We start from the raw sequence: 57671 nt of genomic DNA on the forward strand, positions 1-57671 counted from the left end.
CAGATACCCCAACACCACACTCTGACCAACACACAACCAAACCCACACACAGAACCTAAAACAACGCGTTTAGTTCCTATAGGCCACAAATATGTATATTTATGAAAATATGAAAGGAAGTGGCCTCTTTGAGGGGGAATTGAGTGTCCGGAACGGGAGTTGAACCCGTACGCCTGTATATATATAGGCACTAGCACCTCAAGCTAGCGCGTCTACCATTCCGCCACCCGGACAGGTGCGTAATCGCAACGGAGACAATCATAGCATCTAAGGCGACATCGCGCACTGGGCGATTGGGGGAGCGTGTCGTCAAAGAGAGCGTTTTTCTGTGGCGGGCTGTAGCCTGACACCATGACTGCACCCCTCTTCCTGCTGGATCCCGACCACGATGACTCCCCACTGGCCAGCGATGAGCTCCACACTGGCTGGCGCCTGACCCTGCCCGAGCACATCCGTCGCCATGCACTGGGCTCCATGAGGCTGAAGAACGGTGACCAGCTGGATCTTTCAGATGGGGGCGGATTGCGCATCGGCGCCCTGATCAGGGATGCTTCGACCGGCTTGGTGGAGGTCACAGCTGTAGGGCGGCAGGCACCTCCCGAAAAGGAACTGATTCTTGTTCAGGCCCTGGCCAAGGGTGGCAGGGACGAGCAGGCCATCGACATGGCCACACAGATCGGGGTGGATCAGGTCATCCCCTGGCAGGCTGACCGGTCCATAGCCAAATGGCGACCCGGCCGCAACGACAGGCATTGGCAGGCCACCTTGGAGGCTGCCACCGAACAGAGTCGTAGGGCCTACCGACCTCGACTGCTGGACAAGTTGGACAGCCATGGTCTGGTCTCCTGGTGCCGGAAGGCGACCGATCGAGGCGGCCTGGTCCTGGTTCTGCACCAGGATGCCGACCTGGGATGGGATGCGGTCCGTAACCGTGTCGACAGGCTGCCGGCTGGCTCCTCGGCCGCCGTGGTTGTGGGTCCCGAGGGAGGGATTGCGGATCAGGAGGTCCAGGCCATGATGAGGGAGGGGGCCCTGCCGGTCCGGTTGGGCGGCAACATCCTCCGGGCTGCTTTGGCCGGACCTGTGGCCCTGACCCTGCTGGCGGACATGCTGGGTCGCTGGCAGTCAGAAGCCCCTGAGCCCAGCGCATGAAGTCGCACGCAATATACATCCTCGCCCATAAGATGGAAAACAGAGAAAACAGCAAAAACAGCAATATCGGCAAACACTAAGGAGTGGTCATGAGCGATGACGATCGACAGGGGGACTGCATTTTCTGCAGAATCGTGGCAGGGGAGGTCCCCAGCGAAAAGGTCTACGAAGATGAGACCGTTTACGCTTTCAAGGATGCCAACCCCAAGGCCGCCATCCATGTCCTGATCGTCCCGCGTCATCATTATGGTTCAGTGGCCGAATTGGCCAAGGCTGATCCCGACACTCTTGCCCACATCGTCCAGGTGGCGCAACAGATTGCCGACCAGGATTTCCATGGAGCCTACCGGTTGATTTTCAACACGGGAGAGGATGCCGGCCAGTCCGTCTTCCATGTCCACGCCCACGTCCTGACCGGACAGGTGCTGCCCGAATGAGGTCCATGTTCACCATCGTCATCGTGCAGGAAGGGAATCCGTGGCGGTAACTACGCGAACCCTGGAGATTCCGGAGGGAATCGACCCGGTTCAGGTGCTGGGGCCAGAGGATGCAGTCATCGACAGGATTGAACGTGCCTTCCCGGCAGTGTCCATCCTGGTTCGTGGCAATCGGATCATGCTGCGCGCACAGGACCGACAGGGCGACGTTCAGGCGGCTCAGATCCGGAATTTACTGACCGAACTCATGCAGACCGCCGATCAGGTTCCCGTGGATGCCGATCAGGTGGGGCGAATACTGGACCACCGCCGTTTGGGGGCCGTTGACACTTACTCCCACCCAGAAGAGCAGAAAATTAAAGATAACAATGCTGCAGATAACAATACTGCAGACCGAACCCTTGCAGACCACAGAACCCAGGGTCGGACTACGACAGACAGTACTTCTGCAGACCCCGGTTATCGGGGAACAGGCGTTGCAGAACCGGACGAGGACAGCACCTTGGAAGATGTCGACCAATCCCGTCAGGTAGCCGCCAGGGCAGTTCGTAGCCGCCCCCTGACCCAGGCCTCCAAGGGTCCGATTAGACCCAAGACCGCTGGCCAGTCCGCCTATGTGGCGGCCATTGAAACGCATACCATCACCTTCGGCATTGGCCCGGCTGGCACCGGCAAGACCTATCTGGCGGTGGCCAAGGCGGTTCAGGAATTTCGGGCCGGACGCATCGGGCGCTTCATTCTGACCAGGCCTGCCGTGGAGGCAGGGGAGAGTCTGGGCTTCCTGCCTGGCACCCTCAATGAGAAGGTGGATCCCTACCTGCGGCCCCTCTATGATGCCCTGGCTGACATGCTGGGCACCTCGCGGCTCCACCGTCTTCTGGCCGACGAGACCATTGAGGTGGCTCCGCTGGCCTATATGCGCGGGCGCACCCTGAATGATGCCTTCGTCATCCTGGACGAGGCGCAGAACACCACTCGCAGGCAGATGAAGATGTTCCTGACCCGCCTGGGCTTCAACACCAAGATGGTCATCACCGGCGACGTCACCCAGGTGGATCTGGGCGGGCCAGCATCTGGTCTGGCCACCATAGAAGATGTGCTGCGCGGCATCGACGATATCGCCTTTGTGCACCTGCAGGCGGCTGATGTGGTGCGTAATCGGCTGGTCGGGCAGATTGTCCGGGCCTACGACCGTGCTGATCGGGCCCGCATCCGGGGACGGGAGCAGGCATGAGCGTAGAAGTGACCAACGAGACCCAGTGGCTGATCGATGCCAAGACCTTCTCTGACCTGGGGGTATGGGTTTTGGACCAGATGCAGGTGAGCACCCAGTCCGACATGACCATCATCTTCAACGATCCCGAGCCCATGGCGGTGCTGCACGAGCGCTGGATGAACCTGGCCGGCCCTACTGATGTCATGAGCTTCCCCATGGACGAGCTGCGCCCCGGTGACGAGAACCATCGACAGGAGGGCATCCTGGGCGACATTGTCATCTGCCCCTGGGTGGCTGCCCAGCAGGCCCTGGCAGCCGGCCATTCCACCATGGAGGAGATGCTGCTGTTGGCCATTCACGGCACCCTGCACCTGCTGGGATACGACCACGCCAGCAGGGAGCAGGAGGCGCAGATGTTCGGTCTGCAACGCCAGCTGCTGCTGACCTTCCTGGCTCTGCGCCAGGGGCCTATCGTAGATGCCGCGCTGCCGGCCGGGGCCACCAACGCTCTCGACATCTATGAGCGGTACGGCCGTGGTGCCCATCAGAAAGGCAGATCCCATGAGTGAACGGACCATCGTCGCCCTGGTGATCATGGCTCTGGCCGCCATCGCCCTGGTCGTGCTCTCCCTGGCGCTGGCCGAGGCCCAAGGGGCGCTCAACCGGGTGACCCGATCCAGTCTCAACAATTTGATTCTGGGCCTGCAGACCGACCAGGAACTCAGCCAGTTCGCCAGGATGAAGCGGATCGACCGCATTCACCAGGCCCAGAGCCTGATCTCCCAGCGGCAGGTGACGGGAAGCGCCTGTGCCTTTTTCCGCATCATTTGTGACATCATGGTGGGCGTCTTGGTTGCCTGCATGGCTGCTCTTGGTGGCCTACCCCTCTGGGAACAGCTGCTGTGCGGGGTGATCATGGCCATCCTGGTGGCCGCCGTCTCCGTCACCCTGGGTCCGCATGGCCGCTCCCGCCAGCCCATGGAGGCACTGCTCAAGCACGTTCGCCTGGTCGGGCTGGCCGTTCTTCTGACGCCTTTCAAGCGCCGTCGGCAGGCTGAAGCCCGCTCCCGCAAAAACCATCGCGGCGACCTTTCCGACGACGAGGAGCTGGAGAAAATCCAGATCGAACAGGGCCGTGCCATGGTCGACCAGCTGGTGGAGGCCGGTGCCTTTGATCCGGAAATCTCCGAGATGTTGAAGAACGTGTTGACCCTGTCGACCACACTGACCCGCGAGATCATGGTCCCTCGCACCGACATGATTTGCATCTCAAAGGATGCCAGTCTGGATTCGGCCATGAAGCTTTTCTCCCGATCGGGATTCTCACGTATTCCTGCCATCGGGGACGACGTAGATGACCTGGTCGGCATCGTCTACCTGAAGGACGTGGTCCGGGCCCTGGCCTTCAACCACAAGGGTGACAGATCGGTCGCCTCCATCATCCGTCGGCCCGTTCTGGTGCCAGAGTCCAAGCCGGTGGACGACCTCTTCCACTACATGCAGCGCTCCCGCCACCACCTGGCTGTGGTTGTGGACGAGTACGGGGGCATCGCAGGCCTGGTCACCATTGAGGATGCCATTGAGCAGATCGTGGGTGAGCTGGAGGACGAGCACGACCGGGTCCAGCACGACGAGCCCAAGCAGATCGGTCCGCACACCTGGCAGCTGCCGGTCCGCACGCCCATCGCCGACCTGGAGGAGCTTTACGAGATCACCATCGATGAGGACGATGTGGATACGGTCTACGGTCTGCTGACCAAACTGCTGGGCTCCGTGCCCGTCTCTGGCTCGTCGGCGGTGACGCGCGGTATTAGGCTGACCGCAGGCGAGGCGGTCGGCCGCCGCAAGAAGATCGCCACCATCGTGGTCGAGCCAGCCAACGGATCAAGCATCGCTCTGGAGGACGGTGCAGAACAAAAAGAAGAACAGGACGACGGGGATCAACCCGAGCAGGACAGTCAGGAGAATTCATGACCAAGGAAGAACAGAGCGATGCCAAGGTGCCGGTCCACCGATCGGGATTCGTGGCAGTAGTGGGCCGACCCAATGTGGGCAAGTCCACCCTCATGAACGCCCTGGTTGGTAGGCCCATCGCCATAGCTTCCTCCCGGCCGGAGACCACACGTAAGGCTATCCGGGGGATCATGACCCGTCCCGAGGCCCAGGTGGTCTTGGTCGATACACCGGGCATTCACCGTCCGCGGACCCTGTTGGGCCAGCGACTCAACGATGTCGTGGAGGCCTCCCTGTCGGATGTCGATGCCATTGCATTCCTGCTGCCTGCCGACCAGGCCATTGGCCCCGGCGATCGCCGCATTTTGAGCCGGCTGCGGTCCGATTTCGCCCGCAAGGACAAGGACGGCAAGTGGGTCTGGCGAAAGCCTTTGATCGCCGTGGTGACCAAGATTGACCAGCTGAGCAAAGGCCAACTGGTGGACAAGCTCCTGGAGATAGGCGCCTTTGCTGACTTCTCCCAGATTGTTCCGGTCAGCGCACTGGAGGCTGACAACGTGGACGAGGTGGCCCAGGTGTTGATGGATGCCATGCCCGAGGGCCCTCAGCTCTACCCTGACGACCAGCTGACCGAGGAGCGTCCCGAGGATATGATTGCAGAGATGGTCCGCGGAGCCTACCTGGAGGAGCTCGACGACGAGCTGCCCCACTCCCTGGCCGTCCGTTTGGAGTCCATTGAGCCGGATTCGGAGGGCGGGCGCGACACGGTTCACATCGGCATTTATGTAGAGCGCGACTCCCAGAAGCCCATCGTCATCGGACGGGGGGCCGAGCACCTGGTACGGGTGAAGAAGAAGCTGCGCACCGCCGTCAACCGGACCATGGGCCGCAAGGTGCGGTTGGATCTGCACGTCAAGGTGGCCCGCAACTGGCAGACCGACCCCAAGCAGCTGGAGCGCCTGGGGTTCTGATCGTGCTCAGCGGCGGGGCGCCGGGGTGCGCTTGGCCGTGTACATCCGGGTGTTGAGCAGGTCGGCGTAGCGCTCGATGACCTTGGGCCGAATCACCTTCATGGATGGTGTCATCAGTCCGTTGTCCTGCGTGAACTCCTCGGGCAGGATGATGAACTTGCGGACCGACTCGGCCCGTGAGACCCCTTCGTTGGCCCGGTCCACATACTCCTGGACCTCGGCCCGGACCACTGCGTTCTGCGCCGCCTCCTGCAGGGACATGTTGCGATCCAGGCCCTTGGAGGCCAGCCAGGGCCGCAGGGCGGATTCGTTCAGGGTGACCAGGGCCGAGATGAAGGGCCGCTTGTCGCCCAGAACCAGGGCCTGGGAGACGATCTCGGAACGCTCGATGACCTCCTCGATGGGCCTGGGGGAGACGTTCTTGCCGCCGGCCGTGATGATCAGGTCCTTCTTGCGCCCGGTCAGGAAGAGGAACCCATCACGGGAGAGCCGCCCCAGGTCGCCTGTGGCGTACCAGCCGTCCTCGGTGAAGGAATCGCGGGTGGCCTCCTCGTTCTTGTGGTAGCGGTGGAATACGCAGACGCCCTTGATCTGCACCTCGCCGTCCGAGGCGATGCGGATGGTGAATCCCGGGAAGGGGATGCCCACCGAGCCCCTGTGGTAGGGGGTGCCCAGGGGGTTGAAGGCGCAGGGTGCGGTGGTCTCGGTCAGGCCGTAGCCCTCGTAGACCGGCACATTGGCGCCGCGGAAGAAGCCCAACAGTTCAGGGTCCAGGGGAGCGCCTCCGGAGACGATCCACTTGGCCCGTCCGCCCAGGACCTGGCGTAGGGAAGAATAAACCAGCGGGTCGTAGAGGGCTCGCCGCAGGGCGCTGCGCCTGGTCGGCCAGCCCTTACGGGAGATGTCCTCCATATAGGTGCGTGCCGCCCGTGCCGCCCCGTTGAAGACCCTGCCCTTGATGCCATGCCCGGCCTTTTGGGATGCGGCGTTGTAGACCTTTTCGAAGACCCTGGGCACGCCGATGATGACCGTGGGCTTGGACTCCTGCAGGTCCGACAGCAGGGTGGCCAGTCCGGAGGAGATGTACACGTGCATGGTCCCATAGACGACCCCGTAACTGATGGCCCGGGCGAAGGTGTGGGCCTGGGGCAGGAAGAGCAGGATGGATCCATCCGGATCGTGGGTCAGATTGGGGATGAAGGCGTTCAGGTTTCTGGCCAGCTGGCAGTAGTGTTCATGGGTCATCTCCACGCCCTTGGGGGCCGCTGTGGAACCGGAGGTGTAGACGATGGAGCAGAGGTCCGTCTTCCGGATGGAATTGATCCGCTCGTCGAGTTCGGCATCGCTGACCGATTCCCCATAGGCCTGCAACTCCTGCAGGGCACCGGACTCCAGGCAGGCGATCCGCTCCAGGGTGGGGCACTCCTTGTCGGCTCCTTCGGCCTTGGCCCGCATCTCAGCGGTCTGCACCACCAGCAGCCTGGCATCGGAGTTGTTGACGATGAATCGGATCTGCTCGGCCGAATCGGTGTCGTAGATGGTGGCAATGACCCCGCCGATGGACAGGACGGCGGCGTCCACGATGTCCCACTCGTAGCTGGTCCTGCACATGAAGGCCACGGCATCGCCCTTCTTCAGCCCGTAGTGCATGAAGCCCTTGGCGGTGGTCCTGATGTCATGCAGAATCTCTCGGCCGGTCCGGTAGGTCCAGCTCCCGTTCTCCACGAAGTGCAGGACCGGCTGGTCTGGGGTGCGGCGGGCCCGGTCGGCGTAGATGTCATAGACGGTCATGTCGTCAGGCACCGGTCCCATGCCGGCGGTGGTTGCCGAAAGCATACCGGAGGTCGAATCCATTCGCGTGGTCGTGGCGTAGTCGGCCGACCAGAAATGCGTGTTGGGCAGGGAGAGGGACTCCTCGGCGGTCCGAGGCGCGGCCTGTGACGGATTCGCATTCTCCTCGCCATTCGGTCCCTCCCCATGACCCACCTGGTGTGCCACAAAAGATTTGACCGATGCTAGTAACGACACGTTGTCTCCTTCAATAATCGCGGGATATGTCCAGAATAGCCGCCTACTTGGAGAAGGGCGGGCCCGGTGCTAGAGTAGCCACGTTGCTTTGGCGAGGGAGGCTTCATGGCCTCCGTTATCGACTCGGCTGGATCATCGGCGTCCTTTCCTTTTGGGCGGTCCGGAATCCGACGCGGCGATGCGCCAGGACCGGCCCAGGTCGGTCTTGAGGAACCATTCAAGGAAGGAAGCCAACATGGCTAATACCATTAAGCTCGAGGGCGAAGTCCGCGATCAATTCGGCAAGGGGGCGGCACGCCGCATGCGCGTGGCCCAGCAGATTCCCGCCACCATCTACGCCGGCGGCGCCCAGCCCGACTACATCAAGCTGCCCATGCGCGAGACCACTCTGGCTCTGCGTCGCGCCAATGCACTCTTCTCCATCAGCTTCGGAGGACAGACCAAGACGGCCGTGGTCAAGGACGTGCAGCGCAACCCGGTCAAGCGCCAGGTGGAGCACATCGACTTCTATGAGGTCCGCGCCGGCGAGAAGGTCACCGTGGAGGTGCCCGTCTTCGTCAGCGGCGAGACCAAGGGCGCTGCCGTGGCCCTGATCGACACCCAGAACCTGCAGGTCCGGGCTGACGTGTCCAACCTGCCTGAGCGCATCGACATCAGCGTTGAAGGCCTGGCCGAGGGTGACAAGATCCTGGCCAAGGACATCAAGCTGCCCGAAGGTTCCGAGCTGATCATCGACGATATGGAGGAATCCATCGTCTCCGTCGAGATCCCCAAGGAGGAGAGCCTGGAGACCCCCACCGAGGAGACCGATCAGGCCGAGGCGGAAGCTGCTCCGGAGGCCGACGACCAGGGCGAGTGAACCCAAAGGTTCAATTTGCAAGGCCGTGGGATCATCACGATCCTGCGGCCTTTTTGTCCAAGACGGTCACAATGCGAAATGCGCCGGACAGGTCAAGGCCTGCCTATGCGATAGTTCGGGTACCGGGCATCGCCACAAGCATCGCACCCGAGCAACCAAATACAGTAGCAAGAAGAAGTGGTAGATAATGGCAGAGCAATCACATCACGACCCGAAGGCACTCAATGAGTTGGCGGACGCTTTCAAGGTCATTCCCAACGATCATCCCGCCTCTGACGAGGAGCGTGCCCGGCTGATTGACAAGCCCGCCTTCGGCCAGCTCTTCTCGGACAATATGACCCACATGGGATGGACTTCGGAAGGCGGCTGGAAGGATCGCAGGGTTGAGCCCTACGGACCGATCAGCCTGGATCCGGGGGCCTCGGTGCTTCACTACGCCCAGGAGGCCTTCGAGGGACTCAAGGCCTACTACCACGACGACGGTTCCATCTGGCTCTTCCGGCCTGATGCCAACGCACAGCGCTTCTACAACTCAGCCAAGCGTCTGGCCCTGCCCCCGCTCGAGCCCAATGACTTCCTGGGATCGGTCGCGGCCCTGGTCCGCCGTGACGCAGCCTGGGTGCCCAGGCGGCGCGAGTACACGCTCTATATGCGTCCCTATATGTTCGCCTCCGAGCCCTTCCTGGGCGTGCGCGCCCCGCATGCGGTGGACTATTGCGTCATCGCCTCGCCCTCGGGACCCTATTTCGCCGGTGGTGTCAAGCCGGTCAGCATCTGGGTGGAGGACAAGTGGTTCCGTACCGGCCCAGGCGGAACCGGCTTCGCCAAGTGCGGCGGCAACTATGCGGCTTCCCTGCTGGGGGAGAACCGCGGTGCCGAGCATGGCTGCGAGCAGGTCTGCTTCGTCGACGCGGCCACCAAGACCTACCTGGAGGAGCTGGGCGGCATGAACATGTTCACCGTCCACAAGGACGGGCACCTGGAGACCCCCAGCCTGACCGGAACCATTCTGCCTGGTGTCACCCGCAACTCCCTGATCACTCTGGCCCAGGATCATGGTCGCGACGTGGTCGAGACCATGATCCGTCTGGACACCCTGCTGGACGACATCCGCTCGGGCGAGGTCACCGAGGTGTTCGCCTGCGGGACCGCTGCAATCATCACCCCGATCGGGCGCTTCAAGTCCGAGAACTTCGACGTCCAGGTGGCCGACGGCGGTTCAGGCAAGGTCACCATGGACCTGCGCAACGAGCTCCTGGGCATCCAGCTGGGCGAGATCGAAGACCCGCACGACTGGATGTGGAAGGTCTGCTGAGCGCTGACCCCATTCCTGCCTGACAGGTCTTGAATGGAAGGCGACTTCAGGGCGACGTTTCGCCTTGGGTTGCCTTCCTTCATATTTGTGGCCTTGCGCACATCACCGGCCTGTTCAGCTCTGTATTTGGCTAATCTATAGACGGATTTGAGTGCGGGACGATTCCGGGAGGAGAAGCGCGGGATGAAGACGGCCTTGGAGGGGAACCTGATCTTCATGGTCATCGAGTACCTGGGCATCTTGAGCTGCGGGCTTTCGGGCGGTCTGGCTGCCGTGCGCAAGGGCTACGACATCATCGCCATCCTCCTGGTCTCCTGGATCAGTGCCCTGGGCGGCGGGGTGGTCCGTGACGTTCTTCTGGGTCAGGTGCCGCCCAGTGGCATCACCGACAAGGGCTCGGTCATCGTCACCCTGGCTTCCGGCCTGGTGGTGGCTGTCGCACATCCCGAAATCAGCCGTATGACCTGGTCCATGCTGGTCACCGATGCCATGGCCCTGGGATCCTTCGCCGTCAACGGGACCGCCAAGGCCCTGATGTGTGGAACCGGCGGCATGACGGCCATCTTCATGGGGATGGCAACGGCCCTGGTCGGGGGACTGCTGCGAGACATCCTGCTCAATCAGGTGCCTGCGGTCATCCAGGACCAGCACTGGTACGCGCTGCCTTCCCTGATCGGTTGCCTGCTGACCCTAGCCTCCACGCGCGCTCAGCAGCATGGCCTCTATCCGGCCCGGGTCGACATGATTCTGGACCTGGCCATCGTGGCCCTAGTGGTCGTCCTGCGCATTATCTCGGTAAAATTCGACATCCTGGTGCCTGGGGCAGTGGACCGACACTCGGCCCGACTCCCACTCAGCGACGCCCAGTTGGCCAGTGCCATCCGTCACCTGATGCGTGGCCGGTCGAATATCAGTGTCACCATCAAGCACAGCGACGAGGACCCGGATACCAAAAAGGGCCGGTGACCCAAGCGCTTGGGTCACCGGCCCCAATGGGGCACCCGGTTCAGAGGGCGTTGACGGCGTTGGCCAGACCGGACTTGCGGTTGGCGGCCTGATTACGGTGAATCACACCCTTGCCGGCGGCCTTGTCCAGACGGCGGGCGGCCACCTGGTAGGCAGCCTGAGCGGCCTCCTTGTCACCGGCATCCACGGCCTTGCGCACGGAACGCACGGAGGTCTTGATTGCGCTCTTGACCTCCTTGTTGCGCAGGTGCGCCTTTTCGTTGGTGATGACCCGCTTCTTCTGCGACTTGATGTTTGCCAATGTTGCTCCAAACGATGAATGTATCTGTACAGACAACCTACCATAGTAGCACCCGACCGGGAGAAGAATCCGCCAGAGGCGGGCGCTTCGGCCCAGGGCATCGTCTAGAATCGTTAGACCAGACGTACGTGAGGAGAGCAGACCGGTGCAGGAAGCCAAGAACCAACCAGGATTCACCGACCAATCGCTGATCCGCAACTTCTGCATCATCGCCCATATCGATCACGGCAAATCCACGGTGGCCGACCGGATCCTGCAGCTGAGCGGGATTGTGCCCAAGCGCGAGATGCACGACCGGTTCCTGGACAGGATGGACATCGAGCAGGAGCGCGGCATCACCATCAAGTCCCAGGCCGTTCGCCTGCCCTGGGTCAAGGACGGCGTCGAATACACCCTGGGCATGATTGACACCCCCGGTCATGTGGACTTCACCTACGAGGTCTCCCGGGCCCTGGAGGCCTGCGAGGGTGCGGTCCTGCTGGTGGACGCCACCCAGGGCATCGAGGCGCAGACCCTCTCCAATCTCTATATGGCCCTGGAGGACGACCTCGTCATCATCCCCGTCCTCAACAAGATCGACCTGCCCTCGGCCGAGCCGGACAAGCACGCTGAGGAGATAGCCAACCTGATCGGCTGCTCCACGGACGAGGTGCTGCGGGTATCGGGCAAGACCGGCGAAGGTGTTCGCGAACTGGTGGACCGTATCGTGGACCGGATACCGGCTCCCAAGGGGGATCCCAAGGCTCCGGCCCGGGCTCTGATCTTCGACTCGGTCTACGACTCCTACCGGGGAATCGTCACCTACATCAGGATGGTGGATGGTGAACTCAAGGAGCGCCAGAAGATCCGCATGATGGGCCGGGGGACCGTGCACGACCCCATCGAGCTGGGCGTGATCAGCCCCGATATGACCCCTACCAAGGCCCTGGGTGCCGGAGAGGTCGGCTACGTGATCACCGGCGTCAAGGACGTCAGCCAGTCCAAGGTGGGCGACACGGTCACCACCGAGGCAAATCCCGCCAAGGAGCCCCTGCCCGGCTATCAGGATCCCCAGCCCATGGTCTATTCCGGGCTTTTCCCCATTGACAACGCCCAGTTCCCCGAGCTGCGCGACGCCCTGGACAAGCTCAAGCTCAACGATGCCGCCCTGGTCTACGAGCCTGAGACCTCCGTGGCCCTGGGCTTCGGATTCCGCTGCGGCTTCTTGGGGTTGCTGCACATGGAGATCGTCACCGAGCGCCTGAGCAGGGAGTTCGGCATGGACCTGATCGCCACGGCCCCCAATGTCACCTACCAGGTGACCATGGAGGACGGCAGCGAGCACACGGTGACCAATCCCAGCGAGTTCCCCGACGGCAAGGTGCGCCAGATTCTGGAACCCGTGGTCAGCGCCGACATCATCACGCCAAAGGAGTTCATCGGGCCGGTCATGGAGCTCTGCCAGGATCATCGCGGGCAGATGGGGACCATGGAGTACCTGAGCCCCGAGCGCGTCGAGATGCACTACCGGATGCCCCTGGCCGAGATCGTCTTCGACTTCTTCGACCAGCTGAAGAGCAGGACCAAGGGATACGCCAGCCTGGACTACCAGCCGGACGGGACCCAGTCCGCCGACCTGGTCAAGGTGGACATCCTCATCCAGGGGGAGAAGATCGACGCTTTCTCGGCCATCGTCCACAAGGACAAGGCCTACGCCTACGGGGTGATGATGACCAAGAAGCTGCGCAAGCTGATTCCGCGTCAGCAGTTCGAGATTCCCATCCAGGCCGCCATAGGGTCCCGGATCATCGCCCGGGAGACCATCAGCGCCCTGCGCAAGGACGTGCTGGCCAAGTGCTACGGAGGCGACATCACCCGCAAGCGCAAGCTGCTGGAGAAGCAGAAGGCGGGCAAGAAGCGCATGAAGATGCTGGGACATGTTGAGGTGCCCCAGGAGGCCTTCATCGCCGCTCTGAGTACAGGCCAGGCCCAGGACCGGGACACCAAGGACAAGATACGGGCCGCCGCCAAGAAGGAGGGCTGAACGGGTGGGATCCTACCAGGTCTACATCCATGTACCCTTCTGCATGCGCCGCTGCGGCTATTGCGACTTCAATACCTATACGGCCAGCGACCTGGGCGGGGGCGCCAGCCGGGAGCACTACGCCGATCTGGCCATCCAGGAGATGCGCATGGTCCGGGACTGGCAGACATCTAGGGGGCTGATAGAGCCGCCCGTGTCCACCATCTTCTTCGGCGGAGGCACCCCGACCATTCTGCCCGCCCGGGACCTGGTGCGCATGGCCGAGGCCGTAGCCGACCTCTGGGGGCTGTCCCCCGGGGCCGAGATTACCACCGAGGCCAACCCTGACACTGTCGATCGGGCCTATCTGGAGCAACTGCTCAGGGGCGGCATCAACCGTGTCTCCTTCGGCATGCAGTCAGCGGTATCCAGTGTCCTGGCCACCCTGGACCGCACCCATACGCCGGCCAATGTGACCACCGATGTGGCCGCTGCTAAAGAATTGGGTCTCAGAGCCAGTGTGGACCTGATTTATGGGACGCCGGGGGAGCGGCTTGAGGATTGGCGGACCAGCCTGCAGGCGGCCCTGGACCTGGGCGTGGACCACGTCTCCGCCTACGCCCTGACCCTGGAACCCACCACCAAGATGGGCCGTGCTGTGCGCCGGGGCCAACTGCCCGCCCCCGATGACGATGACGAGGCGACCAAATACGAGATGGCTGATGACATGCTCTCCCAGGCGGGCCTGTACTGGTACGAAATTTCCAACTGGGCCCGCCCCGGCCAGGAGAGTCGCCACAACCTGGGTTACTGGCACAACGTGGACTGGGCCGGCATCGGGCCCGGCGCCCACTCCCACTATCGGGGGCTGGATGGTCAGGACTCGGGCATGGCGCCGGTGGATGAAGCCCGGGAGCAGAAGCCCATGCCTTCCGTATCGCCTGGGTTCAGGGCCACCGCAACAGCATCAGCGGAAAAGGCCGATCCGTGGACATCCTGGTGGCTTTCGCAGGAGCCCGGCCTGGAGGAGCGGCGTGCCCGGGCCATCCGCTCCTGGGACATCGCCCACCCCAGGGACTGGGCGGCCGCCATGGATGCAGGACATGTGCCCTGGCAGGATGCCGAGCTTCTGGGCTGGAGGCAGGACCTGGAGGAGACGGTCATGCTGGCCCTGCGCCTGCCCGAAGGCCTGGGACTGGATCGACTGACCAGGCTGGCCGGTCGTCCGGCCGATCCGAAGATCCTCAAGGATCTGGTCGATCAGGGCCTCCTGCTGCCCGTGCCTGACAGAATCCAGGTGACCCGAAGGGGTCGCCTGCTCAACGATCTGGTCATCGACCAGGTCCTGGAGGCGGTAGGAATTCGTTAGACACTGCGGAACGTTACACGGATGTCACCTGTGGATGCATTATTCTGTTGATTCACCATTGACAAGGCTCCTCAAGGGTGGAGCATGCCGGCCCCGCCCCCGTCCACGAATGAGGTGATTGCGGTGTCATTCACGGCCCCTCTCGATCTGCATGTCCACGGCCCCCAGGGGCTCTATGACCCTGATACGGAACACGATGCCTGCGGTTTCGGCATGGTGGCCACCCTCAACCGACGGGACGAAAGGCTGATCGTCGAGCAGGGCATCCGCGTCCTGGTCAACCTGGACCACCGAGGGGCCGTGGGAGCCGAGCCCAACACCGGCGATGGGGCCGGCATCATGCTCTCCATGCCCGACGAGTTCATGCGCACCCGGGTCTACCGGAATCTGCCTGAAGCCGGCCATTATCTGGCGGGTATGGCCTTCCTGGACAGGGATCCGGCGCAGGCTGCAAGCCAGGAGGAGGCCATAGCCTCCATTGCCGGCCAGGAGGGGCTGCGTGTCCTGGCCTGGCGGGCAGTGCCCACCGACCCGAACGGGCTGGGTCTGCAGGCTCTGGCCTCCATGCCCCGCTTCCTCATGCCCATCATGTGTGATGCCGGTCCTCAAGGCCGAGGAGGACTGGACCTGGAGCGGCTGGGCTACCGGGTCCGCAAGCGGGCCGAGCACGAGTTGGGCGTCTACTTCGCCTCCCTGTCCTGCCGGACCATCACCTACAAGGGCATGCTGACCACCAAGCAGCTGCAGGGCTTCTTCCCCGACCTGAGCGATCCGGCCATGAAGGCCCGCCTGGCCATCGTCCACTCCCGCTTCTCCACAAACACCTTCCCCTCCTGGCCCCTGGCCCAGCCCTTCCGGATGATCGCCCACAACGGGGAGATCAACACCATCCAGGGCAACCGCAACTGGATGTCAGCAAGGGAGGGGATGCTGAGCTCGGAGCTGCTGGGTGACATGGCCCCGCTCCTGCCGGTCAACACCCCTGGAGCCTCAGATTCTGGCACCTTCGACGAGACCCTGGAGCTGCTCCACCTGGCGGGTCGGTCCCTGCCCCACGCCGTTTCCATGATGATGCCCCCGGCCTGGCAGCAGGACCCGAACATGGACTCGGACCTGAAGGCCTTCTACGAGTACAACGACGCCCTGATCGAGCCCTGGGACGGCCCGGCGGCCATCGTCTTCACCGACGGAACCTTGGTGGGCGCCCAACTGGACCGCAATGGCCTGCGTCCAGGCCGCTGGCAGCTGACTGATGACGGCCACCTGGTCCTGGCCTCGGAGGCCGGTGTCCTGGAGGACACGCCCCAGGAGTCCATCGTCGCCAAGGGCAGGCTGGAGCCGGGGCGCATGTTCCTGGCCGACACCAAAGAGGGCCGGATAGTGCCTGACAGCGAGATCAAGCGCCGGCTGGCCGGTCTGCACCCCTACAGAAAATGGGTTTCCGAGCGTACCGTCCGCCTGGACGATCTGCCTGAGCGCGAGCATGTCAATTACTCGCGCATCTCGGTCCACCGCCGGCAGCAGGCCTTCGGCTACACCCGGGAGGACCTGACCATGCTGTTGGGGCCCATGGGCGAAACCGGCCGTGAGCCCATCGGCTCCATGGGCAATGACGCGCCCATCGCCGTGCTCTCACGCCGGTCCCGTATGCTCTTCGACTATTTCACCCAGAAGTTCGCCCAGGTCACCAATCCGCCCCTGGACTGGGAGCGCGAAGAGCTGGTGACCAGCATCGCCTCGGCCATCGGGCCCGAGCCCGATCTTTTGGAGGACACCCCCGAGCACGCCTGGAAGATCCACATCGATCTTCCTGTGGTGGACTCCGTCCAGATGGCGCAGATCAAGCGTCTGGACCGAGCGCCGGTCCTGGAAGGCCGCTTCCGCCCCCGTCTTATCCGCGGCCTCTACCAGGTTGCCGGAGGCGGCAAGGGCCTTGAGGAGCGTCTGGAGGCCATCGAAGGGGAGGTGGATCGGGCCATCGAGGAGGGCTGCAATGTGCTTGTCCTGTCCGACCGGGACTCCAACCACATCTGGGGGCCCATACCCTCCCTGCTGCTGACCGGGGCCGTCCAGCACCACCTGCTCCGTCGGCACACCCGCACCCAGGTCTCCCTGGCAGTGGAGGCCGGCGACGTGCGCGAGGTCCACCATGTGGCCCTGCTGATCGCCTACGGTGCCGCCTGCGTCAACCCCTACCTGGCTCTGGAGTCTGTCGAGAACCTGGCCAACAGCGGGGACCTGCATGTGGATGCCGAAAAGGCCTCCGACAACCTGGTCCGGGCGCTGAGCACCGGTGTCCTCAAAATCATGAGCAAGATGGGCGTGAGCACCATCATGTCCTACCGGGGCTCCCAGCTCTTCGAGGCCGTCGGGCTCAGCCAGGAGGTCATCGACCGCTGGTTCACCGGCACCACCTCCCTGGTGGGCGGCATAGGACTGGATGAGATCGCCGCCGAGGTTGCCCAGCGCCATCGGGTGGCCTACCCCATTGAGTGGACCGCCGGATCCGGGCATGACCTCGAGACAGGCGGCAACTACCACTGGCGGCGCACCGGCGAGGATCACCTGAACGACCCAGAGTCCATCTTCCTGCTCCAGCAGTCCACCAAGCGAGGGGACTACGGACTGTTCAGGGCCTACACGGACCATGTGAATGCGGCCGCAAAGCAGGGCATGACCCTTCGTGGACTCATGGAGTTGCACTCCGACAGGGCGCCCATTCCGCTTGACCAAGTGGAGGCTGCCGAGTCCATCGTCACCCGCTTCTCCACAGGCGCCATGAGCTACGGGTCCATCTCCCAGGAGGCCCATGAGACCATGGCCTTGGCCATGAATCGCCTGGGAGCCCGGTCCAACTCGGGCGAAGGCGGCGAGTCCCCGGACCGGATCGCAGACCCTGCCAGGACCAGCCGGATCAAGCAGGTGGCCTCGGCCCGGTTCGGGGTGACCAGCGACTACCTGGTTTCGGCCACCGACCTGCAGATCAAGCTGGCCCAGGGAGCCAAGCCGGGGGAGGGCGGCCACCTTCCCGGCGCCAAGGTCCCGCCCTGGATCGCCCAGGTCAGGCGTTCCACCCCTGGGGTCGAGCTCATCTCGCCTCCGCCCCACCACGACATCTACTCCATCGAGGACCTCAAGCAGCTCATCCACGACCTGAAAATGGCCAACCCAAGAGCCCGTATCCACGTCAAGCTGGTCTCCGAACACGGGGTGGGAACCGTGGCCGCAGGGGTAGCCAAGTGCCATGCCGACGTGGTCCTCATCTCCGGCCAGGACGGCGGCACAGGAGCGGCCCCACTCAACGCCATCAAGCACGCGGGGACTCCCTGGGAACTGGGCCTGGCCGAGACCCAGCAGACCCTGGTCATGAACGACCTGCGCTCGCGGATTGTGGTCCAGTGCGACGGAGAGCTCAAGACCGGCCGCGATGTTGTCATAGCCGCCCTTTTGGGGGCCGAGGAGTTCGGCTTCGCCACCACGGCACTCCAGGTGGAAGGCTGCGTCATGATGCGGGCCTGTCACAAGAACACGTGTCCCCAGGGCATAGCCACCCAGGATCCGGAACTGCGCTCGCGCTTCACCGGACGGCCCGAGGATCTGATCAACTTCTTCATGTTCATGGCCCGCCAGGTGCGGGAGATCCTGGCCTCCCTGGGATTCGCCAGCCTGGAGGAGGCGGTCGGCCACGTGGAGTGCCTGCGCCGGGACCCCTCTGTGCAGACCTGGAAGAGCCAGGGCATCGACCTGGATGCCATCCTGCGCAAGCCCGGTCCCACCCCTGGCACTGTGCTGCACCACACCCAGGCCCAAGACCATGAGCTGGACAAGTCCCTGGATGTGGACCTGATCAACCAGGCCGTCGATGCCCTGGACGAGGGACGGCCGGTGGCCATCCAGGGAACCGTGCGCAACGTCAACCGGAGTGTGGGCACCATGTTGGGCTACAGGATCACCCGCAAATACGGCGCAGCCGGCCTGCCGCAGAACACCGTGGACATCACGCTGACAGGCTCGGCCGGTCAATCCCTGGGCGCCTTCATTCCCAGGGGCGAGACCATCCGGGTGATTGGCGAAGCCAACGACTATGCAGGCAAGGGTCTGTCCGGCGGTCGTCTGATCCTCCACGCTTCCCAGGGCGTCCGCTTCGATCCGCACCAGACCGTCATCTGCGGCAACGTGGCTGGATTCGGTGCCACCTCGGGCGACATGTTCGTGGCTGGACGGGCCGGGGAGCGCTTTGCCGTACGCAACGGCGGCGGACGCTTCGTGGTCGAGGGCCTGGGCGAGCACGGCTGTGAGTACATGACCGGCGGCCTGGTGGTCGTTCTGGGGTCCACTGGCCGCAATTTCGGCGCCGGTTTCTCGGGAGGGGATGTCTACCTGCTGGACATGGATACCTCCCGGCTCAATCCTGAAGCCTGGAATGACGGCTCCCTGCTGGCCCTGGAGCCCGACCAGAACCAGGCGGCCATGCTCAAGGAACTGATCGCTGAGCATGTCCGGCTGACAGGATCAAAGGCTGCGGCCGCCCTGCTGGAAGACTGGCCAAGCGCGCTGGCCCGGTTCACCCATCTGGTACCCCGTCGTTATCTGGCCATGAAGCAGGCCATGGAAGAGGCCGAACGCGAGCAGGTGGACTTCAACGCGCCCGGTGTCTGGGACGCCACCTACGCCCAGGTCATGGAAGGAGCGCACTGATATGGTCGACCCCAAGGGATTCCTCAAGGTACGCACCCGGCACGAGCTGGCCGAGCGCCCGGTCGCTGAACGTCTGAAGGACTGGCGGGATGTACACCAGTCCACCGGCCCCGGGCCCTGGACCGCCGAGCAGGCCGCCCGCTGCATGGACTGCGGCACCCCCTTCTGCATGACCGGCTGCCCCCTGGGCAACCTGATCCCCGAGTTCAACGACCTGCTGTCCAGGGGCCGCTGGGAGGAGGCCTACGAGCGGCTGAGCCTGACCAACAACTTCCCGGAGTTCACCGGGCGGATCTGTCCGGCTCCCTGCGAGTCCTCCTGCGTGCTCTCCATCCACCAACCGGCCACCACAATCAAGCTGGACGAGCAGACCATCATAGACCAGGCCTGGTCCCTGGGCCTGGTCAAGCCCAGGCCGCCTCAGAGGCTGACCGACATGACCGTGGCCGTGGTCGGGTCCGGTCCCGCCGGGCTGGCCTGCGCCCAGCAGCTGACCCGTGCCGGTCACACGGTGGTGGTCTATGAACGCGCCGATGCCATAGGCGGGCTCCTTCGCTACGGCATTCCCGCCTTCAAGCTGGAGAAGTCCCTGCTGGACCGTCGGCTGGAGCAGATGGAGGCCGAGGGGACCCGCTTCCGCACTGGGGTCGAGGTGGGCCGAGACCTGACCTGGGACCAGCTGAGGGCCCGCTATGACGCCTTGGTGGTGGCCATCGGCTCCACCGAACCTAGGCGGGTGGACCTGCCCGGACGGGATTTGCAGGGCATCCACTACGCCATGGACTTCCTGCCCGACCCCACCCGCAAACTCATGGGCCGCGAGCCCCTCAACAAGATCGATGCGGCCGGCAAGGACGTCATCATCATCGGCGGTGGCGACACAGGTTCGGACTGCCTGGGCACGGCCCTGCGAGAGGGCGCCAAGTCGGTCACCGTCCTGCAGATCCGACCCAGGGAGCCCTCTTCCAGGCCCGACAACCGGCCCTGGCCGACCTACGCCCGGCTCTACAATCCCACCTCCTCCATGGAGGAGGGCGGCCACTACGAGTACGCGGTGGACAGTCTGGAATACCTGGGCGACGGCTCCGATGACCGGATCAACCTGGATCAGACCAGCGCCCCCACCGGTTTCGACCGTGACTCTGAGGGGCAGGTGCGCGGCGTTCGCGTGGTGGACGTCAGTCGTGACGATCAGGACCGAATCATCCCGCATCCTGACACCGAGCGGGTCCTGCCTGCCGATTTGGTGCTGATCAGCATTGGATTCGCCCATCCGGAGACGGCCACCCTGACAGGACAGACCGGCGTGGGCCTGGACGGGCGCGGCAACGTGGCCCGGAATGCCGACTACGCCACCGACCGCGACGGAATCTTCGTGTGCGGCGATGCCGGACGTGGGCAGTCCCTTGTGGTCTGGGCCCTGGCAGAGGGTCGCTCCTGCGCGGCGGCCGTGGACCGGTATCTGACCGGCGCTACCGAGTTGCCCGCCCCCATCCGAGCCGATGAGCGCGCCATGACCCTGCCCGCGGCCGACCGGCGCCCACGCTAATATGAAAAAGAATGGTGCCGATCGAAGGGATGGAGGCAGTGGGATATGACCAACCGCGCTGAACGTAGGGCGCAGGCCAAGCGGAGCCGCCGTGGCGGCAGCGACGACCGGAGGATGACGGCCAAGGGCAGGGCCGGTGTGATGGACGAGCGGGCCTTGCAGGAGCGCTCCCGCCGGCTGGAGGCTGGCCAGAGCGCCGAGTGGAAGCCCACCGGGCACACCGATGACCTGGTGCAGAAGGACTCCGTGGACCCCAACGACCGCAACCCCCGTCTGCTGAGGGCTCCCAGCGGCGTGCGTCAATGGTTGCGAATCCTGGTCTGGGCGCTGATCATCTGCTCCGGCCTGGCCTTCCTGGTCTGCATGTGGCTGCCCCACGTTCCCATCTGGGCCACCATCGCCATCGCGGCGGTCTTCTGCCTGGGCGTACTGGGGCTCTTCCTGGTCGGCGGCAACCGGGACAATCCCCGTCTGGACTCCTACGGAACGGCCCTGTGACCATGACCGAAAGCGTGGCAGAAAAGCGGGCTGTGCTCATGCAGCATGTGGGATTCCGCCGTCAGGGCCGGGTCATCCTCGACGATGTCAATCTTGAGGTGGGCCGCGGGCAGAAGTGGGTGCTCTTCGGGCCCAACGGCGTGGGCAAATCCACCCTGGTGGCCATGATGAGCACACGAGGCTTCCCCAGCACCGGCAGTGTAGAGATCCTGGGCAACCGGCTGGGCAAGGTAAACGTCTTCTCCTACCGTCATCGGATTGGTCTGGCCTCTGCTGGCCTGGCCAAGACCATCAGCCCCCAGGAGGATCCCTACGACGTGGTGCTGACCGCATTCAGCGATACCACCGGCCGCTGGAGGGAGACCTTCACGGCCGAGCAGGAGGAGGCCACCCTTGCACTGATGGACCGGTTCGGCATCGCCTACCTCAAGGGCAAACGCATGTACCGGCTCTCAGAGGGGGAGCGCGGCCGGGTGTTGATTTGCCGGGCGCTGATGGCCAATCCCGACCTGCTCATCCTGGACGAGCCGACCACCGGTCTGGATCTGGGCGGACGCGAGCTGGTGCTCAGGGCCTTGAGCGACATCGGCCGGGAGGACAGGGACCGCACGGTCATCCTGGTCACCCACCGCCTTGAGGAGATCCCTCTGGGCTTCGATCGGATAGCCATGATGGGACGACGTCCTGTGGACACTGCAGACACGGGCGATCCGGATCCCGGCACCATCGTCTACCAGGGGCCCCTGGAGGATGGGCTGACAGGTCCGCGTCTGAGCGAGCTCTTCGGTCTGGACCTGACCGTGGTCCACCGCGACGGACGTTGGGGTGCCTTCGCCGTCTGAAGGGCACTGGCCGCCGACGTTCTGACACGCCCGTATCAGCTCAAGGAATAGGAAATTTGTTCACCAAGGCGCGGGTATAGACTGTTGTGGTTTGTCTGCCCGGGGACCGCGGCAGACCTGTATGCGTGAAGGATGTTGACGTGATCAAGATATGGACCCGCTACCTGCGGCCTTACTGGCTCCAGGTGGCCGTTCTGGTGCTTTTTCAGGTGGCGCAGACGGCCTTGAACCTCTATCTGCCCAACCTGCAGGCGGACATCATCGACAAGGGCGTGGCCGTAGGCGACCAGGATGCCATCTACAGGATCGGCTGGGAGATGATGGGCATCACCGCCATTCAGATCGTGGCCAACGTGGTCGCCGTCTACTGCGCCACCCGGCTGGCCATGAGGATGGGCTATGAGCTGCGCAGGGACCTGTTCGCCTCGGTGGAGGGCTTCAGCCTCAACGAGATCGAGCGCTTCTCGGCAGGTTCCCTGATCACACGCACCACCAACGACGTCCAGCAGATGCAGATGACCACCATGCAGACCCTGATGATCATCCTGCAGGCCCCGGTCATGCTGATCGGCGGGCTGGTTCTGGCCCTGCGCCAGGACGGGCCCCTGACCTGGTCACTGGCGGTCATCGTCCCCCTGATCCTGGTGGTGGCCCTGGTGCTCATGGGCAGGATGGGACCCCTGTTCACACGCCTGCAGAACATGCTGGACTCCGTCAACCGCCTGGTCCGCGAGCAGATCTCCGGGGTGAGGGTCATCCGAGCCTTCGTCCGTGAGAAAACCGAGGCAGCACGCTTCGACAAGGCCAACCGCGACGTCTACGGCGTCCTGATCTCCACCGGTAGGTTGATGAGCATGATGGTGCCGCTCATGTGGTTCCTGCTGAACATGTCCAATGTGGCCATCATGTGGTTCGGCGGCCGCCGCATCGACTCCGGCGCCATGCAGATCGGCGCCCTGCAGGCCTTCATTCAGTACTTGATGATCATCCTGTCAGGCCTGATGATGGCCGCCATGATGTCGGTCATGCTGCCCAGGGCCGCTGTGGCCGCCCGAAGGATCAACGAGGTCCTGGAAGCCACCAGCGAGATCACCGCTCCTGAGCACCCCTACCGCAACGAGCACCCCCAGGGGCTGCTGGAGTTCAAGCACGTGGACTTCAGCTACCCGGGCGCCCAGGACCCGGTCCTTTCCGACATCTCCTTCACCGCCCGGCCGGGAACCACCACGGCCATCATCGGGGCCACGGGGTCCGGCAAGTCCACCATCATCCGGCTGGCCAACCGCATGTTCGACGTCACCGACGGCCAGGTCCTGGTGGATGGACACGACGTGCGCGAGTACGACCCGGACCAGCTGGCCCTGATCTTCGGGCCGGTCCCGCAGAAGGCTACCCTCTTCACAGGCACCATTCGCGACAACATGCACTATGGGGACCCCGACGCCGACGACGACCGCATCTGGGAAGCCTTGCGCATCGCCCAGGCCGAGGATTTCGTCCGAGAGATTCCCGAGGGTCTGGACGCTCGCGTGGCCGAAGGCGGCACCAACTTCTCAGGTGGGCAGAAGCAACGGCTCTGCATGGCCAGGGCGATCTTGCGCAACCCCCGCATCTACACCTTCGATGACTCCTTCTCCGCGCTGGACATGACCACCGACCGGGCCCTGCATGAGGCCCTGGTGCCGGTCACCCGCCAGGCCACCCAGATCGTGGTGGCCCAGAGGGCGGCATCCATCCGCCAGGCCGACCAGATTCTGGTCCTGGACCGGGGCCGCATCGTCGGTCGTGGCACCCACGATCAGCTCATGGAGGACTGCCCCACCTACCAGGAGATCGTCCAATCCCAGGGCGGGCGGGGTCCCGACGTGGAAGAGCTCAGCATTGACGAGGGGAGGGCCGAGTAGATGGCCAAGGACTTGAGCACGAATACAGGCTCGCAGGCCGTGGGTGGCCGCCGTCACACCGTGGGCCGGCTGGTCCACTATCTGCTGGCCAGCCCCTGGAGGGTCATCGTCATGGTTCTCGCCGGCATGACCGCCGTTGCCATGATCGTCATCGGCCCCAAGGTCATGGGCGAGGCCACCAACGTCCTCTTCGAGGGACTGTTGGGGTCCATGCTGGTCAAGATGGGCGCCAAGCCCGGCACTCCCAAGCAGGCTGTGGTCACCTACCTGCAGTCCCGAGGGCAGGACAAGTTCGCCCGGATGATCGAGTCCATGAACGTCCAGGTGGGCGTGGGCATCGACTGGGGGCGCTTCGGCACCATCCTCATGTTCGTCATCGGCATCTACCTGGTCTCCATCCTGGTCAGGCTGGTGCAGAACTTCCTGATGACCCGGCTGGTCTCCGACGCGGTCTACACCATGCGCAGGCAGATCGAGGACAAGCTGGACCGGCTGCCCCTGCAGTACTTCGACCGGACCCCGCGCGGCGAGGTCATGAGCCGGACCACCAACGACATCGACAACATCTCGGGCACCCTGCAACAGATTCTGGGTGAGCTGCTCTTCTCTGTCTTCTCCATCATCGGGGCCTTCATCATGATGCTGACCATCTCGCCCCTGCTGACCCTGATCGCCTTCATCATCATCCCGGTCATGGCCCTGTGCGCGGGCTTCATCCTCAAGAAGACCCAGCCCCAGTTCACCCGGCAGTGGATCCGCACCGGACAGGTCAACAGCCACGTGGAGGAGATGTTCTCCGGCCACATGGTGGTCCGGGCCTTCGGCCACCAGCGCAAGGCCGAGGAGGAGTTCGAGGAGCGCAACCAGGAGCTCTACCAGGCCAGCTTCAAGGCCTCATTCTTCTCCGCCCTGGTCACGCCCATGTCAACCTTCTTCGGCAACCTGAGCTTCGTGATCGTGGTCATCATCGGCGGCGTGCATGTGCTCAACGGCAGCATGAGCCTGGGTGGTCTGCAGGCCTTCACCCAGTACACCCGTCAGGCCTCGCAGCCCATCGGCCAGCTGGCCTCCATGGGCACCATGCTCCAGTCCTCCCTGGCCTCCTGCCGCAGGGTCTTCGACTTTCTGGACGAGGCCGAGGAGGTGCCGGACATCGAGCATCCAGACCATCTGGGCCAGGAGACCGGAGGCAAGGTCGAGGGGCACGTCCGCTTTGACCATGTCCGCTTCTCCTACGATCCGGCCGAGCCGTTGATCAAGGATCTGTCCATCGAGGCCAAGCCCGGGCAGACCATCGCCATTGTCGGACCCACCGGGGCGGGCAAGACGACCCTGGTCAACCTGCTCATGCGCTTCTACGAGATCCAGGGAGGGCGCATCACCATCGACGGCGTGGACACCTCCAGGGTGACCCGTCACGACCTGCGCAGCCACTTCGGTATGGTCCTGCAGGACACCTGGCTCTTTGACGGGACCGTCCGCGACAACCTGCTCTACGGGCTGGACGAGGGGCAGACCATCCCAGAGCAGACCATGATCGATGGTGCCAAGGCAACGCATGTGGACGAGTTCATCCGCAAGCTGCCCCAGGGCTACGACACCGTTCTCAACGAGGACAGCAGCGAGCTCAGCCAGGGCGAACGCCAGTTGATGACCATCTGCCGGGCCTTCCTGTCCGACCCCGACATTCTGATCCTGGACGAGGCCACATCCTCGGTGGATACCAGGACCGAGCTGCTGGTCCAGCAGGCCATGAACACCCTGCGCAAGGGCAGGACCTCCTTCGTCATAGCGCACCGGCTGTCCACCATCCGCGACGCCGACCTGATTCTGGTGGTCAACCACGGCTCGGTGGTCGAGCAGGGCACCCACGACCAGCTGCTGGAGCGCGGCGGCGCTTATGCCTCCCTCTACGACTCCCAGTTCATCAAGGGCGAGGAGGGCTGAGGAGGCATGAGCCTTAGACGCGGTCCGCTGAGCGTAGGGGAGCGGGTCCAGCTGACCGACCGGCGTGGCCGCAAGCTGACGGTCATGCTGGAACCAGGCGGCCTGACCCAAACGGATCATGGCCTCTTGCCGCACGAGGCCATGATCGGCCTGCCCGAGGGATCCGTAGTGGTGACCATCTCGGCAGACAAGTGGCGCCGGATGCGTCACAAGCAGGATGCCGGCACAGACACACAGGCATCTGACAGGGCCAAGCCCTGGAAGTCCTCGCGAAGCATCGGAGGATGGGCCTTCACGGTCATGCGCCCAAGGCTGGAGGACTACATTCTCTCCATGCCTCGCGGCGCCCAGATCATGTACCCCAAGGATGTGGCCAGGGTCATCCTCCTGGGAGACATCCGTCCTGGCATGAGGGTCCTGGAGTCGGGAGCCGGATCAGGGGCCATGAGTCTGGGCATCCTGGATGCCGTTGGCACGGAGGGGAAGCTGACCAGTATCGAACGGCGGGAGGAGTTCGCCCGGGTGGCCATGGGCAACGCGACGGTCTTCTTTGGGCAGCGCCCTGCCCAGTGGGACCTGCGTACCGGCGACTTTGACACCGTTGCGGCCGACCTGCCCGAGGACGGATTCGACCGTATTGTTCTGGACATGCTTGACCCCTGGAACCGTCTGGGGCAGGCCTATCGGGTCATGGCCCCCGGCGGCGTGCTGACCGCCTACGTGACCACCACCACCCAGCTCAGCCGACTGGCCGAGGCCCTGCGCGCCGATGGCCGATGGACCGAGCCTGAGATCATGGAGAGCCTGGAACGCTCCTGGAAGGCCGACGGCCTGGCGGTACGCCCTGAGCATGAGATGATCGGGCATACCGGCTTCCTTTTGACCAGCAGGGTCATGGCCCCCGGCCAGGAGGCTCTGCGCAAACATATCCGTGCCACCAAGGACTACCTGACCGACGTGGATCAGGGACGGAGGCCTGCCACGAGCAGCGGCTCCGGTCAGAAGCGCGACATGGAGGACCTGGAGGATCTCGAGGATCTGGAGCTGCGCCGGGTCTCCGATCGCAAGCTGCGCAAGGTGTTGCGCGACCTTGACCACCAGGTGCGCACCCTGCGGGGCGGGGAGGATCAGGAAGACTGATTACACATGACCGGCGTATCCTCCGGGCTCTGACATAATGGGAATGGCGACTGATGAGATTGTCGGGAAAGGAAGCATGAATGGGTTTGCGAAAGGGTCTGAAGGCAGAGGATCTGCGGCGGTGCAGCCGAACCCTCATGCTCATGCGTCACGCCAAGACCGAACGCCAGGGGTCACAGGGCGATCGCAGCCGTCAGCTTACCGACCGGGGCCAGCGGCAGGCCCGGACCATGGGCCGTGGATTGACCGCTCTGGGCCTGGTGCCCGACCGCATCATCTGCTCGGGTGCGCCTCGGGCCCGTCAGACCCTGGACGGCATGCTCAAGCCCCTGGGGGATGGGCCGCGTGTCGATTACCGGGAATCCCTCTATGAATCCGGCATGCAGGCGGTCTTCGACCAGTTGGCGCAGACCGAGGACCGTGACCGCCGGGTCCTCATCCTGGGTCATGAGCCCACCATGTCTATCTGCTCACAGTGGCTGGCCGAGGACAACTCCGACCCCGACCTTTTGGACCTGCTCAATCTAGGACTCCCTCCGGCCACTATGGTCGTGCTGGGGTCTGAGCGACCATTGACCGACTGGGGAACCCACCAGGCCCGTTTGCTTGGTATTCTTGGGCCCCAGGATCTTGAAGACTGACCGGAAGAACAAGCCGTGGAAATCCTCTATAGGCAGTCTTAGCGACCGGTAATCCCGTGGCTGCTGTTATGTCGTTATCGATTCAGGTTATGGCGACACCTTATTTGCACCAATTACCCGCCTCACCCCGCCGCTGATAGGCTGACCGAAGACATCAGGACGAAACTGGGAGGTTTCATGGCAGCGATTACATCCGTGTCCGGATTCCCGCGCATCGGCGCGCACCGCGAACTCAAGAGGGCCATCGAGGGCTATTGGAAGGGCGAACGGAATCTGGACGAGGTCCGGCGCACGGCCGCCGACCTGCGGTCCAGGCACTGGCAGCTTCAGCAGGAGGCCGGCGTCGACCTGATTCCCGTCAACGATTTCAGCTATTACGACCAGGTCCTGGATACCTCCATCCTCCTGGGCGTCGTGCCCGAGCGCTATCGGAACCTGGGCCTGGGCCCCGAGGACACCCTCTTCGCCATGGGCCGCGGCTACCAGGGGGAGCAGGGTGACGTGACGGCCCTGCCTATGAAGAAGTGGTTCACCACCAACTACCACTACCTGGTTCCCGAGATCGACCAGGACACCAGAATCGCCTTGGAAGGCGACAAGCCCTTCAAGGAGTTCCAGGAGGCGCGCGAGCAGGGCATCGCCGCCAAGCCGGTGCTGATCGGCCCCTATACCTTCCTCAAGCTGGCACGCGGCCCCCAGGGCGAGCTGCTGGATCCCGACCCGGCATTGGTCCGGGACCTGGCCAGGGCCTATGCAACCATTCTGGAGCGGTTCATCAGCCTTGGCGCCGACTGGGTACAGCTGGACGAGCCCTACCTGGTTCTGGACAAGGAACAGGGCGACCTGGACCTCTTCGGAACTCTTTATGAGCCAATCCTCAATGCCCGCGAGAGTGACCAAGGCAAGGTCCGTATTCTGCTCAACACCTACTTCGGCCATGTGGGCGACTGCTACGACCGGCTTGCTGAACTGGGCTTCGACGGGATCGGTCTGGATCTGGTCGAGGGCAGGGATGAGAATCTGGCGGCCCTCAAGGAGCACGGCGTGCCCGAGGGAACCACCATCTTCGCCGGTCTGGTCAACGGACGCAATATCTGGCGCAATGACTACGCGGTCAGCCTGGGCCTTCTGGATGCCCTGCACCAGGTGACCTCGAACGTGGTGGTTTCCACCGCATGTTCCCTCCTGCATGTGCCCTACACCGTGGCCGACGAGGATGGGCTGGATGCCGACACCGTGCGGCCCCACTTCGCCTTCGCCCTGGAGAAGCTGGGCGAACTGCACGACCTGGCCCGGCTGGCCGATGCCGATGAGGACCAGCGTCGCTCCAGCAAGGCCCTTGCCGATAACCAGAAGCTCTTCGATGGCAGCCGCGTCCAGCCCGACCCCCAGGTGCAGCAGCGCCTGGCCGGCCTTAAGGACGAGGACTTTGTGCGCACCCCGGCCCGGCCCGAGCGCCAGAGGATCCAAGCCCGGGAGCTGGGTCTGCCCCTGCTGCCCACCACCACCATCGGCTCCTTCCCCCAGACCGCCGAGGTCCGCGCCGAGCGGGCCCGCCTGCGCAAGAAGGAGATCAGCCAGGAGGACTACGACGACTTCATCGCCCGCAAGATCGACCAGGTCATCGACCACCAGGAGCAGATCGGCCTGGACGTTCTGGTCCACGGCGAGTTCGAGCGCAACGACATGGTCGAGTACTTCGGCCAGAACCTCAAGGGCTACCTGTTCACCCGGAATGCCTGGGTCCAGTCCTATGGCACCCGCTGCGTCAAGCCTCCCATCGTCTGGGGGGACATCTCCCGCGCCCGGCCCATCACCGTGCGCTGGTCCTCATACGCCCAGTCCCGCACCAACCATGTGGTCAAAGGCATGCTGACCGGTCCGGTGACCATCCTCAACTGGTCCTGGCCCCGCGAGGACATCGATCACAAGCAGCAGACCCAACAACTGGCCCTGGCCATCCGTGACGAGGTCCTGGATCTGGAGGCTGCGGGCATCCGCATCATCCAGATCGACGAGGCCGCCCTGCGCGAGAAGCTGCCGCTGAGGCGCTCCGACTGGCACAGCCGATACCTGGACTGGGCCATTCCCGCCTTCCGGCTGGTCCATTCCGGGGTCAAACCCACTACCCAGATTCACACCCACATGTGCTACTCGGAGTTCAACGACATCATCAAGGACATTGATGCCATGGACGCCGATGTGATCTCCTTCGAAGCCTCCCGCTCCGACCTGACCGTACTGGATGCCATCCAGGAGGCCAGGTTCGAGACCGAGGCGGGCCCCGGAGTCTACGACATCCACTCGCCGCGCGTCCCCTCCACCGAGGAGATCGTGGACCGGATCCACGCCATCCTGAAGAAGCTGGATGCGGCCAAAGTCTGGATCAACCCCGACTGCGGATTGAAGACCCGAAACGACAAGGAGACCTGGCCCAGCCTGGAGCACATGGTGGCCGCCGCCCATCAGGTGCGTGCGGAGCTATCGTCCAGTCAGGAGTCGGATCATGCATGAGCCTATCTTTTCCCTGGAGGTCTTTCCCCCCAAGCGCGATGCCCCGGTGGGCACCATCTATGACACCTTGGATGGGCTGGAAGGGCTGATGCCCGATTTCATCTCAGTGACCTACGGGACCGGCCGCCGCTCGGACCGCACGGCCACGGCCCGCATAGCCAAGACCATCCATACCGAGTACGGCATCCCAGCCGTGGCGCACTTGACCGCCCAGTACGCTGACCGCGAGGTGATCGACCAGGCACTGGACATGTTCGACGATGCAGGTGTGGCAGCGGTGCTGGCCCTGCGAGGCGACAGCGTGGAGGGCCGTGAGCCTGCCGGGGTCTTCGAGCATGCCAGCGACCTTGCCGCCTACATCCGGTCCCGTCGGCCCAACCTGTCTATATACGGGGCCTGTTATCCTGAGACCCATCCGGAGGCCGCCTCGCCCGAGGAGGACATTGAGAATCTGCGAATCAAGGTGGATTCCGGCGTGGATCATCTGGTTTCACAACTCTTCTACGACAATGCCGATTTTCTGGACTTTCTGGACCGGGCACGGGCAGCCGGCATCCAGGTGCCCATTGAGGCCGGCATCATGCCCATCACCAACGAGGGCCAGGTACGGCACATGAGCGAGGTCTGCAAGGCGCGGATCCCGGCTGCGGTCGAGTCCATCCTGGAACGTTGGGGCGACGACCGGGCCAGCCTGCGCGAGGCGGGCATCATATACGCCTCACAGCAGATCGCCGACCTGGTGGCCCATGGGGTGGATGGCATCCACCTTTACTCCATGAACCATTCCGGCGTCACCAGGCGCATCTGGCACAACGTCCGTCACCTCTTCCGGCAGGTAGGCGCCAACCCAGAGTCCTCCAGCGACAAGAGTTGACGGCATAAAAGCGGTGTATTGTGCCCCGCATTGATGATCGAGCGAGCGTGGTTCTCAACTTTCAGTTGCGCTTCGTCCTCAATCGTCATTGCGGGGTCTCAGCCATGGCAGAGCTTTGAGCGCGGCTTTGTGCAGCGGCGGTATCATGCCAATCAACAGCCCAAGGATCATCCCTCCGATGGTTATCCAGGAGGCCAGATCATGCCCCAGCAGAATGAGCATCACCACCAGGCCGACACCGACCAGGGGTAGGACCGGTGTCCAGCGTTGCTGCGAATCGGTCAGTCGGTCGTTTTTCTTCGGTAGAAGTCCGCATATCACCCCCCATACCAAACCTATCAAGACACAGGCGATGGTCAGTATGATATCGGTCAGCTGCATTCCAGGGTTCCTTCGTACATGATTGCCCGGGTAAGGCCTTTCTGGCGCCGCGTATGACTGCTATGCGTGCGAAAACCGCGAAAACGTCCAACAAATCGTGGCAGACCGGAGAATGACGCGGCCCTGGTACGCATGCGTTTGATGTAGTTGAGCGCCTTGGCGGACTGCATGACGGACAAGGCGGCATTTCATGCATTCCAGGTCAGCTCCTCTACGATGATCGACCTGCGGACTTGTTCGCACATCAATGTGTTCGTGGATGCTATAGACAGCTATCATAGCCGCCACAGAGCGGAATCGATAATGGATGGCGGGCAGGGAGCACCTCCATGGAAACGATGGTGTCAGGGAAAAGCATGTGTTGAAGAGTCTCCCCATGGGGATTTGGAAACACGTCCCAGGTCGTGTTCAGAATGCCTCCAGGACCACTACTTCGGGATTCGTTGCGTTGTCGATGCGAATGGCGGAGTCGCCTATGCTCCGCCGGCATTGGCTATCGTATCCTCTCTCTGGCTGAGGCGGTGCGGGAAGGCGGCAAGTTTCATGGCCCAACCTGATCTTCACCATATACTGCGCATTCTTGGAGTGCCACAGGGGGCTGACGACCCGTCACCCCTATAATGCCTGTACCGGTTCCGGGACATCAGAGTCGTCGCGGAGCCTTAGCAAAGGCAGGGGATGAGTCATGGAAGATCCGGCGCAACCGACCACTTCGACCCTGATACACCTTGGGTTGCACGACCTGGACAAGGCCCGGTTCCGGCTGGATCGGCTTGCCCGTCTGGTTGACGATCAGGAGCTGGAACAAACCCTGGTCCAGAGCCTCGACCAGGCCTGTGATCCTGACGAAGCCCTTGCTGGGTTGATACGAATTCTGGAGCAGTTTCCGCAGGGAGACCGGCCGGGCTTTCTGGCCGGATCCCCGCAGGAAATTCAAGAGGCGGCCCAGTCACTGATCAGGGTGCTGGGGGCCTCGGAGGCCATGGGCCGACTGATGCGCTCGCGGCCGGAGTTGGTAGAGGCGGCCGCCAAAGACCCCGACCACCTTGCTGACTGCACGGCGGAAACCAGGCAGAAGCGGGTTCTTGACGCCTTGGACAAGGTGAAGACAAATTCGGACTCAGAGCCCCCGCTGGTGGCCTATACCGATGCACTGCGGTTCGAATACCGGCTGCAGCTGGCTGCCGTCATGGCCCGGGACCTGGCATCTGAGGATCCCCTGGAGCCGGAGCCAGAAATCAGCCGGGCCCTGTCGGACATGGCCGACGCTGCACTGCAAGGGGCTCTGAGCATCGCCAATCGTCAGGTTCCCAATGCGGATTCATGCCGTCTGACCGTCATTGGCATGGGCAAGCTCGGTGCCCAGGAACTCAACTATGTATCCGATGTGGACCTTATGTACATAGTGGAGCCTGCCTCGGGGGTGGATACGAACGGAGCCGATCCCATTGCCGTGGGCACTGCCATGGCCGTCCTCCTGCAGCGGGTCTGCCAGGCGGTCATTCCCGGATCGATTGAGCCGCCGCTTTGGAAGGTTGATACCGCCCTGCGGCCCGAGGGACGTGACGGCCCCCTGGTGCGCCGTCTGGCCTCTTACGCCGACTACTATGCCCAATGGGCCGAGAATTGGGAGTTCCAGGCCCTGCTCAAGGCCCGTCCGGTCGCTGGCGACAAGGCCCTGGGCCAGGACTATTCGTCCATGGTCGCCCCCCTGGTCTGGGGTGCCTGCCAGCGTCCCAACTTCGTCTACGACTGTCAGAGGATGCGCCAGCGGGTTGAGCGGCTGATACCGGAGGATCGCAAGGAGCGTGAGATCAAGCTGGGCCGGGGAGGGCTGCGGGACGTTGAATTCACCGTTCAGATGCTCCAGCTGGTCCATGGTTCCAGCGATGTCGATCTGCGTTGTCCGGCGACGCTTGATGCCCTGCAGGCATTGTCCAAGGGCGGCTACATTTCACGTAAACACGGCGACCAGCTGGACCATGACTACCGGTTCGAGCGGGTCATGGAGCATCGCCTGCAGATGTGGCAGCTGCGTCGCACCCATCTCTTCCCGAAAATCAACCGTTCAGGCACCCTTGGTCAGCGGCCGCCCAGCCTTGAGGAACTGGAGAGCAACCGCGCTCTGCGACGGCTGGCCCGAGCCTTCGGCCTGCATGCCGACCAGATGCTGGCCCAATACCAGGCCACCAGGATAGAGGTACGCAACCTTCATCAGGCCATCTACTTCCGCCCCATGCTGCCCATCAACGCCCAGGTGGACGAGGACGAAGTCAGTCTGCGCCCCCAGGCGGCCCGCGCACGGTTCGCATCCATCGGTTTTGCCGACCCCGATGCAGCCATTCGCCACGTCACGGCCCTGACCACAGGGGTCACCCGCTCGGCGCGGATCAACCGCATTCTCATGCCCGCCGTTCTCCAGTGGCTGGGGGAGGGACAGGATCCGGACATGGGACTCCTGGGCTGGCGAACCCTGGAGGAACATTTCGGCGGCAAGAGCACCTATCTGGGCTTCCTGCGGGACTCCGCCTCGGCCGCCCGCCGCCTATGCCACATCCTGTCCAACTCCCGCTACCTGTCCGGCGCCCTGGCCCGGTCCGTCCAGTCGGTGACCTGGCTGGGGCATGACCAGGACATGATCCCCCGTGATCGGGAAACCTTGGACAAGCGGACCGCAGCCTATCGAACCCGGCATGCGGACTCGCTGGAGGAGTTCGCCACTGCGGTGCGGGCCATGCGCCGCCAGGAGATCGAACGGATCGGGCTGGGCTGGATGAGCGGAGTGGACGATCAGCGGGCCTGCCTGGCGGGCATGTCCGATGTCTACGATGCAGCCATTGACGCGGCCTTGGACTGGGCCGTGAATCACCGTCTGGGGCAGACAGGTTCGGGTGACGAAGAACCGCGTCAAGCGCCGGCAGAGATGGCCTTGATCGCAATGGGGCGCTACGGCGGCCGGGAGGTCAATTTCAACTCGGATGCCGACATCATGCTGGTCTACCGCCCTGCATCAGGCGCCGACCAGGACCAGGCTGCCGAATTCGCCCGTGGAGTGACCACCGACCTGCGGGCCGTCCTGGCCGGACCGGCCAGCCTGGAGCCCGGTATCGACCTGGACTTTGACCTGCGCCCTGAAGGACGTCAGGGGCCTCTGGTGCGTTCGCTCGACTCCTACCAGCGCTACTACCGCGAATGGTCGGAAACCTGGGAACATCAGGCCTTGATCCGGGCCAGATTCGCAGCAGGGAACGCCGGCTTGGCCAAGGACTTTTTGGAGGGCATAGCCAATCCGCTTCGCTACCCTCAACAGCCGCCCAATGAGGAGGAGCTGGGGCAGATCCGCCGTCTCAAGGCCAGGATGGAGGCGGAGCGGTTGCCACGCGGCGTGCGTCGGGACCGGCATCTGAAGCTGGGGCGGGGAGGGCTGTCCGACGTGGAGTGGACGGTTCAGCTCCTCCAGCTGCGTCACGCCCACGACCTGCCTGAGCTACAGGTCACCGGCACGCTGACCGCCCTGAACGCCCTGGAGACTGCGGAACTTATCGAGGCCAAGGATGCCAAGGCCCTGCGCCGCAGCTGGGTGCTCTGCACCGCAGCCCGCAACGCCAACTTCCTCTGGTCCGGACGTGTCCTGCAGGCGGACATTCTGCCGGACGACGGGCAGGTTCTGGGGGGCATAGCCGTCTGCCTGGGCTATCCGGCCCACCGAGGCCAGCGCTTTGTCAACGAGCTGCTGGCGGCCATGCGCCGCTGCAGGCAGGTCATGGAACGACTCTTCTACGGGAGCTGACCCTGGGTCCATCCGGGGTCGTATGCTTGTTCAGGTCACATAAGGTGGCCACCTTGAGGAAGGTGAGCCGTTGTCCCAACAAGTTGATCACGCATCCAACACCTCTTCCGCCGTCGATTCTCGTTCCGGCCCCGCAAATACCGTTCCGCTTCGTGGGCGAAGTGTGGTGACCCTGGACGACATTCCCATGACCCAGATCCTGGACCTGCTGGATCGTGCGGCCTACATCGACACCCACCGCCGCCAGGTGGCCCACACCTGCGACGGCCGGGTCCTGGCCACGCTCTTCTATGAACCCAGCACCCGCACCCGGCTCAGCTTCGAGACGGCCATGCTCCGTCTGGGTGGGCAGGTCATTGGATTCGCCGGGGCCCAGCTGGCTAGCGTCTCCAAGGGGGAGTCCATCAGCGACACCCTGAAGACCGTCTCCAATTACGCCGACATCGTGGCCATCCGGCACCCCAAGGAGGGGGCCGCCCTGGTGGCATCCAAGGCAGCCACGGTCCCGGTCATCAACGCCGGCGACGGCGGACACATGCACCCGACCCAGACCCTGACCGACCTGGCCACCATCCGCGCCCGCAAGGGTCGGCTGAACCACCTGACCATCGGCCTGTGCGGGGATCTGACCTTCGGCCGCACCGTCCACTCCCTGATCACCACCCTCTGCCGCCTGGGCCACGTGGACTTCGTCCTGATCAGTCCCGATGAGCTGCGCACCCCGGAATACGTCCTGGAGAGGATCCGCTCCTCGGCCGACTGCACCTACCGGGAGACCGGGGACCTGAATGGGGTCATCGGCGACCTGGATGTGCTCTACATGACCCGTGTCCAGCAGGAGCGCTTCTTCAACGAGGACGACTATCTGCGTCTGCGCGACACCTACATTCTGAATGCCGACAAGCTTAGGGCTGCGCGCCCCGACATGGCCATCCTCCACCCCCTGCCCAGGGTCAATGAGATCGCCGTGGAGGTGGACGATGATCCGCGTGCGGCCTACTTCCAGCAGGTTCGCAACGGCATGCTGGTCAGAATGGCCCTGGAGAGTGCCCTGCTGGGTGACGAGCTGCCCGGTTACCGCGAGCGGAAGGAGGTGGCGGCATGAAGGTCACCAGCATTGTTGACGGCATCATCATCGACCACGTTCGTGCGGGTACAGCCCTGAAGGTGCTGCACTACCTGCGTGTGGACCCGGCGAAGACGAGGCTGGCCCTGATCATGAACACGGATAGTCGCAAGTACGGGTCCAAGGACATCATCAAGATCGAGCAGACCGGGGATCTGGATCTGACCGCCCTGGGATTCATCGCCCCCGAGGCCACCGTCGATGTGGTGCGACAGGGCAGGATCGTCAGCAAGCATCAGCCGGACCGCCCCAACCATCTGGTCAACGTCATCACCTGCGTCAACCCTCGTTGCGTCACCACGGTGGAGACCGGCGTGGATCAGCGCTTCCACCTGGACGCTGCCGGGGTCTACCGCTGCGACTACTGCGACGAGAAGGCTGAAGACTGACATGCGGCTGCTGGGGTTGACTGATTGGCGCAGCGGCAGGGCAGCCGATCTGGTGCTTCCCCAGGCGGTTGACAGCAGGCTGATTGACGAGACCGGCGTCATGTCGGCAGATGTGGACCGGATAGATGCTTCGGGGCTGGTGCTGGCCCCGGCACTGGTCGATCCGCATGTCCACCTGCGGGACCCCGGTCAGACCGACAAGGAGGACATGGTCACCGGCACAGCCGCCGCAGCGGCCGGAGGCTACGGGCTGATACTGCTCATGCCCAACACCCAACCTGCCATGGACGGCCAGGCGAGGATGGCTGACGGGTGCACGGTCATCGACTACCTGGAATCCTACGAGCGCGACCACGGGCTGAGCCTGCCGGTGGACTACGCCCTCTGTGTGGCCGCCACCATGGACCGGGCCGGCCGTCAGGCCTCAAACCCGGACGACTGGTCGGGGCACCTGCCCGGCCACGGATGGGCACACCCCGTAGTGGCCATCAGCGACGACGGATCGGCAGTAACCAACCAAACCCTGGAGGCTGTGGCCGCCAACGCAAGGGCTTTCGACCTGCCCATCCTGGATCACTGCGAACACCACGAGCACGGTCAGGTCAACCTGGGTGCCATCAGCCGCCGACTGGGACTGGAAGGGATTCCCGCCTCAACCGAGACCGCCATCATCAATCGCGACATCGAACAGGCGGAACGCACCGGCACCAGGGTGCATCTGCAGCATGTCAGCACTACCGGGGGATTCGAAGCGGTCCGACGGGCCAAGGCCCGTGGTCTGCCGGTCACCTGCGAGACCGCGCCCCACTATCTGGCCCTCTGTGACGAGGACCTGCTTCGCTGCGGCAGCATGGCCAAGATGAACCCTCCGCTGCGCTCCCGCGCTGACCAACAGGCTGCGCTTGAGGCCGTAGCCGACGGTACTGTGGACATGATCGCCACCGACCACGCCCCGCATACTCTTGCCGAGAAAGCGCTGGGGCTCAAGGACGCACCCAATGGCATCGTCGGCCTGGAGACTGCCTATGCGGTCTGCAACCAGGTCCTGGTCAAGAGCGGGCTCATCAGCCATGACCGCATGATCGAGCTCATGTCCCTGGCTCCGGCCGAACTCATGGGCATGCATCGACTCCTGCCTGAAGACCTGCCCTCGTACAAGGCAAACAGGGGCTGTAAGGCCGGTCATCTGCAGCTGGAGGCCGACCGGCACAGCGACACCGGCCAGCCGCCCGTCGATCTGGTCATCTTGGACCCTGATGCCAAGTGGAAGGTTGATCCCAGCCGCTTCCATTCCAAGGCACGGAACACCCCCTTCGCCGGGGCGGAATTGTCCGGCCGGGTCATGGCCACCATCAAGGATGGGCGTCTGGTCTTCTCCCGACTGCCCGCAAGCCGCGTCATCACCAGGGAAAGGATCTGAGCATGGACCGATTGACCGCGCTCATTGAGGACAAGCACAATCCGACCGTGGTAGGTCTGGATCCGCGACCGGAACTGCTGCCCAGCCAGCTGATCGAACAGGCCAGACAGCGCGCAGCCGGGAGCATGGCCCAGATGGGTCTGGACCCCAAGGACCCGCAGCAGACCCAAGACGAGCAAGCCCAGGCTGTCTGGGCGGACCACCTGGCCCGGGCCTATCTGCGCTTCAACCTGGCCATCCTGGAGGGCGTGGCCGACCTGGTGCCTGCAGTCAAGCCGCAGATCGCCATGTACGAGGCCCTTGGACCCTGGGGCATCAGGGCCTACACAGGCACCTGCCGGGCCGCGGCAGACCGTGGCCTCTACGTCATCGGGGATGTCAAGCGCGGCGACATCGGATCAACCGCCGAAGCCTACGCCGCCCACCTGGACGGGCTTCCCCTGCCCTTCAATCCTGGACAGACAATGAGTGGGCCGACCCGAGCAGGTGGGAGGTTCCCCTGGTACGAGGATGCCCTGACCATCAATGTCTACCTGGGCTCCGACGGGGTGGAACCCTTCCTGCAGGCGGCCGAGCACATCCAGGGTGACCTCTTCGCCCTGGTGCGCACCTCCAACCCCTCAGGCAGCCAGATCCAGGAGCTGGGCCTGGACGCCGACTCGGGTGGCGGCACCATCTATCAGCACCTGGGTGACTTGATCGAATCCTGGGGGCGGCCCTCCATCGGCGAATCAGGATACTCCAGACTTGGAGCCGTGGTCGGTGCCACCCATCCCGAGGGCGGAGCCCTTTTGCGCCGGGCCATGCCCCACACCTTCTTCCTTGTCCCCGGCTACGGAGCCCAGGGCGGTTCGGCGGCCGACGTGGCACCCATGTTCGACCGGTCCGGCGGCGGCGCTGTGGTCAACTCCTCCCGGGGGATCATCGCAGCATGGCGGAAGGATCCGGACTACAGCCCCCGGCTCAGCGTTCAGGCGGCCCTTGGCATGGTCACCCGCGATGCCCGCCAAGCCGCACAGGCCATGAAGGACGCTCTCAATCAGGCGATCAAGGAGGCCCGATGAAACCCAACCTCTTCATATCCACCAGCCGGGTGGAGGATCAGGCCCGACAGGCAGGCCGGATGCCCGGACGCCGCACGGCCCAGGTCACCGGCATGGAGCCCTTGGACCGGCAGGTCTGGCGGATGACCATCCAAGACCCCTACCTGGCAGCCCACGCCCAGGCAGGAGCCTTCATCAACCTCTACTCGGCCGATCGCATGACCATGATGCCCAGACCCTTCGGTATCAGCCGAGTTCTGGATGGCGAGCAGATTGAGATCATCTTCGCCGTAGTTGGCCAGGGGACCTATGAATTCTCCCGCCTGCAGCCAGGCATGGCTGTGGACCTGCTGGGACCCCTGGGCCATGGCTTCGACCTGGAGAAGCCGGCTCACTATCTGCTGGTGGGCGGCGGCCTGGGCGTTCCTCCGCTGATCCGCGCAGCGCAGTGCCTTCAAGGCCGGTCCGCTGTGCGTACCACCGCCCTGCTGGGATACCGGGACCATCGGTTCGCCGATGCCATCATGGGCTCGCTGACCGATCAGCTGGAGTCCATCGACAACGCCTCCGGGGATGTCATAACCCTCTTGGATCGGGTTCGCGGCGACATCGATCCCGAGCGGACCATCATCCTGACCTGCGGACCTCTGCCCATGATGCGGGCCGTGGCCGCCTGGGCCCGCAAATACAGCCTGCCGGCCCAGTGCTGCATGGAGTCCCGTATGGGTTGTGGCTACGGCACCTGCGTGGCCTGCGTGGTCGACACCGTTGATGGCAGGCTCAAGGTGTGTAAGGATGGACCGGTCTTTGCCGCCGACCGTCTGATCTGGGATGCAGACCAGGTCGAGAAGGGGGCACGATGAGCGGGCTTACAATCGCAGGGACGCAGACGGCCATAACGATGGATCCGCTGGAACCGCACGCCTGGCGGCATGGCACTGTTGTGGCCGGCACGCCATGGAAGAACCCTGTGGGCACCGCTTCAGGCACCTTCAACCTGGATGCCTGCGGGGATTATTACGATGTCTCCCAGATGGGCGCCATCTCCACCAAGGGGGTTTCGCCGGTACCCTGGGAAGGCAACCCCACGCCCAGGACAGCCGAGAGCCCCGCCGGCATGGTCAACTCCGTGGGGCTGCAAAACCCGGGCGTGGACCATTACCTGGTGGACGAACTGCCCAGGCTCAAGGCCCTGGGAGCCAACGTGGTCACCAATGTGGCCGGCCACAGCGACGAGGACTACGCCATCGTTGTGGAACGCCTGGCAGACTCCTCCGCGGATATGCTGGAGATCAACGTCTCCTGCCCCAACGTCTCTCATGGGGGGATGTCCGTGGGCACCGACGCCAAGGCCCTGAACCGGTTGATCACCCGGCTGCGGGGTCTGACCGACAAACCCATGGTGGTCAAGCTGACCCCCAACGTCACCGACATCGTGGAGGTGGCCCGGGCGGCGGTGGATGGGGGAGCGGATGCCCTCAGCCTGATCAACACCCTGGTAGGTATGCGCATCGACATTACTACGGGCAAACCCATCCTGGCGCAAGGCACCGGCGGCGTCTCCGGCCCTTGCATCCTGCCCATTGCCTTGTCCTTCGTCTGGCGGGTGCGCCAGGCACTGCCCAACATTCCCATCATCGGCATCGGGGGCATCGACTCGGGAAGCAAGGCCTTGGAATTCCTCTATGCGGGGGCAAACGCCGTGGAGGTGGGGGCTGCGGCCCTGGTGGATCCTGTGGCGCCCATGAGGGTGGCCAGGGAGCTGGACGATCTGTTGGACGAGCGGCCCGATCTGGCCGATTTGCTCAAGAAAGGGGAGTGCTGGCGATGAGCGCATCCGCAGCTGAAAACAAGGCCGGGCATGACGGGGATGCCCAGGAGCAGACCCGCCGCATCCAGGAGGGCTTCACCAGCTTCCTGCTGCAGAGCGGAGCCCTCAAGTTCGGTGATTTCACCCTGAAGTCGGGGCGCCGCTCGCCCTACTTCATCAACGCGGGGGCCTTCAACGACGGACGGCTGATCGCCCTGCTGGGTGAGTTCTACGCCCGGACCATCGTGCAGGCCGTGAAGCAGGGGACCCTGCCCGCCGACATCGACACGGTGTTCGGTCCGGCCTATAAGGGGATTCCCCTGGCCGTCTCCACGGCCATTGCACTGAGCGGGGCACATGGGATGCCGGTCGGCTACACCTTCGACCGCAAGGAGGTCAAGGACCATGGAGACGGAGGCCTCATGGTCGGCACCCAGCTCAGGGACGGCATGAGGGTGCTTCTGGTGGATGACGTCATGACCGCCGGGACCGCGGTTCGCCAGGTGGTACCCAAGATCATGTCCCAGGCCAAGGTGACCATAGTCGGTCTGGTGCTCTCTGTGGATCGGATGGAGCGCACCGGTCAAGGCCGGGGCTCGGCTGTGGAGTCAATCATGGACGAATTCCACTTCCCGGTCATCAGCATCGTCAACGTTCGTCAGATTTTCGATGCGGCTGCCTCCATCAAAGGCTCGGATGGGTCGCTCATCCTGGACCGGAGCACGGCCGATGCCGCCAGGGACTACCTGGAGCGTTACGGGGCCTGAGTAAAAGCCTGGCTCACGCTGGCAAGCCGATTGTGCTTATATGCCACATCGACGCACATTCTTCGGATGGTCATGCTGTCGGACGACTTTCGTGTAGATTGGTAAAGGTCCGACGGGCATACCTCGGATCATCATCGCAAGGAAGGCCATGGATCGTGACGAAACCGCTGGAGCAGAATGGTCATGATAAACCGGACCAGACTGAAGACGACGAATTGAAAAACGCCAAGCCTGCCGTCGCGGCCACGTCAGCTGACGCAGTGAAATCTTCGGATGCTGCAGAACATGCTGATGGGCGTCTTTCGACTGTTGAGGAACCGGTAGAGACAGGCCGGCCTCAAGAAGGCGAGCCTGAAGAAGAGAACAAGCCTGCCCAGCGATCCCGGAGGCTGCCGCTGATACTGGTTGCAGTGGCTCTTGTGTTGGTTCTTGTTGCAGGCATCTACATGCTATGGACCAGCCGTACAGGAGACGCCCGGACAGATCATAACTCTTCCGCCGAATCGTCGTCCGTCCACTCCAATCGGGGACCCAGCGGTGACGCCAAGGCCTACAAGGCCCTGCAGGAGGTCGCTGTAAAGCCATCGGTGGCCGACGACCAGGGAGGGCTGACCGTTTCGGCCAAGGGGGTCGGCGGCAGGAAGAAGGTTGCCGATGCGCCTACCCTTGAGATCTTCATGGATCCCATGTGCCCCTGGTGCGGCAAGGTGGGCCGGGTCATCGATCCCCAGCTGCAGCGCATGATCAGCGCCGGTCAGATCAACGTCACCTACAACTTTTTGAACTTCCTGGATTCAGTATCCAGCGACCAGTACTCCAGCCGCGTGGACAACGCCCTGGCCATGGTGGCACAGGAGGACCCGGACCACCTGCCGGCCTTCGCCGCCGCCGTCTTCGCAGCTGATTTCCAGCCCGATGAAAGCTCCTATCAGGCGGTCTCCGATGCCCGTCTGGCCGACCAGGCTGTAGGAGTAGGTGTGCCAAGGTCCCTGGCAGACCGCTTCGCACAGGGTACATACAGGCCATGGGTTGACAAGGTCAACGCCTACTCCATCACCCGCAAGGATGCCAAGGACGCCAAGGGGGAGTTTTCGACCCCCACCATCATGATCAACGGCAAGGTCTGGGATCTGACTGCAGCGGCGAAGAGCCAGGGAGGCCTGGAACATCTGGACCGGGCCCTGCTCAAGGCCATGGGACTCAAATCACAGGATGTGGGCCAACAAGGAAAGATGCCCTCCATCGGAGCCCAAGGAAAAGCGCTGGAAGTACAGTAACCCGCTGCTTGCTTTGCTGTTACTCGACTGACTCCTGTTCAATCAGCGAATATCCATGGTTGGACACCACCTGGCGCAGTTTGTCCAGGTAGAGTTCGGCGGCATGGGACAGCTTGGTCCGACTGTTCACGATCCAGCCCACAAGCATGGATTCATCCGACTCCAGGGGGACGCTGACGATCTTCTCGTTGTTCAGGTCCTCGTTGTCGATGCCGGTGCAGACCGTGTAGGCGTTCAGCCCGACGATGAAGTTGAGCATGGTTGCCCGGTCGCTCACGGTGATCTGCTTGGGGGAGTAGTCGGGCCAGACTGCCTCCTCGGCAAAGTAGAAGGAGCCTTCTTCGCCCTGCTCATATTGCAGGAAGGGGTAGGGCTCCAGATCCTTCATGGTCACCATGGCCCGATCGGCCAGCGGATTGGTCCGGGCGATGAAGACATGCAGGTCCGCCCGGAAAAGAGGGTGGAAGTCCAGGTGCTTCTCGCGGAGCATCTTGGACAGAACCCGTTTGTTGAAGTCGGATTCGTAGATGATGCCGATCTCGGACTGGAGGGTGGCCACCTGGTCGATGATGTCCCTGGTGCGCGTCTCACGTATGGTGAATTCGTATTCGTCCGAATCGATGGAGTTGATCATCTCCACGAATGCTTCGACTGCGAACATGTAGTGCTGCGTGGAGACCCGGCAAAGCTGCTTGCGGGGTCTGACCTGCCGGTAGCGGGCCTCCAGAAGGTCGGTCTGGTCCAGTATCTGACGGGCGTAGGTCAGGAATTCCGCCCCGTCCACGGTCAGAGCGATCCCCTGGGAATGACGGGTGAAGATCTCGATTCCCAGCTCGTTCTCCAGCTCCTTGACCGATGAGCTCAGGGCAGGCTGGGAGATATAGAGCTCATGCGAGGCCTCGTTCATGGAACCGCATTCGACAATCTTGACGATGTAGCGCAGTTGGAGCAGTGTCATACAAGCCAATCTATACCCAAGGCTCTATCGGCCCAGGGCTGCAGTTTCAGCCATGCCCTGGGCCGCGGCCTCCTGATCGAGATAGCGCCCCGGACCCAGGACCTGGGGGTTGCCGTCTGCATCGGTCTCAAAACTGTATACCATGGGGACGCCGGTGGGGACATTGATGGATTGGATGTCCTTATCGTCAACGTCCTCGAGAACCTTGATCAGGCTGCGGACCACCGAGCCATGGGTGACGATGAGCAGATTCCGTCCTTGCGCCAGGTTGGGGGCTATTCGGCTACGCCAGTAGGGATGCAGACGTTTCAACAGATCCTTGAGGCACTCGGCGTGTATGTCTGCCGGATTCCGACCGTCCAGCCCGTCGCCCATGGCTGGGGCATAGCGCGGATCCCGTCCCTGGAAGTAGGGTGACTCGGTTTCGATGGCCGGAGGCTGAACATCGTAGGAACGCCGGAAGATGTCGAATTGATGCTGACCGTAACGTTCAAGCATTGCCGGTCGCGTCTGCCCCTGGAAGGCGCCATAGTGGCGTTCGTTCAACCTCCAGGTGCGCTCCACCGGAATCCAGGCCCGACCAACCAGGTCCAGCACAGTGTTTGCAGTGACTATGCTGCGGGTCAGCAGGGAGGTGAAGACCAGGTCGGGCAGCAGGCCTGACTCCTTGAGCAGCCGTCCGGCATGACGGGCCTGCTGCAGTCCGCGTTCCGTCAGTGGCACGTCCACCCAACCGGCGAAGCGGTTGACCGACTTCTGGGTCCAGACGCTTTCTCCGTGTCGCATGACGATGAGTTGCGAGGTCATCGAATCGATTCCTTTCCCGATGACGTGCTTAGAACCAAAGCGAGCTGTTCTCGAAGAAGAGAGAGGCATCGTCCCCATCCTGGATGGATCGGTCGATCTGTTCGGCAGCCCCCTCGGCTCTGGACATGACCAGTCCTATGGCCCTGGGCAGGGCGTCGGCCACCTGCCCGGCACGGATCGGCTGTCCTATGCGTCCTGTAAGGGTCCCCTGGCCCTCCGGTTGGTTGTCCTCGGCCACCAGATCCGCGAAGTCCTGTGGCTTGCGGGGGTCGAAGATCAGCGGCTGCTCCCAGCCGGTCTGCCTTCCGCCGCTGGCCAGGGAACCGGCAAGCCCGTGCAGGAAGGCCGCAGCAGCCGTCAGATCCACCATCAGCGTGGCATCATCCTGGATCGGTCCGGCGTTCTGGGCCAGCATGGCCCCGATGGTTCCGGAGAGCACGTCCCCCGAGCCAGCCGTGGACAGCCAGGCTGGGCCGAAACCGGTGGTCATGACCCGGGGGCGGTCGGTGCCGTCCTCGCCGACAACCAGGGTGATGGCTCCCTTGAGCAGAATGGTGGCCCCGGTCAGCTGGCAGGCGCGGACAGCCCAGTGCAGGGGTTCGGCCATGACCTGGTCGCCGTCCACGTTCTCGCCATGTGAATTGAGCAGAGCGGCCATTTCACCAGCATGTGGGGTCAGCACCGTGCGCGGGCCCAGCCGGTCCGGCAGCAGATCCAAAGCACCGGCGTCCACTACCACCGGCGGGTCGGCTGCCGCCTCGTCCTCGTCCAGGTCGGCGGCCTGACGGCTGAGTATATCGGCAATCAGATCCCGCTGACCGTCCTGGCCTTCAGGTCCGGCGGCCTCCTGGGCCTGCCCGTTGGGTACACCAGAGCCCAGCACCCAGGATTCAACCCTTCCCCGGCCCAGGACTGTCTCAGGCAGCTCCTGCAGGATCAGGTCACCCACCTGTTCGGGGCCGCAGTAGCGGATCATGCCCACGTTGCCGTTGGCAGCAGCCTTGCTGGAGAGCAATCCTGCGCCATGGTAGAGGGCGGATCCGGTGACCAGGCCGACCACGCCCCGGCTGTACTTGGTGTCATCCACCCGTGGCGCCCGCAGGAGACTGGCGCATTCTTCCGCGCTCATACAGGAGACGCTGGGAACCAGGGCCGAGGTGTCAAAACCGAAGTCCACCAGGACGATTCTGCCGCAGACGTAGGCGGCCGGGGGCAGCATCAGACAGGGTTTCATGGCTCCCATGGTTACGGTCACATCCGCCGGGATGTAGGCGCCGGGCAGGGTACCCTCGTCCACATCCAAGCCGGAGGGGGTATCCACGGCCAGAACCAGTGGCCCATCCTGACTGGCGGGGTCGTGCCAGGCGGGCCTGTCGGGCAGACCGCTCTCCATGCCCAGTTCTGCGGCCAGAGCGGCGGGAATGCCGCGCAGCGCCCCCTTGAGGCCGATCCCGGTCATGGCATCGATAATCAGATCCGCCTGTCTGCACAGTTCCAGGGCCTGGTCCAGCTCCTCGGATGCCTGGTCCGGTCCGGAGGGGGTCTCACAGCCGGGGATGGCCGCCTGGGGGTCCAGGGCCGTGACTACTCCGCCGGCACGCAGTAGGGCGTCCAACCCGCCCTGGTGGAGGCTTCGACCGGTTGCCACCACGGTCACATCGGCCCCATGTCCGGCCAGGTCAGCTGAGGCATAGAGACCGTCGCCGCCATTGTTGCCGGCCCCCGCCAGCAGAACGATTCTGGCGCCTGCAGGCTCCAGCCCGGCCTGGGTCAGCATGACGTCGGCCACGGAGGCCAGGGATCCGGCGGCGACACGCATCAGGGGCACCCCGTCATCCAAAAACGGCTGCTCCAATGATCTGATCATATCGGCGGAATAGGCGCTGGTGGCCAGGGTCCGGCGGGCTTCGCGTCGTTCATCTGGTGACGGCTTCATGGCATCACACCCCTCATTCAACAGGTCCACGTTCGGCGGCGCGGCCGGCTACGTGCTGGCTCCACTCTATCCGATGGCCATGTCCTGTAAGCGTTATAAGGTCTGCCTATTTAAGAGGGCAGGAAAGGAAATCATGCAGGGATTCGCAATGCCGAATCAGGGCCAGATCATGGCGGTGGTTTTGACGGTGGTTCTCTGTGGCCTGATCGGCTTCGAGCGCGAGTTCCTCAAACACGACGCTGGCATCCGCACCCACATTCTGGTGGGTCTGGGCAGCTGCCTGTTCACCATGGTCTCCCTCTATGGCATACAGGCCGCTGTAGGCAACTACTCCTGGGATGCCTCGCGAATCGCGGCCGGAGTGGCCTCGGGCATCGGCTTCATCGGTGCCGGGGTCATCTTCTTCAACCATGATTCGGTCAAGGGGCTGACGACGGCCAGCGCCATCTGGGTGGCCGCCGCCGTGGGCATGGCCTGCGGGGTCCAGCTCTTCGCCATCGCCATCCTGGCGGTCGTCTTCTACTTCCTGGCTGTTCTGGTCATCGCGCCCATCCTCAAGTGGTTCCTGCGCAACCGTCAGAACACGGTTCTGCGCATTGTTTACCAGGACGGTCACGGCTGCCTGCGCGAATCCCTGCTGTTGGCCACCCGCATGGGCTTCGAGTCCCGGGTGCTGACCATCCACGAGCTGCACCGGGATGCCTGGAAGGGGGCCGATGTCACCGTCAACCTGCTGGGCAAGGGTGATGTGACCGAGCTGGTCGAATCCATCGGCCAGACTCCAGGTGTCAAGGGCGTGGAAGTCCTGGGGGAGGACGACTGACCCGCTGACGACATACAACCTGCTGGCACGGGCCAACCGGTGGCTGGCTACTCTTCGGCCACCAGATCCAGGTAGTCGTCGCTCCAGAGGTCCTCATCTCCGTCGGGCATGAGCAGGACCCGCTCAGGGTTGAGTGCCTTGACGGCCCCCTCGTCGTGGGTGACCAGCACTATGGCCCCCTCGTACTTGGCGATGGCCTTCAGTATCTCGTCGCGCGAAGCGGGGTCCAGGTTGTTGGTGGGCTCGTCCAGCAACAGGACGTTGGCCCGGCTGGTCACCAGGGTGGCCAGGGCCAGGCGGGTCTTCTCTCCGCCGGAGAGCACCTTGGTGGGCTTCATGGCATCGTCCCCTGAGAAGAGGAAGGAACCAAGGATGGTCCGCGCCTGGGTGTTGTCCAGGTCAGGGGCCACATGCTGCAGGTTCTCAAGAACGGTGACATCGTTATCCAGTGTGTCGTGCTCCTGGGCGAAGTAGCCGATCTTGGCCCCATGCCCCAGGGTCACCTTGCCCGTATCGGGCTGCTCGATGCCGGCCAGCAGCCGCAGGGTAGTGGTCTTGCCGGCGCCGTTGTAACCCAGGATGACCACCCGGGAGCCCTTATCGATGGCCAGGTTGATGCCGGCGAAGACGATGTTGGAGCCGTAGGCCTTGGACAGGTCCTCGGCCATGATGGGCGTGCGGCCGCAGGGGGCGGGATCCGGGAAGCGCAGGTCGGCCACCTTTTCGGCCTTTTCCGCCTCCTGGGTGTCGGCCAGCAGGCGCTGGGCGCGGCGCATCATGTTCTGGGCGGCCACGGCCTTGGTGGCCTTGGCGTGCAGTCGGATGCCCTGACGCATCAGACGGTCGGCCTTCTTCTCGGCCACCTCCCGTTCGCGGCGACGGCGCTCCTCGTCCACCACCCGCTGGCGCAGGTAGGCCTTCCATCCCATGGTGTACATGTCGATGCAGGAACGCTGGGCATCCAGGTGCCAGATGCGGTTGACGGTCTCGTCCAGTAGCTCGGTGGAGTGGGAGATGATCAGGAAGCCGCCCTCGAACCGGCGCAGGTAGCCCTTGAGCCACTCGATGGAGTCGGCATCCAAATGGTTGGTGGGCTCGTCCAGAATCAGGGTGTCGGCATCGGAGAAGAGGATTCTGGCCAGCTCGACCCGTCGGCGCTGACCGCCGGAGAGGGTGCCCAGTGCCTGCTGCAGGGTCTCCTGGCTCAGCCCCAGGCTCTCGCCCATGACGATGGCCTGGGATTGGGCCGCATAACCACCGGCGTTCTCGAAGTCCTGCTGGGCCTTGTCGTAACGCTTCATGGCCTTTTCCATGATCTTGGGATCAGGACTGGTCATCTCGGTCTCGGCCTTGCGCATCCGCTGGACGATGGATGCGATGTCCCTGGCGCTCATGACCCGGTCCAGGGCGCTCTGCTCGGAGTCTCCCGCGTGGGTTGACTGGGGCAGGTATCCCAGCTGTCCGGTCACCCGCACCTTGCCGGCCGAGGGGAGCATGTCACCGGTAATGACCCGGGTCAGTGTGGTCTTGCCCGCGCCGTTGCGGCCCACCAGGCCGATCCGGTCGCCCTTGGTCACGTGGAAGTCGGTGGCTTGCAGGAGTAGTCGGGCACCTATCCGGATCTCAAGTCCCTGCGCCTCAATAGCCATGCCGCCTCCGACCCCGCTTTCCTCATGGATTCAAAACTTGCAAGGAATCATGGTAGCAAGAAGCAATCCCTGCCAGTGCGTCTCGGCTGACGGGGCAATGGATGAACCACGGGTGGGTCAGCGACGGACCAGCCTGAACCTGCTCCAGGGGAAGTAGACCAGGAAGGCGCCCACGGCGGTCAGAGCGATGACCAGCACGCCCATGGCGGCCGCGAAGGAGAAGATCCTGATGCCGATGCCCAGGCAGGCCCAGATGACCACCAGGCCGAAGACCCAGTCCTTGCCATGCCTGTTCATCAGGTAGGCGACGGCCAGGAGGGCGCCGACCACGATGATGGTGGCGAATCCCTGGACGGCACTGCCGACCCTGTGCCCGGCCACCACCATGTATCCGGCATTGACCAGGGTGGCTACGCTCAGCCAGCTGGCGTAGATGGACAGCGGAATCCAGTCCAAGGCCTTGGCGGCGGTGGGGGTCCCGGCCTTGGTGGCATCCCGGCGCACCAGGGCATAGAGCATCCAGGCCAGCACAGTCAGGATGAGGATGATGACCAGGGCCCAGAAGTTGCGCTCCATGTGCCACAGGGCCAGCCAGGCGATGTTCAGGCAGCAGGTGGCCACGAAGAGCAGCCCGCTCAGTGTGAAGGGCAGGAAACCCAGACGTTTGCGGCTGGGACCAGCCAGGCAGAAGCGGAAGAGCCAGATGGCCAGGGCGATGTAGACGACCCCCCAGATGGCGAAGACGTAGCCGGCGGGCATGATCCAAAGGTCCACCTTGCGAGCCAGGCCTCCAACTGTCGTGCCGTTGAAGTGGTAGACCTCCGCATAGCCGTTGAAACCCACCATGGCCACCCAGGCTACCCAGAGCAGGATGTCCTCGAAGAGCTTCCAGCCTCGGCCCTTGGAGGATTCCTGCTCCTTTTCGGTCTGACCCTGCTTTTGCTGCTGGTTCTGTGCTTGGTTTGATCCCTGCGCTGCCTCATTGCCGCTGCGATCAGAACTGCTCTTGCCTTTGTTGGTGGTCTCATCGGCACTGGCTTTTCCAGTCGATGCCTTCTTCGACGAATCCCCGGACCACTTGGCTGCGGCTACCGAAGGCGATGAACCCGAGCTGGATGAATTTGAAGTAGACGGATTCGGAGTCGATGAATTCGAAGCCGACGCATCAGACGATGCCGAACTTCCATTCCTTGAACTCCCGGTTGCTGAAGTCGATCCCGAAGCCGATTGGCTGCCCTGCATGGCAGGGGAAGTGCGCTTGGCCCTCTCGACCGGGTCCTCATCGTCGGTCCAGAGTCTGCGCGGATTGTCCTTGTCAGTCATGGCACATGCTTCCTCTCCTTGCCGGCCGCAACCCTGCTGCCCGCCGTGGGGATGTCCCCGGGCACGGGCCGGCCGGCCTCTGTCTCAACTCTAAATCGGCCAGCCTTGCTCGGTGGTATTGACCACCCGGCCCGGGCGGCCGCCGGTGCTAGCCTGAAGCCGAACGCTGGAAAGGGGAGTGCAGCATGGCCGAACCTTCACATCGATGCGACTGGGCTCAGGTGGCTGATCCGCTTATGCGCAGCTATCACGACCGCGAGTGGGGCCGCCCCCTGCACGGCTCCCAAAGGCTCTTCGCCATGCTCTCCCTGGAAATATTCCAGTGCGGACTCAGCTGGCAACTGGTCCTGCATCGCCGCCAGGCCCTCCTCAAGGATTTCGACAACTTCGATATTCAATCGGTCGCCGCCTTCGATGCCGGCCGCATCGACTCTCTCATGGCCGACCCGGCCATCATCCGCAATCGACGGAAAATCGAGGCCACGGTGGCCAACGCCACCCTGATCGCCCGCCAATTTCCCGGGGAGGAGTTCGACCGCTACTGCTGGTCCTTCACCGGCGGGCTGACCATCAACCACGACTACCCGGACGATCCATCCATACCACGCTACGACCATCTGTCGGCCATCGTCTGCAAGGACATGCGTGACCTGGGTCTGCGCTTCCTGGGGCCCGTGACGGTCCACTCCTTCCTCCAGGCGGCCGGCATGATCAACGACCATCAGCACGACTGCTTCCTCAACGGCTGCTGCCGCCCGCCCCTGGATCCGCCGGACCCGGCCATCTAAGCCATCGTCGAACACCTGTTCGAATTATTCGGCCCCGGCGATATTATGGTCAGGCTTTGGCCTCAGCCTTGGCCATGGGTCTTCAGGGAAGCGGATGGGAAGCACGTGAAGCAGCAGAACAAGCCTAAGTCGACAGTGGACGCGGCCATCGAGAACCCGCGCATGATCGAATCCAAGGGGTCCCTGGTGGCGGACCTGTCCATGGTGCCCAACGACCGCAAAATCGTCATCCAGGGCGCCCGGGCCCACAACCTCAAGAACGTCAACCTGTCCATACCCCGCAACCGGATGGTGGTCTTCACCGGTCTGTCAGGCTCCGGCAAGTCCTCCCTGGCCTTTGACACCCTCTTCGCCGAGGGTCAGCGCCGCTATGTGGAGTCCCTCTCAGCCTATGCCCGCCAGTTCCTGGGCCAGATGGACAAGCCCGACGTGGACTTCATCGAGGGCCTGAGTCCTGCCGTCTCCATCGACCAGAAGACCACCAACCGCAACCCCCGGTCCACCGTGGGCACCATCACCGAGGTCTACGACTACCTGCGTCTGCTCTTCGCCAGGACAGGCATTCCCCACTGCCCGGTCTGCGGGGCCGAGGTGCGCGCCCAGTCGCCGCAGCAGATCGTCGACACCCTCATGTCCAGGCCGGAGGGGACCCGCTTCCAGCTGCTGGCCCCCATCGTCAAGGGCCGCAAGGGCGAATTCGTGGAGACCCTGGAGCTCCTACGCTCCGACGGCTACTCCCGGGCCATCATCGACGGGGACATGCACCAGCTGTCCGACTCCATCAAGCTGACCAAGCAGAAGAAGCACACCATCGAGGTGGTCGTGGACCGGCTGGTCATCCGCGAGGGCATGCGCCAGCGGCTGACCGACTCCGTGGAAACCGCCCTGCGACTGGCCAAGGGGACCGTGGTGGCCGACTTCGTGGATCTGGATGCCAAGGATCCCGAGCGTCGCCAGCCCTTCTCCGAGAAGCGGTCCTGCCCCAACGGCCACGAGTTGGAACTGGACGAGATCGAGCCCAGGACCTTCTCCTTCAACGCCCCCTACGGAGCCTGCCCGGCCTGCACAGGCCTGGGATTCAACCTGGAGATCGACCCCGAGCTGGTGGTGCCCGACCCGGAGAAGAGCCTCAAGGACGGGGCCGTGGAGCCCTGGAGCGGCACCAAGAGCCAGCAGCGCTTCTACGGCCACCTGCTGGACGGCCTGGCCAAGGAAATGGGCTTCTCCACCTCGACCCCCTGGAAGGACCTGCCCGAGGAAGTCCGCCACGCCGTCATGTACGGGCACGACTTCAAGGTGGACGTCTCCTACCGGAACCGCTGGGGCCGCCTGCGCGAGTACACCACCGGGTTCGAAGGCGTGGTCCGCACCCTGATGCGCCGCCACGACGAGACCGACTCGCAGCCCATGAAGCAGTACTACGAGTCCTACATGCGCGAGGTGCCCTGCCAGGTCTGCCAGGGCAAGCGTCTGAAGCCCGAGGTCCTGGCCGTGACCGTGGACGGCCTGTCCATCGCCCAGGTCTGCGACATGGCCGTGTCCGCCAGTCTGAAATGGGTTGAGGGCTTGCACATGGAGGGCGCCCAGGCCAAGATCGCCGGCGAGGTCCTCAAGGAGATCCGCGCCCGTCTGCGCTTCCTCAACGATGTGGGCCTGAACTACCTGACCCTGTCCAGGGCTGCGGCAACCCTCTCCGGAGGCGAGGCCCAGCGCATCCGCCTGGCCACCCAAATCGGCTCGGGCCTGGTGGGCGTCATGTACGTGCTGGACGAGCCCTCCATCGGCCTGCACCAGCGGGACAACGACCGGCTGATCAAGACCCTGCAACGGCTGCGCGACCTGGGCAATACCCTGATTGTGGTCGAGCACGACGAGGACACCATCCGCCAGGCCGACTGGCTGGTCGACATCGGCCCGGGGGCCGGCGAGCATGGCGGGGAGGTCATCTTCTCCGGGCGCTCGCAGGACCTGGTCAAGGCCTCCCGCTCCATCACCGCCGACTACATCGCCGGTCGCCGTTCCATCGAGGTGCCCAAGCGCCGCCGCAAGACCAGCAAGACCAGACAGCTGACCGTGGTGGGGGCTCGTGAGAACAACCTGAAGAACCTCAAGGTCTCCTTCCCGCTGGGGGTCATGACCCTGGTCACCGGTGTCTCAGGCTCAGGCAAGTCCACCCTGGTCAACTCCATCCTCTATCCGGTTCTGGCCGACCAACTCAACAACGCCCGCATCGTGCCCGGCAAGCACACCCGAGTGGAGGGCGTGGACCAGGTGCGCAAGGTCATCCACGTGGATCAGAACCCCATCGGCCGCACCCCGCGCTCCAACCCAGCCACCTATACCGGTGTCTGGGACAAGATCCGCCAGCTCTTCGCCAAGACCCCCGAGGCCCAGGTGCGTGGCTACGGTCCAGGCCGATTCTCCTTCAACGTCAAGGGTGGCCGTTGCGAGACCTGCCACGGTGACGGAACCATCAAGATCGAGATGAACTTCCTGCCCGATGTCTACGTCCAGTGCGAGACCTGCCATGGCAAGCGCTACAACAGGGAGACCCTGGAGGTCACCTACAACGGCAAGACCGTCTCGGACGTGCTGGACATGCCCATCGAGGAGGCCGCGCACTTCTTCAAGGCCTATCCCTCCATCGCCCGCTACCTGGACACCCTGGTGGACGTGGGTCTGGGCTATATCCGCCTGGGACAGCCGGCTCCCACCCTGTCAGGAGGCGAGTCCCAGCGGGTCAAGCTGGCCACCGAGCTGCAGCGGCGCTCCGATGGCAAGACCGTATATATCCTGGACGAGCCCACCACGGGTCTGCACTTCGAGGATGTCCGCAAGCTGCTCAAGGTCCTGCACGGCCTGGTCGACAAGGGCAACACGGTCATCGTCATAGAGCACAACCTGGATGTGATCAAGACCGCCGACTGGATCATCGATCTGGGACCCGAGGGCGGCGACGGCGGCGGCACCGTGGTGGCCCAGGGCACTCCCGAGCAGGTGGCCGCCAATCCGGACAGCTGGACCGGCAAGTATCTGAAGCCCATGCTGGATCCCGCCAAGGTAGCCAAGGCCACTCGATCATGACCCGCAGCTGCTTCGAGCGGCACACGCCGCAGGTATGGCGACGCACCGCCCAAGCCATGGAAGAGGAGTCAGCCACCGGCACCACGACCGGCGTCAACAAGAACGGCGCACCCCTGCTGGGGGACAGCCGCGACCTCTTCCGCCCCAAGACCTCGGACATCCCCGCCCAGCCGGGGGTATACAAGTGGCGGGACGGCGATGGTCGGGTCATCTACGTGGGCAAGGCAAAGAACCTGCGCAACCGTCTGACCAACTACTTCCAGCCCCTGGAAAACCTGCATCCTCGCACCCAGACCATGGTGCTGACGGCCCGGAGCCTGGAGTGGACCGTGGTGGGCACCGACCTGGAGTCCCTAACCCTGGAATACACCTGGATCAAGGAGTTCGACCCCCGCTTCAACGTCAAGCTGCGGGATGACAAGACCTACCCCTACCTGGCCGTCTCCGTGGGGGAGGAGTTTCCCCGGGTCTGGATGACCCGCGTGCGCAAGCGGCACGACACCCGTTACTTCGGCCCCTATGCCAAGGTCTGGGACATGAAGCACACCCTGGATGCCCTGCTCAAAACCTACCCGGTGCGCACCTGCACCCCCGGTGTCTTCCGCAAGGCCAAGCTCAGCGGCCGCCCCTGCCTGCTGGCCTCCATCGGCAAGTGCTCGGCCCCCTGCGTGGGCCGGATCAGCGCCAGCGACCACCGGCGTCTGTGCACGGAGCTGACCGGGGTCATCACCGGCAGGCTGGGCAAGAGCTACCGTGCCGGGCTGACCAGGAGCATGCAGAAGGCCAGCAAGGAGCTGGACTTCGAGAAGGCCGCCCGCCTGCGCGACCAGATCGCCATGCTGGACACGGTCATCGAGCAGAATGCCGTCGCCTTCGCCTCCAACGTGGATGTGGACGTCTTCGGTGTGGCCTCCGACGAACTGGAAGCCTCGGTCCACGCCTTCTTCGTGCGCTCAGGAGCCATCCGCGGAGAACGCAACTGGAGCGTGGAGCGGGTCGAGGACGTCTCCGACAGCGAACTGATCAGCGACCTGCTGGTGCAGGTCTACTCGGACCTGATGAATGAGAACGACAGCGAGCTGCATAAGCTGCCCGGAGAGTCGGATACCCCTGTCTCCATCAGCCAGGACAGGGATGCCATGGGCTCCACCCAGAAGGTCACGGCCCTGGATGCAGAAGCCCGGGCCAGGGCCACCAGGAGCCGACACCAGCATCAGGATCAGACCGGTCGTGCCGACCTGCTGGCCCCCATCTCGCCCGTGCCTCCCGAGGTCATTGTCCCCATCCAGCCGGATCGGACCGGTGACCTGCAGGAGTGGCTGCGGGAGCTGCGCGGATCCGCAGTGACCATTCGGGTGGCCAGCCGGGGGGAGAAGAAGTCCCTGATGGACCGGGCCAACGCCAACGCCCGTCAGGCCCTGCAGCGCAGCAAGCTCAGCCGCATGAGCGACATGGGCACCCGCACCCAGGCCATGAACGACGTGGCCAAGGCCCTCGGGCTGGACCGCGCCCCGCTGCGCATCGAGTGCTACGACATCTCCAACACCGTGGGCGGCCAGTTCCAGGTGGCCTCCATGGTGGTCTTCGAGGATGCCGTCCCCAAGAAGTCCGAGTACCGTCGATTCGCCATCCGCGGCGAGGACGGCAAGGGGGCTATAGACGACACGAGTGCCATCTACGAGACCCTGACCCGGCGCTTCCGTCACGGCAACATCGCCGGCGATAGCGGCGACAGCATGGAGGCCGAGCGAAAGGCCAGCGACAAGGCACCCGAGCTGGTGGAGCAGGAAGAGGGAGCCATCGTCCAGCAGAACACCGCCGCCCGCCACTTCGCTTACAAGCCCAACCTGATCGTGGTCGATGGCGGCAAGCCCCAGGTGACCGCGGCCGCCCGGGCCCTGCACGACTGCGGCGTGGACGATGTGGCACTGTGCGGCCTGGCCAAGCGCCTGGAGGAGGTCTGGGTGCCTGACGACGACTATCCCATCATCCTCAAGCGCCAGTCCGAGGGCATGTACCTGCTACAGCGGGTACGCGACGAGTCCCACCGCTTCGCCATCACCTACCACCGGCAGACCCGGCGCAAGGGTGCCCTCCGTTCGGCCCTGGACGAGATTCCGGGCATCGGCCCTACCTACCAGAAGAAGCTGCTCAATCACTTCGGGTCGGTCAAGCGCATGCGCCAGGCCTCCCAGGAGGAGCTTGAAGCCGTCAAGGGCATCGGCTCCGCCAAGGCCGAGGCCATCTACCAGGCCTTGCACAGTGACCAGGACCAAACCGGGGACAGCCAGCGATAAAATGGCTCAGGAGGCTGGCAGAGGGCCGTGCCCTGATCTTGATTGGTGCGTGATTGCGGATATGAATGGACCTGATCGTCGTTGTGCCGTCCTGGGCGACCCAATCAGCCATTCTCTTTCGCCCCTCCTGCATGGATCAGCCTATGCAGCACTGGGCCTGGACGGCTGGCGCTACGACCGGGTGTGCATGGACGCTGACGGTCTTGCGGACTTTATCCACGGCCTCGACCCGTCCTGGGCAGGACTAAGCCTGACCATGCCCTTGAAGAGTGCTGTTGGTCCCCTGGGAGATTTTCGCGACTGCTGGTCCAAAACCCTAGGAGTTGCCAACACAGCAGTCTTTGCACAGGGCGGCCCCGCCAAAGGCATCTCTTTGTACAACACAGATGTAGAGGGGATTGTAGCTGCCCTCTTGGAAGCAGCCGACCGCTGCCGGGCCGATGAGGACCCTGACGATCTGGCCGCCCTGCTGGAGGCTGCCGGCCAGGGCCGGCAGGATCGGCTTCCCGATCAACCGTACCCAGGGGCGCAGGCCCTGGTCATCGGCAATGGGAATACAGCCGAGTCCGCCTTATGCGCCTTGAAGGTGCTGAGGGTCGAGCGTGTGGATCTGCTGGCTCGCAACCCGGAACACTGCGACCACATGTTGGACCTTGCTTCCCGATTGGGTCTGCCCGAACCAACGGTCACCGCTATGGATCAGGCTGAGGCAGCCCAAAGAGCTTTGACCAGGGCTGATATTGTCGTCTCCACCTTGCCTTCGGGTGCGGCCGATCCCCTTGCCCGTCTGGTCAGCACAGCCAAGAGGGCCGAGGCCGACGAAGATG

At 63.8% G+C, this 57671-nt stretch carries 43 protein-coding genes and 1 tRNA gene (1 of these 44 running past the window's edge); 35 read left to right on the forward strand and 9 right to left on the reverse strand.

Annotated features, from left to right (window positions below):
- Positions 1–144: 144 nt before the first annotated feature.
- A tRNA-Leu gene (locus tag H3T88_RS06025) sits at positions 145–233 on the reverse strand.
- 118 nt (positions 234–351) lie between these two features.
- On the opposite strand from H3T88_RS06025, the gene H3T88_RS06030 reads away from it, so the two are divergent.
- The 6 genes from H3T88_RS06030 (at position 352) to era (ending at position 5729) form a co-directional block, all read left to right on the forward strand.
- Entirely contained in the window at positions 352–1152 is an 801-nt protein-coding gene (locus H3T88_RS06030) for a 16S rRNA (uracil(1498)-N(3))-methyltransferase (RefSeq protein WP_015021882.1), read from the forward strand.
- An 89-nt stretch (positions 1153–1241) separates the two neighbouring features.
- On the forward strand, positions 1242–1589 hold the full coding sequence (locus tag H3T88_RS06035; protein WP_015021881.1) for a histidine triad nucleotide-binding protein: 348 nt from the start codon (positions 1242–1244) through the stop codon (positions 1587–1589).
- A 40-nt stretch (positions 1590–1629) separates the two neighbouring features.
- Positions 1630–2823 (forward strand): PhoH family protein, encoded by a 1194-nt coding sequence (locus H3T88_RS06040; protein WP_198203944.1) that lies wholly within the window; start codon positions 1630–1632, stop codon positions 2821–2823.
- Positions 2820–3374: an rRNA maturation RNase YbeY gene (ybeY, locus tag H3T88_RS06045; RefSeq protein ID WP_015021879.1), complete on the forward strand. Its 555-nt coding sequence runs from the start codon at positions 2820–2822 to the stop codon at positions 3372–3374. The genes H3T88_RS06040 and ybeY overlap by 4 nt, the downstream gene beginning before the upstream one ends.
- Positions 3367–4779, forward strand: coding sequence for a hemolysin family protein (locus tag H3T88_RS06050; RefSeq protein ID WP_198203945.1), 1413 nt, complete (start codon positions 3367–3369; stop codon positions 4777–4779). The genes ybeY and H3T88_RS06050 overlap by 8 nt, the downstream gene beginning before the upstream one ends.
- Positions 4776–5729 carry a GTPase Era gene (era, locus tag H3T88_RS06055; RefSeq protein WP_198203946.1) on the forward strand — a complete coding sequence of 318 codons (954 nt, stop codon included), beginning with the start codon at positions 4776–4778 and terminating at the stop codon, positions 5727–5729. Before H3T88_RS06050 ends, era begins: the two co-directional genes overlap by 4 nt.
- Before the next feature lie 6 nt (positions 5730–5735).
- On the opposite strand, the gene H3T88_RS06060 is transcribed toward era, so the two are convergent.
- Positions 5736–7757 (reverse strand): AMP-dependent synthetase/ligase, encoded by a 2022-nt coding sequence (locus H3T88_RS06060; protein WP_198203947.1) that lies wholly within the window; start codon positions 7755–7757, stop codon positions 5736–5738.
- A gap of 235 nt (positions 7758–7992) precedes the next feature.
- Here H3T88_RS06060 and H3T88_RS06065 point away from each other — a divergent pair, with 235 nt between their 5' ends.
- The 3 genes from H3T88_RS06065 to H3T88_RS06075 all read left to right on the forward strand — a co-directional run bounded on the left by H3T88_RS06065 (position 7993) and on the right by H3T88_RS06075 (position 10897).
- A complete protein-coding gene (locus H3T88_RS06065) occupies positions 7993–8616 on the forward strand; it encodes a 50S ribosomal protein L25/general stress protein Ctc (RefSeq protein ID WP_015021875.1) in 624 nt (207 codons plus the stop codon).
- 187 nt (positions 8617–8803) lie between these two features.
- Positions 8804–9931, forward strand: coding sequence for a branched-chain amino acid aminotransferase (locus H3T88_RS06070; protein ID WP_198203948.1), 1128 nt, complete (start codon positions 8804–8806; stop codon positions 9929–9931).
- Between the two features lie 183 nt (positions 9932–10114).
- Positions 10115–10897 (forward strand): trimeric intracellular cation channel family protein, encoded by a 783-nt coding sequence (locus H3T88_RS06075; protein ID WP_110417242.1) that lies wholly within the window; start codon positions 10115–10117, stop codon positions 10895–10897.
- Positions 10898–10937: 40 nt separating this feature from the next.
- Here H3T88_RS06075 and rpsT read toward each other — a convergent pair whose 3' ends face one another.
- Positions 10938–11198: a 30S ribosomal protein S20 gene (rpsT, locus tag H3T88_RS06080; RefSeq protein ID WP_015021872.1), complete on the reverse strand. Its 261-nt coding sequence runs from the start codon at positions 11196–11198 to the stop codon at positions 10938–10940.
- Between the two features lie 145 nt (positions 11199–11343).
- Between rpsT and lepA the strand changes: the two genes are divergently transcribed.
- The 12 genes from lepA (at position 11344) to metF (ending at position 31176) form a co-directional block, all read left to right on the forward strand.
- Positions 11344–13221: a translation elongation factor 4 gene (gene lepA / locus H3T88_RS06085; RefSeq protein ID WP_198203949.1), complete on the forward strand. Its 1878-nt coding sequence runs from the start codon at positions 11344–11346 to the stop codon at positions 13219–13221.
- Between the two features lie 4 nt (positions 13222–13225).
- Positions 13226–14569, forward strand: a complete 1344-nt coding sequence (gene hemW / locus H3T88_RS06090) for a radical SAM family heme chaperone HemW (protein ID WP_198203950.1) — start codon at positions 13226–13228, stop codon at positions 14567–14569.
- Between the two features lie 123 nt (positions 14570–14692).
- Positions 14693–19267 carry a glutamate synthase large subunit gene (gene gltB / locus H3T88_RS06095; RefSeq protein WP_198203951.1) on the forward strand — a complete coding sequence of 1525 codons (4575 nt, stop codon included), beginning with the start codon at positions 14693–14695 and terminating at the stop codon, positions 19265–19267.
- Position 19268: 1 nt separating this feature from the next.
- Positions 19269–20816 (forward strand): glutamate synthase subunit beta, encoded by a 1548-nt coding sequence (locus H3T88_RS06100; protein WP_110417238.1) that lies wholly within the window; start codon positions 19269–19271, stop codon positions 20814–20816.
- Positions 20817–20861: 45 nt separating this feature from the next.
- Positions 20862–21314, forward strand: a complete 453-nt coding sequence (locus H3T88_RS06105; RefSeq protein ID WP_198203952.1) for a tripartite tricarboxylate transporter TctB family protein — start codon at positions 20862–20864, stop codon at positions 21312–21314.
- 2 nt (positions 21315–21316) lie between these two features.
- Entirely contained in the window at positions 21317–22156 is an 840-nt protein-coding gene (locus tag H3T88_RS06110; RefSeq protein WP_198204057.1) for an ABC transporter ATP-binding protein, read from the forward strand.
- Between the two features lie 140 nt (positions 22157–22296).
- On the forward strand, positions 22297–24060 hold the full coding sequence (locus H3T88_RS06115) for an ABC transporter ATP-binding protein (RefSeq protein ID WP_198203953.1): 1764 nt from the start codon (positions 22297–22299) through the stop codon (positions 24058–24060).
- 12 nt (positions 24061–24072) lie between these two features.
- Positions 24073–26007: an ABC transporter ATP-binding protein gene (locus tag H3T88_RS06120; protein ID WP_232347215.1), complete on the forward strand. Its 1935-nt coding sequence runs from the start codon at positions 24073–24075 to the stop codon at positions 26005–26007.
- Between the two features lie 6 nt (positions 26008–26013).
- Positions 26014–27147, forward strand: coding sequence for a tRNA (adenine-N1)-methyltransferase (locus tag H3T88_RS06125; RefSeq protein ID WP_198203955.1), 1134 nt, complete (start codon positions 26014–26016; stop codon positions 27145–27147).
- Between the two features lie 80 nt (positions 27148–27227).
- Entirely contained in the window at positions 27228–27788 is a 561-nt protein-coding gene (locus H3T88_RS06130; protein WP_198203956.1) for a SixA phosphatase family protein, read from the forward strand.
- Between the two features lie 177 nt (positions 27789–27965).
- Positions 27966–30302: a 5-methyltetrahydropteroyltriglutamate--homocysteine S-methyltransferase gene (gene metE / locus H3T88_RS06135; RefSeq protein WP_198203957.1), complete on the forward strand. Its 2337-nt coding sequence runs from the start codon at positions 27966–27968 to the stop codon at positions 30300–30302.
- Complete coding sequence (gene metF, locus H3T88_RS06140; RefSeq protein WP_198203958.1) at positions 30295–31176, forward strand: methylenetetrahydrofolate reductase [NAD(P)H]; 882 nt, start codon at positions 30295–30297, stop codon at positions 31174–31176. The genes metE and metF overlap by 8 nt, the downstream gene beginning before the upstream one ends.
- 78 nt (positions 31177–31254) lie before the next feature.
- On the opposite strand, the gene H3T88_RS06145 is transcribed toward metF, so the two are convergent.
- A complete protein-coding gene (locus H3T88_RS06145) occupies positions 31255–31557 on the reverse strand; it encodes a hypothetical protein (protein ID WP_198203959.1) in 303 nt (100 codons plus the stop codon).
- 685 nt (positions 31558–32242) lie between these two features.
- Between H3T88_RS06145 and H3T88_RS06150 the strand changes: the two genes are divergently transcribed.
- From H3T88_RS06150 to H3T88_RS08740, 9 genes are all read left to right on the forward strand, one after another.
- On the forward strand, positions 32243–35347 hold the full coding sequence (locus H3T88_RS06150) for a bifunctional [glutamine synthetase] adenylyltransferase/[glutamine synthetase]-adenylyl-L-tyrosine phosphorylase (protein ID WP_198203960.1): 3105 nt from the start codon (positions 32243–32245) through the stop codon (positions 35345–35347).
- Between the two features lie 163 nt (positions 35348–35510).
- The gene (pyrB, locus tag H3T88_RS06155) at positions 35511–36452 is read left to right on the forward strand and encodes an aspartate carbamoyltransferase (RefSeq protein ID WP_258326880.1); all 942 of its coding nucleotides are present in this window, start codon (positions 35511–35513) and stop codon (positions 36450–36452) included.
- On the forward strand, positions 36449–36862 hold the full coding sequence (locus H3T88_RS06160) for an aspartate carbamoyltransferase regulatory subunit (protein WP_015021856.1): 414 nt from the start codon (positions 36449–36451) through the stop codon (positions 36860–36862). The genes pyrB and H3T88_RS06160 overlap by 4 nt, the downstream gene beginning before the upstream one ends.
- Before the next feature lies 1 nt (position 36863).
- Positions 36864–38282, forward strand: a complete 1419-nt coding sequence (locus H3T88_RS06165; protein ID WP_198203961.1) for a dihydroorotase — start codon at positions 36864–36866, stop codon at positions 38280–38282.
- 2 nt (positions 38283–38284) lie between these two features.
- Positions 38285–39346, forward strand: coding sequence for an orotidine-5'-phosphate decarboxylase (pyrF, locus tag H3T88_RS06170; RefSeq protein ID WP_198203962.1), 1062 nt, complete (start codon positions 38285–38287; stop codon positions 39344–39346).
- The gene (locus H3T88_RS06175; protein ID WP_110417227.1) at positions 39343–40188 is read left to right on the forward strand and encodes a dihydroorotate dehydrogenase electron transfer subunit; all 846 of its coding nucleotides are present in this window, start codon (positions 39343–39345) and stop codon (positions 40186–40188) included. The genes pyrF and H3T88_RS06175 overlap by 4 nt, the downstream gene beginning before the upstream one ends.
- Complete coding sequence (locus H3T88_RS06180; protein ID WP_198203963.1) at positions 40185–41156, forward strand: dihydroorotate dehydrogenase; 972 nt, start codon at positions 40185–40187, stop codon at positions 41154–41156. The genes H3T88_RS06175 and H3T88_RS06180 overlap by 4 nt, the downstream gene beginning before the upstream one ends.
- A complete protein-coding gene (pyrE, locus tag H3T88_RS06185; protein WP_232347216.1) occupies positions 41153–41902 on the forward strand; it encodes an orotate phosphoribosyltransferase in 750 nt (249 codons plus the stop codon). The genes H3T88_RS06180 and pyrE overlap by 4 nt, the downstream gene beginning before the upstream one ends.
- Positions 41903–42057: 155 nt before the next feature.
- Positions 42058–43179: a DsbA family protein gene (locus H3T88_RS08740; protein WP_110417225.1), complete on the forward strand. Its 1122-nt coding sequence runs from the start codon at positions 42058–42060 to the stop codon at positions 43177–43179.
- Positions 43180–43198: 19 nt separating this feature from the next.
- On the opposite strand, the gene H3T88_RS06195 is transcribed toward H3T88_RS08740, so the two are convergent.
- The 3 genes from H3T88_RS06195 to H3T88_RS06205 are packed head-to-tail and all read right to left on the reverse strand — an operon-like array spanning position 43199 to position 46880.
- Entirely contained in the window at positions 43199–44137 is a 939-nt protein-coding gene (locus H3T88_RS06195) for a LysR family transcriptional regulator (protein ID WP_110417224.1), read from the reverse strand.
- 24 nt (positions 44138–44161) lie between these two features.
- A complete protein-coding gene (locus tag H3T88_RS06200; RefSeq protein WP_110417223.1) occupies positions 44162–44944 on the reverse strand; it encodes a 2,3-bisphosphoglycerate-dependent phosphoglycerate mutase in 783 nt (260 codons plus the stop codon).
- Between the two features lie 28 nt (positions 44945–44972).
- On the reverse strand, positions 44973–46880 hold the full coding sequence (locus H3T88_RS06205) for a bifunctional ADP-dependent NAD(P)H-hydrate dehydratase/NAD(P)H-hydrate epimerase (protein WP_198203964.1): 1908 nt from the start codon (positions 46878–46880) through the stop codon (positions 44973–44975).
- A 133-nt stretch (positions 46881–47013) separates the two neighbouring features.
- On the opposite strand from H3T88_RS06205, the gene H3T88_RS06210 reads away from it, so the two are divergent.
- On the forward strand, positions 47014–47703 hold the full coding sequence (locus H3T88_RS06210; protein ID WP_015021846.1) for an MgtC/SapB family protein: 690 nt from the start codon (positions 47014–47016) through the stop codon (positions 47701–47703).
- 47 nt (positions 47704–47750) lie between these two features.
- On the opposite strand, the gene H3T88_RS06215 is transcribed toward H3T88_RS06210, so the two are convergent.
- Positions 47751–49352, reverse strand: coding sequence for an ABC-F family ATP-binding cassette domain-containing protein (locus tag H3T88_RS06215; protein ID WP_198203965.1), 1602 nt, complete (start codon positions 49350–49352; stop codon positions 47751–47753).
- Between the two features lie 117 nt (positions 49353–49469).
- Complete coding sequence (locus H3T88_RS06220; protein ID WP_198203966.1) at positions 49470–50675, reverse strand: tryptophan-rich sensory protein; 1206 nt, start codon at positions 50673–50675, stop codon at positions 49470–49472.
- Between the two features lie 185 nt (positions 50676–50860).
- Between H3T88_RS06220 and H3T88_RS06225 the strand changes: the two genes are divergently transcribed.
- The 4 genes from H3T88_RS06225 to H3T88_RS06240 form a co-directional block, all read left to right on the forward strand.
- Positions 50861–51463 carry a DNA-3-methyladenine glycosylase I gene (locus H3T88_RS06225; protein ID WP_198203967.1) on the forward strand — a complete coding sequence of 201 codons (603 nt, stop codon included), beginning with the start codon at positions 50861–50863 and terminating at the stop codon, positions 51461–51463.
- A gap of 162 nt (positions 51464–51625) precedes the next feature.
- On the forward strand, positions 51626–54547 hold the full coding sequence (gene uvrA, locus H3T88_RS06230) for an excinuclease ABC subunit UvrA (RefSeq protein WP_198204059.1): 2922 nt from the start codon (positions 51626–51628) through the stop codon (positions 54545–54547).
- Positions 54544–56844, forward strand: coding sequence for an excinuclease ABC subunit UvrC (uvrC, locus tag H3T88_RS06235; RefSeq protein ID WP_198203968.1), 2301 nt, complete (start codon positions 54544–54546; stop codon positions 56842–56844). The genes uvrA and uvrC overlap by 4 nt, the downstream gene beginning before the upstream one ends.
- Positions 56845–56905: 61 nt before the next feature.
- Positions 56906–57671: the 5' portion of a shikimate dehydrogenase family protein gene (locus tag H3T88_RS06240; protein WP_198203969.1), read on the forward strand. Its footprint extends 209 nt past the window's final position; only the first 766 of its 975 coding nucleotides appear in the window; its start codon is at positions 56906–56908; its stop codon lies beyond the right edge, outside the window.

The organism is Bifidobacterium sp. W8110 (assembly GCF_016101375.1).
Classification (GTDB): domain Bacteria; phylum Actinomycetota; class Actinomycetes; order Actinomycetales; family Bifidobacteriaceae; genus Bombiscardovia; species Bombiscardovia asteroides.

Coding starts and splice junctions, on each gene's coding strand:
- H3T88_RS06030 (WP_015021882.1), top strand. CDS start 352: ATGACTGCACCCCTCTTCCTGCTGGATCCCGACCACGATGACTCCCCA.
- H3T88_RS06035 (WP_015021881.1), top strand. CDS start 1,242: ATGAGCGATGACGATCGACAGGGGGACTGCATTTTCTGCAGAATCGTG.
- ybeY (WP_015021879.1), top strand. CDS start 2,820: ATGAGCGTAGAAGTGACCAACGAGACCCAGTGGCTGATCGATGCCAAG.
- H3T88_RS06050 (WP_198203945.1), top strand. CDS start 3,367: ATGAGTGAACGGACCATCGTCGCCCTGGTGATCATGGCTCTGGCCGCC.
- era (WP_198203946.1), top strand. CDS start 4,776: ATGACCAAGGAAGAACAGAGCGATGCCAAGGTGCCGGTCCACCGATCG.
- H3T88_RS06065 (WP_015021875.1), top strand. CDS start 7,993: ATGGCTAATACCATTAAGCTCGAGGGCGAAGTCCGCGATCAATTCGGC.
- H3T88_RS06070 (WP_198203948.1), top strand. CDS start 8,804: ATGGCAGAGCAATCACATCACGACCCGAAGGCACTCAATGAGTTGGCG.
- H3T88_RS06075 (WP_110417242.1), top strand. CDS start 10,115: ATGAAGACGGCCTTGGAGGGGAACCTGATCTTCATGGTCATCGAGTAC.
- H3T88_RS06100 (WP_110417238.1), top strand. CDS start 19,269: ATGGTCGACCCCAAGGGATTCCTCAAGGTACGCACCCGGCACGAGCTG.
- H3T88_RS06105 (WP_198203952.1), top strand. CDS start 20,862: ATGACCAACCGCGCTGAACGTAGGGCGCAGGCCAAGCGGAGCCGCCGT.
- H3T88_RS06110 (WP_198204057.1), top strand. CDS start 21,317: ATGACCGAAAGCGTGGCAGAAAAGCGGGCTGTGCTCATGCAGCATGTG.
- H3T88_RS06125 (WP_198203955.1), top strand. CDS start 26,014: ATGAGCCTTAGACGCGGTCCGCTGAGCGTAGGGGAGCGGGTCCAGCTG.
- H3T88_RS06130 (WP_198203956.1), top strand. CDS start 27,228: ATGGGTTTGCGAAAGGGTCTGAAGGCAGAGGATCTGCGGCGGTGCAGC.
- metE (WP_198203957.1), top strand. CDS start 27,966: ATGGCAGCGATTACATCCGTGTCCGGATTCCCGCGCATCGGCGCGCAC.
- metF (WP_198203958.1), top strand. CDS start 30,295: ATGCATGAGCCTATCTTTTCCCTGGAGGTCTTTCCCCCCAAGCGCGAT.
- H3T88_RS06145 (WP_198203959.1), bottom strand. CDS start 31,557: ATGCAGCTGACCGATATCATACTGACCATCGCCTGTGTCTTGATAGGT.
- H3T88_RS06150 (WP_198203960.1), top strand. CDS start 32,243: ATGGAAGATCCGGCGCAACCGACCACTTCGACCCTGATACACCTTGGG.
- H3T88_RS06160 (WP_015021856.1), top strand. CDS start 36,449: ATGAAGGTCACCAGCATTGTTGACGGCATCATCATCGACCACGTTCGT.
- H3T88_RS06165 (WP_198203961.1), top strand. CDS start 36,864: ATGCGGCTGCTGGGGTTGACTGATTGGCGCAGCGGCAGGGCAGCCGAT.
- pyrF (WP_198203962.1), top strand. CDS start 38,285: ATGGACCGATTGACCGCGCTCATTGAGGACAAGCACAATCCGACCGTG.
- H3T88_RS06175 (WP_110417227.1), top strand. CDS start 39,343: ATGAAACCCAACCTCTTCATATCCACCAGCCGGGTGGAGGATCAGGCC.
- H3T88_RS06180 (WP_198203963.1), top strand. CDS start 40,185: ATGAGCGGGCTTACAATCGCAGGGACGCAGACGGCCATAACGATGGAT.
- pyrE (WP_232347216.1), top strand. CDS start 41,153: ATGAGCGCATCCGCAGCTGAAAACAAGGCCGGGCATGACGGGGATGCC.
- H3T88_RS06195 (WP_110417224.1), bottom strand. CDS start 44,137: ATGACACTGCTCCAACTGCGCTACATCGTCAAGATTGTCGAATGCGGT.
- H3T88_RS06200 (WP_110417223.1), bottom strand. CDS start 44,944: ATGACCTCGCAACTCATCGTCATGCGACACGGAGAAAGCGTCTGGACC.
- H3T88_RS06205 (WP_198203964.1), bottom strand. CDS start 46,880: ATGAAGCCGTCACCAGATGAACGACGCGAAGCCCGCCGGACCCTGGCC.
- H3T88_RS06210 (WP_015021846.1), top strand. CDS start 47,014: ATGCAGGGATTCGCAATGCCGAATCAGGGCCAGATCATGGCGGTGGTT.
- H3T88_RS06215 (WP_198203965.1), bottom strand. CDS start 49,352: ATGGCTATTGAGGCGCAGGGACTTGAGATCCGGATAGGTGCCCGACTA.
- H3T88_RS06220 (WP_198203966.1), bottom strand. CDS start 50,675: ATGACTGACAAGGACAATCCGCGCAGACTCTGGACCGACGATGAGGAC.
- H3T88_RS06225 (WP_198203967.1), top strand. CDS start 50,861: ATGGCCGAACCTTCACATCGATGCGACTGGGCTCAGGTGGCTGATCCG.
- uvrA (WP_198204059.1), top strand. CDS start 51,626: ATGATCGAATCCAAGGGGTCCCTGGTGGCGGACCTGTCCATGGTGCCC.
- uvrC (WP_198203968.1), top strand. CDS start 54,544: ATGACCCGCAGCTGCTTCGAGCGGCACACGCCGCAGGTATGGCGACGC.